Raw genomic sequence first — 57,671 nt, 5'->3', positions numbered from 1 at the left:
TTCTTCAAAGTTGTCCATGATCTTATATTGTATTGAAAAATCTATTTTAATTTTTTAAACATAAAGAATATTTGGTTGTACCACAAGTTTATTGCAGGATGGATTTAAAAAATTTGATACCTTTGCGCCAAATCAAGAAAAAAATCATTCATGGCATTACAATGTGGGATAGTTGGTTTACCAAATGTTGGAAAATCCACCTTATTTAACTGTTTATCAAACGCAAAAGCTCAGGCTGCAAATTTTCCTTTCTGTACAATCGAACCTAATATTGGTATCATTACGGTTCCTGATGAGCGTTTAACCAAGCTTGCTGAGCTGGTCAAACCAAATCGCGTAGTTCCGAATACAATCGAAATTGTTGACATCGCTGGTTTGGTAAAAGGTGCATCCAAAGGTGAAGGATTGGGAAACCAGTTTTTAGGAAACATCAGAGCTACGAATGCAATCATTCACGTTCTTCGTTGTTTTGACGATGGAAATGTAATCCATGTGGATGGTTCTGTTGACCCTATCCGTGATAAAGAGATTATCGATACTGAATTACAGCTTAAGGATTTGGATACGGTAGAAAAACGTATTCAGAAAGTGGAGAAACTGGCTAAAACAGATAAGGAAGCTAAAAAGACTTTTGAAATTCTGAGCGTAATCAAGCCTCACCTGGAAAGCGGACAATCTGTTCGTTCGGCAGCTTTGACTGAAGAAGATTTCGACTTTATCCAGGATTTAGGTCTGTTAACACAGAAACCTGTCATGTACGTTTGTAATGTAGATGAGAATTCTGTAATCAATGGAAATGCTTATGTTGACCTGGTAAAGGAAAAGGTGAAAGGCGAAAACGCAGAAGTATTGATTATCTCTGCTAAAATTGAATCTGAAATTGCTGAACTGGAAAGCTATGAAGAACGTCAGGAGTTTTTATCTGATTTGGGATTAACTGAATCTGGTGTAAATAAACTGATCCTTGCGGCTTACCGTTTACTGAATTTATATACTTATTTCACTTCAGGTGTTCAGGAAGTAAGAGCCTGGACAATTACTAAAGGTTTTACTGCGCCTCAGGCTGCTGGTGTAATCCACACAGATTTTGAAAAAGGATTTATCCGTGCTGAGGTAATTAAATATAATGACTTCATTACTTTAGGGTCAGAAAATGCTTGTAAGGATGCCGGAAAACTTGGTGTTGAAGGTAAAACTTACGTAGTTGAGGATGGTGATATCATGCACTTCCGTTTCAACGTATAATTAATTTTTAATGAGCTCCGGCCTGTTGTTCAGGCAGGCCGGAGTTATTGTAGCTGCGGGGTTATAATGCAGCTTTAGACAGTGCTACAGTCTTTTACTCTCTAAGAGTTTATTACTTCTTCATTAAGACGACCTGCAATTATCGCTTTTTCAAGATGTTTTATTCTTAATTCCAGACGTTTTTTTCTTTCTTTCCTATGAAGAAATTGATAATAGCTGGCAGAATAAAATCTCCTTCTCCACTAAAATAATCTGCAACCATAAAATTTGACACATCGACGTTAAATTCTTTGCCAAACGCAACGATAAGTTAAAATGCATCATCACCAGAGATACCCAGATCATCTTCTAATAAAGCTTCATCCGATAATTCTTCTATGGTTACACCAGCCTGTTTTATTAAAAAGATATAAAGAATGTCTTTGTCCATCAGGTTAATTTTAAAGAAGTTTTTTTATACAATTTCAACTATAATATAAAGTTTCTTCCTGGTAATACCCAGTATTGTAAGTTCATGATTTCTGTTAAAGTTAGGAATTTTCACCTTTTATACGGTCCCATTTTCAGGAGGAGTTACATGGTTTAAGATTTTTGTTATCTGTAAAACTTACTTTGTAGCGTTCATTTTTTTTCTTTTCTGATTAACCAGTTACCATGAATTCCAAAAAGAAAGATCCTTAACTTTTTATCTATTGGATACCAACTTCTTTTTGGATCGTTTTCAACAAATAATGAAGGCACGCAATACTCAATATACTTAACTCCTTTCTTAACTAAAACAAAGTATTCCATTCTTTGCATATTATGTAAGAAGGGATAATGTCCAAACCTTATTATCGAATCTCTTTCAAAGTAGAGAAAATTACAAGGTGATAATGGCTTGGAAAAAACAACTCTAAAGATTTTGTTTTTATCTTCTGAAACTATACTGCTATCTATTTTTTCTTGTTTAATATCGACTAAATACTGTTTATATTTATTTCCACTATTTACAATAAAAACATAAAATTCATCTACATTATAAAGTAAATAATCTAGTTGACAACTATTCTTTAAATACTTTTTTGTAACCATGTTAGCCTTTAACATATGACTATCTTCAGAATTTTGACCAAATGCTTCATAAGAAGCAAGAAATAAAAGTATACAAACTAAACGTTTCATAATTTTAATTTAGATTATCGATAACTTGGTATTGCACTGGCATTAGAAATTTTAGTATTATTATCATGATTACTACCATCTCTTTGGATATTGCCTTTACCCATTACTCTCAATATTAAATTCTCCAATTGAATTGCATCAGAGTGTTGGCTATCTAGTCTTCCCAATACTGCCGATCTACCATGTCCAAACACTTCATGTCCAAACGTTAAAGCTCTGCCAATTGGATTAAAACCATTCTCTCCAGATTCTTTATTTATGTATCCGTTTCCACTATCAGCATCTGACAAACCTTCAATTAAAGCTGTATATGTACCGCCTTTCATCAGAGTTGTAAGTCCTGCGCCACCCCTGTTATAAACAAATAAAGACTGTAATCCCCCATTTGCTTTTATAAAGTCCGTATATGCCCCCCCACACTATTATTTATAGCTGTTGATCCTTGTTGCGATATAACTTTGTCCTTTTGGGTATATTCTACCAAATGTTTATCAGAAGAATTTATTGTATTTACCACTATATCAATTAGTGCCCGTTCATCCTGATTCAAGTCAGCCCCGTCCAAAGCCGCTTCTAATTCATTATTGTCTATTTTTTTTATGCTTTTTCCATTCTGGTTCTTACCCGTTCTCATTAACAACTTAGAAAACTCTGAAAACTTTTTCTCAGCAAATATGGCTTTAAGATCAGATAATGCTTTTACCGCATCCTCGCCTGTCAATGTTATAATCTCTTTGCCATTGGGATCGACAATTTTTATAGGATTATTTGCAGCGTAATTGTAAGGAGAAAAATTTAAATATTTAGAGGCCATTGGATCTGCTACGTCCCACCTCCCAACTACCGGATCGTAGAACCGTGCTCCATAATCGTACTCCGAACGTAAGATTAATTTTGATTTTTATTTATAAATAACCTCCCAGTTAATTTTTTCGAGATCATTTTCATTTAAAATATATTTCTTAGTATATTTTCCTGTTGACACAATATCCTTCCAACCATACTCTTTTACAAATGCTTTAGAAAATATGAATAAGCGGATAAGACTGTCCTTACTATTTTCACTAATAAACCCATCCCATCCCGATACCCCTTTTAAACTTTTAGATCTTTTAGCTGGAATTTCCAATATTTGAAACAAAAACTTATCCGACTTTCTAGTTTCATTATTTATTATTAATGGGATATCATCAAGGCTATCATTAAGCACCGGGTAACAAAAAATATCTTGTTCAGAGTTATTTATTACTTTAAATTTTTCATTTTGAGGAAGTCCTGGATCATAAGAACACCCATAGCAAACAAAATTTATTAAAAATATGACTATAACTTTTTTCATTTTCTATTGATTAAATTGTTAATATCTGATGGACTCACATTATGAATATTTATAGGAAAACCTGTCATATCCCATTCTTTAGATTGCCCAAAATAGGAATACTGTGTTCGAAAAGTATTATATCAATAATCAAATTTTCTTATATAAGTTGACTTTAGACCACTAAAATATAACTCTAGTTTATCTTCAAATGTTATTTTGAATTTAGTTTCCTCTTTATATGGAAATGACGGCTGATCTGTAATTAATATACCTTCATCTTTGATTTCGTAAGTCATATTAATAACTTCATCTTTTTCATTTGAATGTATTTTGTATATCAACTCCCCATTATCTTTAAATTCAATAGAGATATCTCCATATATCTGAAGTGACTTTATATCTAATGGATCCAGAATCCAATTACCAATTAATATATCCTTAAGCATTAATTCCTAAGTCAAGTAAGCAATCTTTAATGTTTTGTTCAAAGGGTTTTCCTTTGGATAAAGATTTCAACTCTTCAACCTTTTTCCCTAAATCATCACTACCTCTAGCCTTAAGTAAGGCAATTAAATAAAGATACATTTGTTGTTCAGTTAGACCAGCAGAAGTTCTATTCATCCAATTTTCTTCCAAACTTTTATCAGTAATATGTCTTTTTATTTCTGGTATAGCTATAGATATTAATACATTAGTCACTTCGGTTATTAAGTAATCTAAAGAAATATTATCGTTAATATGCCACCAATAATCTTTTTGTTCAGGTAACAAGAAACCTATTCGCTGGCGCCAATGACAATCGGCTACTAAAGGTTTTGACTTTATCCCTGGTTGATCGAATACTTTTAAAGAATTGGAATAAACACCAATATTTATGGTAAATACTGTGATTTCAGAAGAGAGATTATGAGTTTGAAACAATGTCTTTGAAATATTCCTTGATTGGCGTGTAATCAATATAATATTTGTTATAATCTATGATCAATGATACTTTCATTTGTGCTAAAAGAACTTTAGGGATATTCATTTCATCTCTCAAAGCCCATTTATAAAGAGTATTATTAGGCTGAGCATTATAAGCTAACTTTAAGTATTTTGCCCCTATGTCCTCATCCTCTACATCAAAAAACCAAGGACTTATTTCTATCATCCATCCTTGTAAAAACTGCAATTCAGGATTACCAGGATAAAACGTATGTATCAGATTAATGTTTCTATTCAAGATTTCTTGAAGATAGTCCTCTCTTAACAAAAGATTCCCTTCAACTAACATATACCACGCAACAAATGTCTCCTTCACGAGGTCTGCAATTAATGGAATTTTATTTTTTTTAATATTATTTTCAAGCTCACTTATTTGTTTGATATAATCTATTTCCATCTTATATAATTTTAAGGTATGAAAGCAGTTGAGATCCTAGGTATTCCTGATACTACTGCGCCACGTACTGTAACTTGTTTACCATATACACTAATAATTCTTTCGAAATTGCCTGAAGCAGGTAAAGAGGATTGTTGTCCTAACGATAAAAACAATTTACGAACAACATTCTTTTCACTTCCAGCTATTTTTAATATCCCTTCCAAACCATGCTTAGATTGCATAATATGACTAATATTATTTGAATTTGAAAGAGCCGTCGCAATACCTTTCCTTAATACAGCCAATTCAACTTTTTCTGCTGCGTTTGCGACTGCACCAGCAACTTTACCGATTGGAATACTGGAAGCATACTTTAAGCCCGTTTCGAAATCACTCTGAGGATTACCGAGCCTATCAGTGCCATCTATTGAACCAGTTATTCCATCCCAAACATTAGCTATAGGATTAAATTGGTTAAGTTGATCCAAAGAATACATTGCCCAATCAAACGCACTACCAGAATAATCACCACCATAATTTCTCAATCCTATTGCGATCTGTTCAGATCCTGATAAAGGAACTTTATCTTTGCCTTTTTTTTTCTTACCACCATCACTATTTTGGGAAGATCTAAGCTGCGACTTTAATTGATTAAAAGCTGATATAGCATCATCCCCAGTATATCTAACACCATCAACCATATCCTCAACAGCCATACCATCGGGATCGATAAATCTGATTGGATTATTGTTACCATAGATATAGGGTGAAAAACGTCTACTTACTTCACTTAATCGGTCTACTGTATTGAAACGCCCTATTACCGGGTCATAGAACCTTGCCCCATAATCGTATCTTCCCCATTCTCCCTGTAACTCCTTGCTATTATAAAGATAATTATTTCGCTGACCAAATGTCCAGCTGTTAAACGCCTTCCCAAAAGGATAATAATCATCGTGCTGTACTTCACGGGGCGCATTGTTAAAAATATCAAATGACAACCTGCTATTGCCCAGATGGTCTTTCAAATCATACTGATATAAATAATTTGACCCGCTTTTTCTCACCAGTCCTTCTTCAGTCAGAATAAAATCAATGGTGCTTCCTGTATATTGTATCCCGGCAATATATTCAGTCACTGCTGAACCGGTGACCTTTCTTAACTTATTTCCTGCCCCATCATAGGTATAAGCAGTGGTTACCCCTCCACTGGTCACTGTCGCTGGAAGATCCAGGAAATTATAAGTGATCGTGCTGATCCCGTCAGTCAGTGCATTGCCGTTCACATCATAGGTATATGACCGGCTAACACCACCACTAACACTATTTAACCGGTTACCGGTATAGGTGTAGTTCTGTACCGCTGCATCCCTTTTGAGCGAGAGGATATTGCCCATCACATCATAACTGATTTCCTTTTCATGGTTACCTGTTCCGGAAACCCCGTCGGTCAGCCGGCTAAGTTTATCATAGCTATAGGTATAAGACTTGCCCAGGCTTCCAGGCGTTCCCCATCTTTGTTCGGTAATGTCACCATTGTAGCACGGGATACTGCCATCATTGTATTTGAGCTGCAGCGCAAAAAGCGGTGTAGAACTGCCTGTTAACCAGCCCCGGCTGTTGTAGCTGAATGTCGTGGTCTGCAAACCGTTATGCAAACTTTTGGTATAGGGCTGTCCGAGTTCATTGTAGGCGATTTCCGAAAGCAGCACTTCTGTATTGGTATCCATCTGCTGGTAGGTTTTCGTTTTGCGCCCCATGTGGTCATATAGATAACGCATCGCAATTTGCACGGCCTGGCTGCCTCCTGCAAAATGTTTCCTCGTGCTGGTGGCCAGTTCACCGCTAAACAGATAGGTACTACTGACCTCGTCATAATTACCGGTACTCACTACACCGCCCCGGTAATGCTGGCTGAAGTATTTTTCCAGCTGTCCCTTGTTGTTATAGAAATTGAGACTTAACAGCAGGTTTGAGGTACCCAGTACATTGATTTTAGTGCCGGTCAAAAGCCCATTGGTCATTGTGCTGGCCGCAGCATAACTATAAGTCGTCCCCCCGGGGAAATTGTAATTGTCATAATAATTGATGCTTAAGGTGCTGGCCCAGCTGGTGGGATAAGTATTGGCCGTATACCCTGTACCGGTCAGGGTACTGTTTTCCCAATAATTACTATTGACATCGACAGCTGCCTGCTGAACCGTCCTGTAACTGGTATTAGCGGCACTGCCTGTATGGACATAAATCCCGCTTAATACCGGGCGGCCAAGTTCATCGAATTTAAAGATCGTCCACTCCTGGGGTGCATTGGCCCGCTGGGTAGCAGTCTGGGACATCACCAGGTGGTCAATCCTGTTATAAACCATATAATCCCAGCCCCTTGCCGGGATTTTCTTCTCTATGACCTGTCTTTTGCCATTATAATGATAAGCATAGATGTAGCGGTCAAAGCTTGCATTACTCTCGGAAAACACGGCAGCTATAAAGCCCGGTGGAATCACATACCTCAGGTTATTCAGCTCGTCATATACATAATAGGTACTGAGGTAACCACTGTTGTCCTGAACCCTTTTTAAAATAACTTTACCCTCGAGGTCTGTGTAGGTGATATTTTTATTCCCATTTTCATCTGCCAGAGTATCTGTATATAGTCTGGCTTTAGGGAAATAAGTAGTCCCCACAGCCCCGGTATCTGTCATCTTCCATAACCGCACGTCATTGGCCCCGTTAAACCCATATCCCTGCTTCCTGGTATGGGTGCCACCAATTTTCCAGTCCGCACCGGGGAACCCCTGCTGCTGTACCCTGTTCAGAGCAGAAGCCTCGAATTTGGTTTCCGAGTAAGCTGCCTGCCCGGATATGCTGGGAATACCGACCACACCGGTAGGCGGGCTATTGTAAAAGGCCTGCTGCCCGCTCAGTGCACCCGGCTGGTAAATCCCACTGCTTACCCCAGAGACATAAGGCAGATAAGATTTAATCTCGCGGCCAAGACTATCATAGGCAATGGGCTGAATTATATCCTTGCCCAGCGGGCTGCCTTGCCGCTGTACCACCTGCATTGGCCTTCCAAGCCCGTCCAGGTACTGGATGGTGACCTGCGCATTGTTTTTATTGCTCATCGCACTGCTGACCGCTGCTTCTGTGGTTAAACCGCTTACCCGTACTTTAACAGTCTGGATATAATTCTGATCTGAAGACTGCGCCATCACCTGACTAAAAAAACATGGCAACAACATCAGGAAGCAAGAAATCACTGATATCTGGTATAAAAAAGCTCTGTTCATGATTTTAAGGTTTATAATTATACCATGCATTTTCTTTAACATTACCGCTATGATCCTTTGTCCGCTTTAACCTGCCATAGCTATCATATTCTTGATAGACAGTTTCTCCTCCGGGATCAGTTGAACTGGTCATCCCAATCAAAGGAGAAAAAGTATAGCTGGTTACCTTCGCTTTGGGACTAGTAATGGCCAGTCCGGTTCTGATCTTTTGAAGCTCTGTCCGCATCGCCGCATCACTGGAAGGATTGTTAATCACGTTAGTATCTACAAGTGCAATGACTGTATTGTAATCACTGTTCTGTACCCTGGCCACAATAAACCTCCTCCGATATCCCCAGAGGAGTACTTCTTTAGGTTCGCCATACTTACTTTGTTCTACCACATTACCATTGTCATACTTGTTAAATAATAGTTTACGCAGGTAACGGCTATCCTTACTGGCAGCGCTGACTGTAAAATTTGCAGGAATAAAGTTTGTCAGTCCAGACGGATTGTTAAGGCTATATACTGTATCAGGAACTGGCAAAGTAGCTTTGAAAGCCACCAGTTGCGCCCCCACTACTTTTGGTACCCCGGCAGTATACCTGCTCATATAAGTTTCTACGGGCTGGGAAACCACGTTTTTGGTCTGAAGGAGTTTGACGCCCTGAGAAAACGGAACTGAAGTAGCCCCGCTGATCGTATAATCATAGGGATACTTTAAATATGTGACTGTGCTGTCACCCATTGAATTAATCTTTGTAATTTTTGAAGCTACAGGATAAAGCTTGTTGTCATAGGTGTATTTAGTGACCTCTTTTAAAGTATCCGCACCATTGAAATAAAGTACAGAATCCCTGCCCGGAACCACATTATCCTGCCTGACAGGTATCTCGGCCCACCATTGACTTACATTTTGACCCGCACCCGGGGGCTGGATTCCAGTCAGATAAGCACTCTTTGTAACCGGTGCATCAGCAGGATTACTAAAAGTATTGATCACGGTATACACCTCTCTTTTTATTTTCCGGTTATTGCCATCATAATAATCCACACTTTTCAAATTCCCTCTCCAGGCAGCATTGTCCTTCCATAATAGTCCCTGCTCCTCAGCTACATACTCATCAGCAAGTGCAGAAAACTCCATCACTGTTTTTCTGCCATCATTCATCTTTTCAGTGACGTGGTCATAACCTATCGGGCCATTTTTTCCACTGCCCAATGGAATAGTATTGTTGTGGTAAATTTTAAAATACCTGCAATACTGCGGGGCGATATTGGTATAAGGCTGACCATTGATATAAGTTAGTGCCCGGTATTCCCCCACATAAGTCCAGGTGTTGACACATTCATAAGGGGTAAGCAGTTTCCCGGAAGTTTTTCCCAGGTAATTGTAATCATAACTTTTCTCAAAGGACGACGAATTTACAGGACTGGTAAACCTGATTTTTTTAATCCTGATCCCACCCATATTATATACATTATTTACACCGGGCTTTCTGTAAGAGAATTTATTGTTTACAGTGATCAGTGCCCTGACCCCTAAACTATTAATTACAGTTTCCAGCTTATATCTCCCCTCTGTTAAAAACCGGGTATGGCTTTCTGCAGAAGTCCCGCCTGGCATGGCAAGGGTAAAAGCCAGGTTTGTAGCCGGATTACCAATTACGGTGACAGGATTAAAAACCCGGCTTTCCAGCAGATCAAATACTTTAGTCACCTGGTTAAATTTATACAAACGTACTTTTCCTTCCTGTTCTGCCGGGTTCATACTGTTATATAAATAGTTACGGTAAGTGGTCAGATCTATAACGGCAGCAGAAAGGCCAATCGTGGTATTGACAGTTGCGGTTTGATCCTGATGAATGGTAAACTCGTTGGCATAGGTCCATGGTTTTAAATTAGGCGTGGAGGCGAAGGACCCGGCTGCCGAAATCCTTAAAGAATCTGGGATAAATACAACACCGGCAAAAAAGACGTCAGAAATAAAATCATGCCCCTCATATTCAAATTCCGTTTTACCACCTGTAGGATAAGTGATTTTCTGTAAAGAGCCAATCTGTGCATATCTCCAGTCTGCATTACTGTAACTGCTATTGCGGTCACTGCTATAAGTAGGAATATCCTTATAGCCATACCTTGGGAAAATCCGGTGCCCGCCTTGCCCGAAAGGGAAATTCTCCCCATTATAATAGCCCCACATATCAGCACCCTCCCCTACAATACCGGGCATCATCCTGCTCATATAACTGCCGTAATAATCAAAATAATAAGGCTTCTGATCGTCAATTTTCACACTCTTTAGGAGCATTTTCTTATTCAGCGAGTCTGTGGTTACCGTATCACTATAGGTATAATTGAAACTAGCCTTATGGACCATCGTATTTCTGCTGAAAACTTTTATACTGTCCAGCCTGACCTTATATACATCCGTACGCTTTGTTTTATCGATATAAAACTTAAGCGTATCTGTTTGATGAATAATCTGCTTTAAGAAAAGATTATCAGAATTGAGCGGATTGGCCATCACCCGCTCTGACCCCTGCTGTTCACATCCCGGGTTTTGGATCCCGGCAGGAGTTTTCGGTGAGTTATTAAAGTCAAATACCTGGTCATAATAAATTACCGGGCCATTGCTGATACGATAAGGATTAATCAGGCCAAAAGGTTCATATTTAAACTCTATAGTTTCATTCTTAAAAGGATTGATAGCTTTGGTCAGATACCAGCTGCTAATGTACCAGTGCGGGCTATTAGCTTGGGATTCATACTGTTTAAACTCATAAATCATTCCTTTAGCATCAGTGATTTTAAAATTATCCACGGAAAATTCAACCTTCAGGTTACTGGCTGTTTTCATCATGACAGTTCCCTGGTTGGTAAACATAAAACTCCCGGTATAACCCATGAAATTGTAATAAAATTCATCGAATTCCATATCGACCTTATTAAAAGGAACATCCGAGGAAACATCTTTATCCATTCTTCCGTCCAGCCATGTTAAGCCTTCATTCCCCGGCAACCCGATCGCATTTTTGTAACCCACATTACTCACATCAATTCCGCCAGGAGATTCCATGCCATCCGGCAAACCGCGCACTACGCGAACGATTGCCCCTCCTGCATTCAGCAGGAAACCAGCACCTACCCAGCCTGGTATTTCACGGACTTTTATCCCCGAAGCATGATAGGATAAAGAAACAGGAACAGTAAAACTGTTACTATTAAATTCATACAGGGGGATATTGATCTCAGGAGTTCCATTGAAACTCCCGACAGGCATTTCTACAAACTTACCCAGCGCGGCAGCATTGGGAGAGAGTGGTTGCTGAACAGAATTTAGTAACCCTACCTGGGCAAAAACAGCAGGGTCAAAAATGAGACTAAAAAGAAAGCAGAACAGAGATGGTTTGAGAAGCGTTTTCATGTCTATTATAAGTTTAATTGTAAGAATCTGGATTCAAAAAGATATATCCCTATACTATATACAGTATACTTTTACAACACGATCTCCTATGCCGATCTTCTTTTTTTTCACATTTTCTCTTTTGTTTCTATTTTTTTAACATCAGAGTTGAGAATTCCGAAGATCATCCTGACCAGGAAAATTGTCTTTTCTACCTATTTATGCCTGTTCAACCGTATTTCTATACTATTCAAGTACTAGTCTGCATGCTTTTAACGCACATTACAAGCGGGTTACTGTTTGGGTTCTCCAGCAGTTTGATACGGGTTTGAAGCGGGTTTGATACGGGTCGAGGCGTATCAAACCTGCTTCAAACTGCAACCAGACACAGCCAAAGTCCCTGTTGTAATATCATTGTATTACAATCGAACTAAATGTCAATATGGTTTTGTATCAATTTGTTATTGACGTGGACAACACAGTTGTGACTATATTAAGAAAAGGCCTGAATGATAGATATTTTCACTTATACTCAGCAATAAAATGTTTGCTATATGGTGTACAGCGTGGAAGAAAGTCTGCAAAAAGGCAAAAAAAAAGCGCACCAGAATTGGCGCGCTTATCAGAAAAGTATTTTTTAGTAAAAATCAGTCTTTATTTACAATAAGACCCCGGTCAGGAACATAACCGCTACTGAGAAATAAATAATCAGTCCGGTAACGTCAACCAGCGTAGCTACAAAAGGAGCCGATGAAGTTGCAGGGTCAGCACCAAGCTTTTTAAGCAATAGCGGTAACATCGAACCTGCAAGAGAACCCCATAATACAACACCTACAAGCGCTACACCTACCGTAACCCCTATCAATGCCCAATGCGGTCCATATAAATTAGAGAACAATGTCCAGATAAAAATCCTCAGGAAACCTATTGAACCCAATACCAGCCCCAGCATTAATCCTGAGATGATCTCCCTGCGCATGACACGCCACCAGTCGCCTATCGTAATTTCGCCCAATGCCATCGCCTGAATAATCAGCGTTGAAGCCTGAGAGCCACTATTACCACCACTGGATATAATCAATGGAACGAACATCGCCAGCACAACCGCTTTAGCGATATCTGCCTCAAAATGCGCCATTGCTGTTGCCGTCAGCATCTCTCCAAGGAAAAGTACAACCAGCCAGCCAATCCGTCTTTTAAACAGCCCGAAAATAGGCATATCAAGATAAGGTTCATCCAGTGCCTGGGTACCCCCTATTTTGTGCATATCTTCTGTGTATTCCTCGTTTGCAATCCACAAAATATCATCAACAGTGACAATACCTAGCAGCACATGATTATCATCTGTTACCGGTAAAGCCACCCTGTTATTCATCCTGAAGACATTAATAGCTTCTTCCTGCGGATCATTTGCATTCAGCGCGATAGACCTGTTATCGGTAAGTTCTCCGACAGGAACTTCAGGATTAGCGAGTAAAATCTCCCTGATCCTGATATCATCAAGTAAAATACCGTTTTCGTCGATGACGTAGATCACATCAATCGTTTCCGAATCCTTGCCGTATTTCCTGATATGTTCCAGAACTCTTTTTACAGTCCAGTCCGTTTTCACAGCGATATAATCAGGCGTCATTAATCGCCCGACACTATCCTCTTTATAACCGAGCAGAGAGAGGGCTTCTACCCTGTCTTTAGCTGGCAGTAAAATGATTAATTTCTTTACCGCATCTCCTTTAAGTTCAGAGAACAATGAAGTTCTATCATCAGGAGGCAGTAAATTAATAAGCTGTGCAAGTTTTTCTCCGGGAAGTTTCTTTATAATCTTTTCCTGAGTAGGAAAATCCAGAATTCTAAAAACGTTAACTGCCCTTTTTACAGACAGGGTATCTATGAATTTAACCGCATATTGAGGAAGTTCGTCTATAAGATGTTCAACGTCCGAGATATTAAGCGCGTCTAAATATTCCCTTAACTGTTCATCGCCTTCACGCTCAATTAGTTCAACAACTTCTTCAACAACCTTTTCTTCCATAAATAGCGCTTTTATTATTTACATGTTTCTTTTGCTTTACCAAGATTGCAAAAGTGATGTTTTATTTTTAAAAACGCATTACGTAAAGTATAATTAATTGTAATCCTTATCGTTTATAACATCTCCGAATGTCCATTCCACAATCTTTTCCATAGAATGCTGCAATTCATTTTTAGTTTCGGCAGGACTTCCTAAAACAAGATGGTTAGTACCGGCAACAAGCAGCGTAGAAACGATATTAAAATAAGTAATGCAATTATCAGATCCCTGCTCTTTTGCTGGCTGTAATTTTCTTTTGAGTAACCGGTTGCTGCCAGCTCTTTTCTTAATTACGATATGGTAATCAGAAGTATCATTTAATAACGCTGCCTGCATCTGGCAATGATCATAAAAATAATTAAACCTTTCTTTAAGCAGCAAATTGATTGATTGCTGCATAGAAAGTGAAGTATCTTCAGACGCAGCTGGCTCTGTCAGATTGTTTGTCCAGAAGTTATTTTCCACTACGCAAGATTTCACGAGTTCATTGAAATCTCCAAAATAGCGGTAAATAAGGATTTTTGAAACCCCTGCTAATTTAGCTACCTTATTAACACCCAATCCGCCAAAGCCATCCTTTTTAAGGATCACACCTACTGCATCTAATAACTTTCTTTTTGTATTCTCCTTGTTTTTCATAGGTAGGATATTTTTTATGGTTGATGTTGCTTCCTTATAAATGAAAGGTGCATGAGCGTTGCAATTTGCATACTCATGCAGTTCCATTTATTGTTCTTCATCAGTATTTATCTATATAACCAGGCAAGTTATAATTGATATGATATGTAAAAAAGATCTGTAATAATAGCTGCACGTAATTGATTTAGCTGTTTAAACACAAGGTATGGGTCAGGGCTATGGATGGGGAAAATTTTATATTAATCGCGTATAATTTTATATAAAAGGCTCATATTTCACTAAAAAGCATCAATCATTACATTATTGCTTGTATATTTATATGCTTCAATTAGACCTTAAAACAATAAAAATAATAGCGTATGATAATGAGCTGTATTGTTATTGACGACGAACCTCATGCTATTGATGAGTTAAGTGAGTTGATTGCACAGGTACCTCATCTGAACTTAGTACAGAGTTTTCCGGATGCCAGGCAGGCGATTGCCTATTTACAGGAAGCAGAACATGTTGATATTATCTTTTCAGATATCAGCATGGCTGTCCTTAATGGAATAGATGCTGCCGAAATATTAAATAACTATTGCCATTTCCTTGTGTATGTAACTGCGCACAGAAGTTATGCGCCGGAAGCTTTTCAAGCTAAAGCGGATGGCTATCTGCTTAAACCTGTCAGTTATATTTCCTTTACACAGAAAGTAGAAGATCTGACGCTTAAGCATCAGGATATTATCAAACTGCAAAGGGACGAACAGCAATTTCTATTTATTAAAGGCGGACAGAAGAGCAGTTTTATCAAGATAAAATATAGTGATATTGTTTATATCGAGGCGATGTTAAATTATATCATGATCCATACCACTACTGGCCATGAAATAACTTATATTGGTCTTAAAGCAATGGAGGATAAATTGCAGATCATGGATATCTTTTTCAGGATTAACAAGTCGATTATTATCTCTTTGAATTACCTGGATCGTGTGGATGGAAATATTGCAAGACTGGCACCGGGGCAAAGTTATCAGATAGGTGATAAGTACAAAAGTGTGTTCCTTGATTTTCTAAGGAAACACACTTTGAAGTCTTAAGATTTAGATGTTTTCTGGTTTGAATGATGGAGGAGGAAATCCAGATCCTGCTGATAAAGTACTAGTAGGGTCAGTTGGAGGATAAGTTGGACGGCCAATTGATGGTTTCTGGTATAAAAACAATGTTTTTTTTGTCAATGTTAGTTTTTTTCTGGTCAAACTCATGGCTATAATTATTAGTTTATAGCCAATGTTATCCCCAAAAGAAAACCTGTACACTTTTATTATATTACATACTTTGATTATTATATAAAGCCCTATTTATGCCCATAAAGGAAGTTCGTATTCACATAATCTGCTGGGTGATATTTATATTATATGAGATTAGTATTTTAAAATTGATGCAGCTGGATTATCAGCCTTCTATCACTTACGTACTTTATTACACACTCAACATTAGTTTATTTTATTTTCATGCTCTGATAGTATTAAAAAGAGGAACAACTAATACCAGAGCAGATTTCTGGCGTATACCTATATTCATTGCACTAGAACTAATCGTTCATTACTTTCTTGCAATATCAATTAGCTGGATTTTAACAGAGCAGAAATTTGCGATAGAATTTAAGACCATCTTTTCCGTAAAAGCTGTTGCTGGTACCGTTTGGCGTGGGATCTATTTTATCTTATACTCTTCTGCCTATTATCTATTATTCAGTTATAATGATAAAAGGAGAAAAGAACTCGTTCAAACCATAGAAAACGAGCAACTACAAAATGACCTTTTGCGTGCAGAACAAGATTTCCTGCGTGCTCAAATCAATCCTCACTTACTATTCAATACTTTAAGTTTTATCAAATACGCGGCTAAGAAAAAACCGGAAGAAGCGAATGAAGCTATTATGAGATTATCCAGCATCATGGGATTTGCATTGGAAAACAATAGCCAGACCATTCCCGTTGCCAAAGAGCTGGAGCAGGTTGAAAATATTATCAACCTGAACCAATTGCGGTTCAATCATACTTTGCACATCAATTATATTACCCAGCTCAATAACGCTCAGGCTACAATCATTCCTATAGTTATACTAACCCTGGTAGAAAACGTTTTTAAACACGGAAACCTGCTTGACAAAGATTACCCGGCAGAAATCAGGATAGAGTCCACAACTGAGTATTTAACGATCCAAACCAGCAACCTTCCAAATTATGACAGCAATGTAGAAAGCGGTAAAACCGGACTGGTAAATATTACCTCCCGATTAGATCAATTCTATAAAAACAACTACAAATTCAGTCATGAAATGGCAGGTAAATTATTCAAAGTGGAGCTCGTGCTGAAGCTGAAAGACTAGCTAAACCTTTGCGTTAAACCAGTATCTTATTGTCTAATTATTTATTTAAAAATCTAGACATTATTGTATGAAATTAACGATCTCCCCCTTTAGTATCGCGCGTACGCCGGTATTTCCCCACACAGAAGAACTCTTTAACGTCTGGGATGAACTCAAAGACTATATCCATGAGTCTTCTCCCTCCTTTTTTGAAATGATCAGCGCTTATGAATATTCCGACTTAAAAACGCTCGATCCCAAAATCAGATTTACCATCTGGAAGTATTTCAACCGGGCAAAATTCCGGGCTACACCCTACGGAAATTTCGCTGCTTTTTCGATCATTCCTATTGAAAATGAAAACAGTACCGAACCAGTAACATTGTCAAAAAAACACATGGTACATCGTTTTATCAACTGGCAGGAAAAGGAACACTTCAACACTGATCCGAAATGGTTAATCAATCATGCGCGTTTCCTCACTACCAATACTACCGCCTATATCGGAGGCGGAGAATTACGCTACTTAAATACCGAAAATGGTTCCTTTGAGCTGTCAGCCATTGATGCAGAAGAAACTACCCAGCTTACCTTGGATTTTTGCCGCACCAAACGAACTGTAGAAGAAATACAAGAATTCCTGCGTAATGAGTATAGTCTGAGCAAGGCAATGACCGCCTACTTTTTGGAGCAGCTTGTTACCTTTCAGCTTTTAATCACAAATTTTCAACCGAATATTATCGGCCCTGATTACTATGGACGGATTGGCTATTCACAACCAGAAAAGAAAAATGATTATATTATTTCGGAAAGAAAAAGAATAAAAGGTCAGTTGTCAGAAAGAAGGCTTCAGGTACTGGCAGAACTAACCGACTTCCTCTCTAAACATACAGAGGTTAGTCAAAGTGCTTCGCTGGATGATTTCAGGCATAAATTTGTTAAGAAGTTTGAACACAAAGAAGTTCCGCTCCAGATTGCACTCGATCCTGAAATTGGTATCGGCTACCGGTCTATGAATCTCAACAAAGACGAAGGCCTGCTAATTCAGGACTTGAAAAAGAACAGGGCATACAAACAAATCCACCGGATAGCCTACACCCCTTTACATCAATTTATCCTGAATCAAATGATACAACACCAAACTATCCAGTTGTATGATTTTAAGGAGCAAGGAACAAACGCAAAACGGTCTGTCGCCAATACAATCAGCGTATTGCTACAATGCACAGAAGATTTCATCATCATAGAGAATATTGGCGGATCTACAGCAAATTCACTTCTAGGAAGATTCTCTTTAGCGAGTGAAGAAGTTACTGCAATAGGCCACCGGTTTGTTCAGATTGAGCAGGAAGCTAACCCCGGTATCTTATTCTTTGATATTGGCTATCAGCTGGAAAAACATGCAGACAATATCAACCGGAGAAAAGCCATTTATAATTATGAGTTACCCATTTTAAGCTGGCCTGAAAGCAAGCATATTTTAGCCCTCAATGATATTATGGTTAGCGTGCAGGGTGAGGAATTGATACTTCATTCTGCAAAATATGGTAAAAGACTCATTCCAAAATTAGCCTCCGCCTATAATTATGCACGTTCAGATCTCGCAGTTTACCGGTTCCTTTCTGATTTACAACACCAGGGCCTGCATTCCGGTTTAGGCATCAATCTTTCTCATATTTTCCCCGGCCTGGTAAATTATCCAAGAGTACAGTACAAAAATGTAATTCTCTGTCCGGAAAAGTGGCTGGTTCCTAAATCCATCTGTCAGGAAGCGAGCAGAGATCAGTTGTTAAATGAATTATACCATTGGCTGGATAAAATCAATTTTCAAAGACCCTTCAAAAGCGGAGATGGAGATCAAACCTTAGTTTTCAATCCCGAAATACAAGAAGATATGTACTCATTTGCAATGTTCTGCAAAAATAAAACGGACTTATATATTGAAGAAGCTTTTATCCCCGCCCTACCCCGGGTAACCGATGAAAATGGTGCGCCTTATTTACCGGAATTCATTATCAACCTGGAGCATACAGAGCGCCTGTATCCACCTTACCCTTTCAGAGGCACGTGGAACAACACGCAGTATTTTTCAAACTTATATTTACCGGGAGAAGAATGGCTTTATTTTGAAATCTACTGTCATTCTTCTAAATCGAATGCCATCCTGCTTGAAATTAATAAGTATTTTATTCATCCTTCGGGAAAGAAAATAAAAAAGTGGTTCTTTATCCGCTATAATGACCCTGCTGATCATATCCGATTAAGACTTCAATTAAAAGAGATCAAAGATGGGTATGAGCTTATAGCTGCGCTCTCCAAAATTGTAGCACCTTATATCACCTCGGGAGTTGTAGCAGATCTGCAACTTAAAACTTACCGGCAGGAAACCGAAAGATATGGCCTGGAAAGGATGGATCTGGTAGAAAAATGTTTTGGAGCAAACAGTGACTACGTATTGTCGATCATTGCCAAACCGGTAGCAACTAATGATCTCTATATTCTATCTATCCGCTTGATCGAAAATGTAATGTACAATGCACGGTATACGCTCGCGGAACAATTACAATTTGCAGAAAGAATGTATACCAGTTTTGCCGCAGAATTTAATGTCCAGTCTGATGCAACAAAAAAAATCAACCAGAGTTATAAAGATTTTGACATGGACGGACTGACTATAGTGCTGACTAAATTACAACAGAAAAAGGCAGCGCAAACAGTGAATACATTTTTAAACAGTTTATCAGCCTGCGCGGAAACTGAGAAAAATAATATGCTTTCAGACTTGTTCCATATGCATGCCAACAGGATCTTTCACCATGACCAGCGCATGCATGAAATGATCCTGTATAATTTCCTTACTAAACGGATTAAGATGAAAATCGGGAGGCTACAGAACAAAAGTTTGCCTCAGCACATTTAATTCGCAGTATTTACGGTAGACGACTCAAAAGCAATAAGTTCCGTTGAAAAATAATTTAAAAAACAAGCTATGCATTAAACAAATTTACTATTTTTACGTATGTGGTAACATGAGTATTTTCTCTATAAAAATTCAAAATGAAGTTCTATTAATAGATAATCTATGAAACCTTCGGTTAAAAATTATTATAACGCTCCTTCAGTATTGGTCAAAAGCCTCGAAGCGATCGAAAGCTTTCAATCCGCCCACAAGGTTTTTCTTAAAAAAAATACGGATGACTCCAGAAAATCAATGGCACAATCACTGCAAACTGTCAAGGAATTGCAAGATGAATTGTCTGCTCCCGATGAATCTGCTGATGACATCAGGGTAGCTTTTTTAAAACAGGTTATGGCCCTTGAACAAAATATTGATGTTATTCATAAAGATGGACTATACCCTGACTTATACAGAGACAGTGAGTCCTCTTTCAGGCTCCTCAAAGATATTCTGGATAGTTTCAAAATATCATTATTATCAAAAGGGGAATCTTATCCATTTGTAGAACTCTCCACCAGCAATAATGAATGGAAAGATCATGGTGTAGTTGCTTTTTGCAGGGATGTGAAGAATAACCTCAATCCGATAAAGTTCAAAAGCTTATGGGATGCCCTGCAATGCTATGAGAAAAATAAAACGCAGCTTACTTATACTTTTGAGATCCTATCTATCACAGGAAATCTGGGTAAACAATCTTAAAATAATCTCACCAGGATATTCCATAAGAATATCCTGGTTTATTTCACCTGCCTGCCTGCTATAACTTTCTTTAGATCCACACCCTTACCCAATACGGGTTTAAATATGTCGCCGGTTTCCTTAACCCTTGATAGGGCATTGTAAATTGTAAAATCTTTCATTTCCAATCCCTTTTTCACTTCTTCCCAATGTAACGGCATAGAAACAGTAGCACCAGGTTTTGGTCGCAGCGAATATGGAGCAGCAATGGTGGCCTGCGGACGGTTCTGCAAATAATCCAGGTACATTTTCCCCTTCCGTTTAGAAACAGCACGCTCCAGACTTGTATATGCAGGTATTTCGCGGTTAACCAGCGTTACAATGATCCTCGCAAACTCCTTGCTCTGTTCGTAAGTATATTTGTTCCCTAACGGAATATAGATATGTAATCCGGTAGAGCCGCTGGTTTTACAATAACAAGGTACACCCATATCATCCAGTATAGTTTTAGTCACCTGTGCCGCTTCGATTACCTGCTGAAAAGAATTTTTGTCCGGGTCAAGATCAATGATACACCAGGTCGGATAATCAGGTTTTTTAATGGTACTGCTCCAGGGATGAACCTCAATACAGCCAAGCCCGGCCGTATACAATAAGGTTGCTTTATCATCCCCTAACATAAAATGCTTATCCGAATCATCTCCTTCAGCATGGTAAAGATAAGTTTTGATCCAGTCAGGGACCTTTCCAGTCACATCTTTCTGGTAGAAACTCTGCGCTGTAATTCCATTCGGATACCGGTTTAAAGACAGAGGCCGGTCTTTCATATACGGCAATATAAATGAAGCCATCTGCTCATAATAATTGATCAGCTGACGTTTAGTTATTTTTTCAACAGGCCAGTATAACTTATTCAGGTTGGTAAATTCCAGCGCATGTCCGTTTACCTTTTTCACCTGAGTTTCTTCTCTAGGATTCAGCAATTCTTTCATTCTTTTTAGCTGAGTTAAGTTCTCATCAGTCCCTGTCAAAAGAGTGGAGGTATCTGCTTCTTTTTCAAGAACAACTTCTTTAGCGTCTTTATCTTCCCGCATTCCCGCAAAGGATGGGTGCCGCATTAAACCATCTGCGGTCATTTCTGCAAAATTGACTTCACAGATCAGTTCTGGCTTTAGCCAGAAGGCCTTCGCCTTACCCAGACCAGATCTGAACGGATTAGCTTTATTGTAATCTGGTTTCACAGTAAAAGCTGGCTTAGGTATAAGTAATGGCTCAAAACGGGTCAACAATTGCTGCTGCATCTCCACACTAAACCCAGTCCCAATTTTTCCGGTATAAATAAATTTCCCCTCTTCAAACACACCAACCAGCAAGGAACTAAAGGGCTTACTGGTATCCGCATTCTTCGTATATCCACCAATCACAACTTCCTGGCGTTTAGCTGCTTTAATTTTGAGCCAGTCACTGGTGCGTTCACCAGTAACATACAAACTATCTTTTCTTTTAGCAACGATCCCTTCCAGCCCGGCTTTTTTTGCAGCTGCCAGAAATTCTATGCCTGAAGTTTCAAAATCTTTACTGAGCCTTACCGGGGAATTTTCCGGGATCAGCTGGCTGAGTATGGCCTTTCTTTGTGTTAAAGGTAAAATAGTAAGGTCATACCCATCATACCACAAAATATCAAAAACATAGTATAGCAGCTCGCCATCCTGGTCACTATGCCAGTTCTGCAAAGCTCCGAAACTGGCAGTTCCCTTTTGATCAACGACAACCACCTCGCCGTCTACAATAGCATCAATATTCCATTCTTCCAGTGCCCTATAAACCGGATAAAATTTCTCCTGAAAAGATTTGTTGTTCCGGGACTGGAATGTTACTGTCCCTTTATTCATAAAGGCAAGAGCCCGGTAACCGTCCCATTTAACTTCATATAACCATCCTTCTTCATCAAATGGCTTGTTTACCAGCGTCGCCAGCATAGGTTTTACCTGATCGTAAAAAGGAGTTTTTACTGTTTTGAGCTGCCTGGGTTTAACAGGTTCAGACTGTTTAGGCTTAATCGTTTTTTTTCCATAAACCTGAACTGGTTTCTTTTCCATTTGTTCAATAGTCTTTTTGGAAATCACCGATTTGTCCTTCAGCAAGATGTCATCGCTTTTGGCATATTTATCTTTATGCTTGATTAAAAGCCAGCTATTTTCGCCCATTCCACGAGTTTTGACGAGTGCAAAAGATCCTTTCAGCTTTTTACCATGCAAAATGAAACTGATTTTACCACTATGGAGCTGATGTCTGAGGTTTCTATCCTGATCTTCTATAGTTCCGCTAACGGGCTCTTCTGGCTCATAAGTTCCCTCATCCCATACAATAACTGTACCTCCACCGTATTCTCCTTTAGGAATAATACCCTCAAAATCTTTATAATCATATGGGTGATCTTCGACCATCATCGCCAGTCGTTTAACCTCAGGATCAGTGGAAGGCCCTTTGGGAACAGCCCAGCTTTTCAATACCCCATCCATCTCCAATCTGAAATCATAATGAAGATGTGAAGCATGATGTTTTTGAATCACAAAGCGCAATTCTTTTCCACTTCCTTTACCACCTTTGGGTTCGGGTGTCTGCTTAAATGACCGTTTCTTTTTATAGGCTGTTAAACTCATCGCTGAAATTTTAAATGATGACCGGATTCCGGATGATAACAATAAGAAAGATTCAAAGTTTTCAGGAAGAGAAAACAAAAGAAATGGCGCTTTGTTAAATTAATAATTAAAGCATTTAGGATGAGATCACTTTGGAATGGAGCTATTGGATTTGGATTGGTAAATATCCCGGTTAAACTTTTCTCTGCTGTACAGCAGAGTCATCTGGATTTAGATATGCTGGATAGTAAAGATCACTCCAGGATCAAATTTCAGCGGATCAATGAGAAGACAAGAAAAGAAGTCCCTTTTGATAAAATTGTAAAAGGATATCTGCTGAATGATAATTATGTAGTACTCGATGAACAGGATTTTGAAGATGCAGCCCCGGATAAAAGCAAAATGATCTCCCTGGAGAATTTTGTGGATTTACAGGAAATCAATCCGATTTATTATGAGACTTCTTATTATGCCCAACCAGAGAAACAGGGAAAAAAAGCTTATGCTTTATTACTAAAGGCTTTAGTGAAATCTAAAAAAGCTGGTGTAGCCAGGTTTGTATTGAGGAATACAGAGAATTTATGCATTATTCACCCTTTAAACGATATTTTGGTGATCACAAAAATCAGGTTTGCGGAAGAAATAAGATCTGGTGAAGAACTTAAAATCCCCGAAACTGATACGATTACCAAAAAGGAACTCGAGGTAGGTATGGCACTGATTAAACAGTATAGTTCAGCATTTGATATAAAGGGTTTCAAAGATGAATACAGTAAAGAACTTTTGAAAATTATCAAGGCGAAAGCCAAAGGCAAAAGGGCTACTGTAAAAAAATTGAAACCCCGGGAAGAAGAGACGAATGATGATCTGTACAGCCAGCTCATGCAAAGCCTGGAAGGCAGAAAAGGAGCTTAGCAAGTAGCTGACTTTTTTCTGTAGATGGTTGGGCTCATGCCGGTTTTCTGCTTGAATAATTTGGAGAAATAAAAACAAGAGTCGAATTTCAGATCATAGGCAATTTCTTTGATGGATAAACTTTGATTTTCCAGCAGGTTTTTAGCTTTTTCTATCTTTACCTGAATAAAATATTGTCCAGGTGATAAACCGGTATAATTTTTAAAGAGCTTACGGAATAAAGAGTAACCTATTTTCAGTTGCTCCGCAGCCATTTTAGGGGAAAAGTCTTTGGAGATATTAGAGTTGAACAAATCCCTCGCCTGGTTCATGATCAGATCTTTCTGTTCACTCTCCTGACTTTTCTGTTTCACCATATAATAAAGTATGCCCAGCAGATGTAAAGCTACACCCGACATCATGGGTTGGTCTTCTTTATTTTTACCCCTGGTTTTATCAATAATCAAATTAAAAAGATCGACCACCTTTTCATTCACCCCGATGTTGATACACGGATTCTCCCGGTTAAAAAACTTGTGGTGTACATGGTTATCAATAATACTGCCCCTGATCCCAATCCAGTATTCATCCCATCCAATATCCGGATCAGGTATATACCGGTGCTTCTCGCCGGGGAACAAAATTATTATGGTGCCGGCGGTTACCTTTTGTTTATGGCTGTCCGATTCAAAATACCCTTCACCACGGGTAATGTATAAAATCTGGTACTCATCGAGTATGCGACCTGATTTCCAGGTAAAATAATGGTGTGATGGATAATATTCCTGTGGATATTGAGCATGGGCTGCAACACTGGTATAGCCAACGTATAAAACATACAGGCCCCAGTTAGCATCCTCCTCACTCACACACAAATATTTGTAATATTCGTTTTTCATGCGGCTTTGAGATTCAGCACGTACCTGATGAAGGTGACGGACTAGGTTAATATTAGAATTTTTATTAAAAATATTAAATAAAACAAAAATGAATACGCTGTCATTTTTACTAATCAATAGATTTTTTGTGCAAAATCGAATTAAATGTGCTAACTCTTATAAAGATATTATAAGTTTTTAGCAGGATAAAGCCTGATTACAGTCTGGCTTATCATTTTAGCACTACTGCTTACCATTTTAAGCTAAGATCACATAACTAATTTCAAAATAAATTACAAACACCTCTTTAATTATAAATTTCAACTGAAAAAGAATATAAATCACACCAAATATCTCTTTAAAGAAAGAGTTATACCGGTTATAAAATCAAAAAGTACATAGTAAATATCAAATCATCTATTTAACAGCACCATTAGATAAATAAATTTGGATAAAAGCTAGTTAACTGAATAGCGGTTGAACAATTATAACCTATCTATACAAATATCATCTATGGAAAATTTACTGATTACTGGCCTTACCGGCATACTTGGCCGTCATGTACTTTATGAATTATTAGCCGAATATGCCAGCGGAATAAAAAAAGGCAGGTTATTTCTCGTTGTCAGGTCTGGTGCCAAAGAGAGTGCAAGCCAAAGGATCAGTTCTTTATTATCAAATCCGTTCAAACCTGCCTATCTGGATGTTTATGCTGTAGAACAGTTATTATCATTTATTGAGATTATTGATTCTGATTTAAGAGACCTGAAGAAAAGCCAGTTCCTGAAGTCAAAATCAGGCGACTATCTGCATGTGATCCATATTGCAGCAATCACTAACTTGAACACAGCCGATTCAGCTTTACAGGACGTTCACGATTTCAACTATTCCACCACACTGGAGTTAATGGAACAACTGAAAAATATCCCGCATAAATTCATCTTTATCAGTTCTGCATTTTCATGTGGTATACAAACTGGATTAATTGATAGTGATTACCGTCGTTTTGGACAAAGCGGAGAATTATTACCATTCAGCAGTCTGTCTGCTTACCGGAATCATTATGAGTTTTACAAAGCAATGGCTGAGCACCAGGTTATTCAGCATTGCGAAGGGAATCAAATCGCCTGGCAGATTCTGCGTCCTTCGGTAATTTGCGGCAGATTGTTAGCTGCCCCTTTATACTACCTGCCTCTGTTCAATGTCTTTTATGAACTTGGCAGAATTGTCAACAAGGGCTTACAACGCTATAAAGAGCATGATATAAAAAAAATCCGGATCGCGGGCGATCATAAAAGCACTTTGAATATCGTTCCGGTTGATTATGTAGCCAAAGCGATTTTAGCCGTATTTCGCCGGGATGATGTTAAACAGCTCAGCATTGTTAATTCAGCACCTCTGAGCAATGCCTACCTGATTAAACATTCGATCCACAGACTGGGCCTTGAATGTAAGCTTGTGGATTCAACTCCTGAAAACATGAACCTGCTGGAAGAATTGTATTATAAAAGTGCCGGAAAATGGTTATCACGTTATCTGAATACCACCTCCTATAACTTTGATGCCGCTCCGCTGCGAAAACTCATTCCACATATTCCTGAACCGGATATTCAAAATACTTTTGAAGAATTGTATGAGTATGCTTTACAGCACAATTTCGAAAATCCTGAACTTTCACTAAGCACTTCTTCGCTGTGATTAATTTCTACAACGTTATCCATACCATGCTCACCAGACCTGGGATCCGGGAGCTAATCATCCCTGCCGACCCGCAGGAGCTGCCAATTACCAACCAGGAGCTATTGCAAAATATCTCCGGTTACCGGTATTTACTACAGCAGCACGTGGTGCCCGGAGATTCCGTTTTACTGGCTATCCCTGTAAGCCCGGTTTCTATCAGCGCATTGCTGGCGATACAAAGTACAGGCGCAATTCCAGTGCTGCCCCCTGCCATCTCAGACCTGCCTGCCCTGTTTAAACTGCTGAAATCGCAAAAGATCAATGTGATTATTGCTGAGGAACAAATGCACCAGCAATTGGGAGCCGAATTAGCATCAGCGGGTATTCATTGCTTGTTTCTGAAGCAGGAAACCAGCAGAGAAACTGACTGGGAGGCTGTTTTAGTAAATCCTGATCAGCCTGCACTGGTTACTTTTAGTTCAGGAACAACGGGAGAACCAAAAAGTGTACTCAGAAGTCACCGTGTAATTACAGCGCAACACCAGATCCTTAAAAAAGTATTTCCACCACAAACAGACCTGCGTGATTTCTCTATATTCCCTAATGTGATCCTGCATAACATTGCAGCAGGAATTACTACGGTTGTTCCCGGTATTCCTGGATTTCAGATGAGCCAGTTGAAAGCCGAAAACATCATTCTGCAACTTTCTGCCCAGCAAATTGGCACATTAACGGGCAATGTGTTTTATTTCAGGACCATCCTCGCTTATTTAAAAGCACATCCGCAATCCTTCCCTAAAGTGAGGCAAATTGGAATCGGAGGCTCTCCTGTACCTGAAGATCTTCTGCCAGAACTCCGTCTTTATTTTCCTGAATCAGCATTTCATATTATTTATGGTTCCTCTGAGGCAGAGCCTATCGCAGTAAGAAAAATAAACGGAACAGCTAAAAACCCAACAAATGGCTACTGTGTAGGAAAGCCGGTAGAAACACTGGAACTCAGGATCAATGAAGCTGTAACAATACATACTGCTGGCGGAACATTTAATTCGGGCGAAATAGAAGTCAGGGGTGCACATGTAGCCACTTCACATCAGGACGGCTGGCTCAGAACAGGTGATATTGGTTATTTGTCAGCAGATAAAGAACTTTACCTCACAGCCAGAATAGGAAATGAAAAAGCACATCTGGGCATACAGCATTACCAGATTGAACATTTACTAATACTGCATCACCAGGTTGCCCAGGTTGCCGCAATAGCTGCTGAGGATGGTTTTGATATTTTTATCCAGGGTACTCTAAAGCACCATGAAGCTGAACGGATTTTAGCCAAAAACTTCCCTGCCGGGTTAATTAACAGTGTACAGTTTCAAACCGAAATTCAGGTTGACAACAGACATCATTCTAAAATTTTATACCACAAAATAAATGAACTCAGAGTTTTATAACCTGGACCTTGACCACATCCGTTATTCGCTGGTGTGGGAAGATAGTCAAACACTTTACAGATCGCTTAAGATCAGTACAAATGATCATTTACTGGTCATTACTTCTGCAGGTTGTAATGCTTTAAATATTTTGCTTAAGCATCCGGCAAGCGTCACTGCAACCGATTTAAATCCTGTTCAGAACAAGATGCTGCTACTCAAAAAGCAGGTTATCCTGAACTTCGATTACGCGCTTTACCATGATTTACTTGGACTAGCCGGAGCAGTAGCTGTAAACGAAGCTAAACAACGGATTTTACCCACTTTAACGGCAGCAGATCAGGCTTTCTGGACAACTTTTCTGGAAGAAAATCCCGGAGGGCTGCTACTCTCAGGAAAGCTGGAAAAATTTATGATGGCATTTCATCAGTCGCTCGGCCAGGAGCAGCAAGAATTGATTCATCAGCTCATCACTTTTGATACGATTGATGCACAATACAAATTCTTCCTGGAAAAACTGGATAACAGCAGTTTCAAGCAAACATTTATCGCTTATTTCAGTAATGAAAACCTGAGCAGCGGCAGAGATCCTAAATTATTAAAACACGTAGATGAATCGGGTGGAATCGTCTTTTATAAGCGCCTTCTTTTACAAGTCAGTTCAAGCTTATTAAAAGAGAACTTCTATTTCCGTTTTATCTTTTTTGGGCTGCAGAACCTTCCGCACCATGTATTACCTCCATGTTACAGACGGGAAAACTACAGTATCCTGAGAAAAAACATGGACAGGTTACAGGTTATCCAGGGAGAAGCAGTGGAATACCTTTTATCAGTGCCTGGTTTAAAAATCACAAAAGCCAGTCTCTCTAATATTTTCGAATACATCAGTCATGAAGAATTTCAGAAAGTCTGTTTAGCACTGGCAAAACATCCGGAGCGCGATTTACAACTGATTTTCTGGAATTTACTGAATATCCAGGGAGAGAACTTCCTTCCATCAGTAAACCGGATCAAATTGAAAAGTCAAAGTCTGTCACAGGAAAGCTGTTTCTATTTCAAGAATAAAGTACAAATACAGTTTGTCCCGGTCCCGTCATTACATCTAACCTAAAGACCATGAAAACCACCGATTATCTTAATACTACCTTTGTTCAGCAAATCATGCAAGACCAGTTCCCTGATCAGACTATTGCTGTTCAGGGCATTACCTTGCTGGACGTAGATAATTCAGCGAGTATACTGGTAACCCTCACGGCTACCCAAACAGAAAGCTGTATTGGCCATTTTGGCCTGGAAGTTAATTACACTATAAACGGATTGCCACAAAACAAGAGAATGGTGATGAAGATCAAACCTCATGGCCAGGAAATCGTAAACATGCTGAATATGCTTTCGCAGTTATGCGGAGACGAGCTCAATAGTGTTTACGAACAGTTTAAGTATTTAACAGGCTTTTATTATACCCACTTAAAAGAGCAGGAAATTTATAAAAAGCTGCATCCATTATTCACTCCGGTCATTTACGGTCTGTATACTAATCAACAGGAGAATATTTACGTCATCTTAATGGAATACCTGGATGATGTTGACCTGCTGAATACAGTGATGGCTCCTGAAAAATGGAGTGATCAGCATATCAAAGCCGCATTAAAACAAATGGCAGCCTGGCATAGCAAAATGCTGAATAAAGTGGGAGATGTAGACCTGAGTATATGGAAAGATGCTCCTTGTTTACAACAAATGACAGAGCTGCTTCCTTTATGGAATGCTTTATTAAACAATGCTGCTGATAAGTTCCCGGAACTTTACGATCCTTTAAGGGTAAAAACAATGCGTACCGCTATACAGGAAATCCCGAACTACTGGCAACAGCTGGAAAAACTACCGAAAACACTGGTGCATAACGATTTTAACCCAAGAAATAGTTGTTTTAAAACTCAAAACGGTGAAATAGAATTCTGTTTATATGACTGGGAACTCGCAACCTTTCATATCCCGCAATATGATCTGGCAGAATTCTTATGTTTCATTCTGGATCAGGACAGGTATGACCAACGTTATACCTATACTGAATATTACAGGGAAGAGCTGGCCAGGCTAACGGGAAAATATAATTCAGCTCCCTCTTTTCATCAGGAGCTGTATATGGCGACTTTAGATTTTGGTATCCACCGCATGGGTTTATATATGATGGCGCACAGTGTAAGCCCTTATCCGTTTCTGCCCCGTGTAGTGAATAGCTTTTTCAATGCAATCTCAGGACATAGCCTTAACTAATCAATTCTTTTTCATACAGGATATATTTTACTGATTCATACGGTGTATGATCAGTAAAATGTACTGAATAATTGTCTGAGCGCATCAGGCAGAAAATAGCATCTTCATAATATTGGTTGGCGGCCCTGATGTAATGTGTACAGATATAATTCATTAATCCGCGTCTTCTGAAATCAGGGTGCACACCAACTGTCTTTCCCAATAGCCTTCTCTTTTTCAGCAGTGGATAGTCCCTGTTAAAATCATATCCGTCTGCGGTTGCGGGTAAGGACTGATAATCCGGATAACTGATACTCATTGCAGCGAGCCTGCCACTCTGCGGATCTATCAATATCACCGAGCTGTGAGGGCAGATTTTACGCAAGAATTTAGTACCGTACAGCAAGCGGAATTGTTCAAAAGAAATCGCTCTGTAAAAAGGGTTTTGATTAAAGACAATTTCAATGAGCTCAAACAACTCTTTTTCATATTGCATCCAGCTCTGCTCATTTAAAGCAATGACTTCGAAAGGAATTTTGCTTTGCTCATCCATTAAGGCAGCATAATCAGCATAAAGTACCGGAAGTGTATTTTGAGTAATATACCGGCTCTCAAAGGTCAGCTTTTCTTTAAAATTTACCTGCGCTAAAAGAGCGGAATAATAAACCGGGTTAACTGGCTCACTATCAAAGCTGTTCCAGCTTGGTAAATTGCCTGTCCGGATACGGTACCGGTTATAAGTGTTAAAGTTAATTGGCCCGGTTATACTGGCCAGCTTCCTTGCACTGGCATCGCTTTCCAGCAGCCCGAATGCTTCGATATGAAGTGCCAGCTCATCAGCAGATTCCCAGAACCCAAAATAAGCAGCACCTTCGTTGTGCGGGAATATGCCTACCAGCCTGATATACTGATGGTCTGTATAGATAATAATCTCGTTTTTTTCCGCTTCTAATTTGAACAGGGCAGCAATCATTGCCTTGTCTTCTGTTAGTTTGATAGTTAATTGATCATAAATCTTTACTGGTATCGTGAAAAAGCTATCAGGAATTGGGCCCTTGTAGACTATACGTTCGACTAAGCCCATTTTACAGTAATTTAATTTCTCCGGTTGAACCATCCATACTGATTTGTTGTCCGCTGCTTAATTTTTTGGTCAGCCCCGGAATATTGATAATCGCCGGGATTCCAAATTCTCTGAGCAGAATAACGGAGTGGGATAATGCAGATCCCTTTTCAATCAGCACGCCTTTACAAGTCGGGAAAAGTGCCACCCAGCCAGGATCTGTACGCAAAGCACAAACAATCTTACCACTCACATTCAAATCACTATCCGGCCCTTCTATGACAATGATTTCTGCAGTAAGCTGACCTGGAACGCAGCCTGTACCCTGTAAAACGGAAGGATCTTCATCTGCCAGTTCTGGTTTAGTACTACGCAGAGGCGGGATCGTTACCTGAGCGGCAACTTCTTCTTTTTTATAGTGTTCAAATGTGGCTATCCGCTCTGCTATCACACCAGCAATTTCAAATCCTGGTTTATCCAGTAATAGTATTTCAATCTCATCCTGGGTCAGATAAAAGATATTACGTGCTTCTGTCAATACTTTTTTATTCTTAAGTAATTCACCTGCAGCCAGGTATAAAGTACGGTACATCCCGAACAGCCTTGTCCTTTCTAAACGCAAGGCTTCACGATATTGAATTGACTTTTGTAATTTACCCAGACTTTTGTAAACTGTCTTTTTAAAAAATACAGCATGATCTTTTAGTTTTTCTTCCAGATCCTTGACTGCCGATTCATGTAAATGAGACAAAGCTGAAGTCTGAAAGGAGTTAGCTGTAGTGAGGTAATTGCGCAGGTAACTGTAAAAGATTTTAGGTGACAAACGCATGGTAATCGTTTCCAGTTTTAACTCTCCCACGGTACGGTCACCATAAACATGGATAAAACCTTCCACCTCTTTGTAAAATGCAGGAAACTGAGCTTTAATTTGCGTGTGGACATCATCCGGCAAAAGAATAATCAGCGCTTTCAGTGCCTCCTGCTCTATCGCTTTCAAAGAAATTTTTTGCATCAATATGGCTGGCTGGGCACTTTCAATTTCCTGATTGCCTGCTAAATATCTGCTTAGAAATTCATCGGTATCCAGAATACCAGCTTTAAGTAATTTACGCCTTACTTTCCCGTTCATCATCATCACATACAGATCATTGATAATCGGGGTAGTCCACTTGCCCATCAGCTCTTTATCCAGCAGATATTTTTGTTCCAGCAATTGTAAAGGATCAGCAAATGCATTCTGCAATTTATAAAACCGCTCATAATGTTTGGTAATATGGCTATGAAATTCAGCCACACTTTTCTCCAGTTTTCTAAATGCAGAAAACAACCTTAATAAATTAAAAAAGGTTGGAAAGATCATGCTGAGCTTTTCAGTGAAAGACTTCTCTGTATCGGTGATAAAGTCAACAGGCTCTTCCAGGCCCATCATCCGCTCCATATCCTCTTTATTTTGTTTAAAAGAAGGAAATAGCTGCAAACAACGGTACCAGTTATTGATATTGTAATAAATTCTGCCCTGAACCAGTCCAAGCAGGTTGTTGACAACAGGGGTATAGGTGGTAATGACCTGCTCAGGAATAGCCAGCAGAATAATCGTCTGGAAATAAACCGTTGCATAAGCATGCCGGGCAAAGCTGAAAGTTAAAGGTGTAGTTACCCCACAATAGCTTTCCTGGATATTTGAGTTGTCATAGACAATCACATCTGGTATTTTCTGGGTAATATGACGGGATTGAACGAAGTAGAGTTTATTCCTGGAGATCACGTATTCTATATCCTGCGGATGGCCGTTTCTTTTTTCCAGACGGGTTGAAATCGTAAATATTTCACGCAGTTGTTCTTCGGTCAGGCTGTGTATTTGTTGCTTATCCTCTTCCACATCCAGCAGCTGAATACCCTTTTCTTCATACATTTGATAGTGCTTATCTTTCAGTGCTATCTTTTGATGAACTACTGTCCCGTCTTTTTTGGAAAGATAAAATTCATCAGGGTCGAGTTCTCCGTTAACCAGGCCTTCTCCCAACCCCCATACCGCATGGACAGCCATTTCCTGTGGATACTGGGGATAGGTTGAAAAAACTACCCCACTGACCTCTGCATTGATCTGCTGCTGCAAGATTACAGCTGGTCTTGCTACAGTTGATAATTGTTTGTATTGCCTGTAAGCTACAGCTTCAGCAGAATACGCACTGGCGGCGCATTTTCCTACAGCTTCAATGATATCTTCATAATTTCTTAAGTTCATATAAGAGCTCATGATACCAGCAAACGCATCATGTGTTCCATCTTCATCGGCAATTGAAGAACGGACAATTACGCTTCGGTTCGGAAAATCCCATCCGGATAAAATCTGACGTAATTTTTCTTCCTCAGCTTTGCTGAATCTAAAACGCAGCAGCTGATCTGATATGGATACTGTGGTGGCATCCTTTGCTTTAACAATTGTATCAAAGTTCTCTGCAGGGAGTACTAAAAAATCGGGTACAGTAACCTGAGCTTCCAATAATTTCAGCAATCCTTTTGCCTTACCTCCGATCGTATATCCGGGCACATTTTTAACAGGGTAGATGATCATGATTTGAGATGTATTTCAATGATTACAGAGATATAACTGATCACCATAAATAAAGAGACCAGTAGTTCAGCCAGACGAAGTTGCTTTTCGTCCGGCCGTTTAACAACTTTAAGGAAGAGGAAGCCTATCGCCACATAGAGTAAGCAAATGGTGATGTAAGTCCATAAATTTGATTGTATAGTGTATAATATACGGCATTGTACCACTACGCCAATCAGTAAAACCAGCAAAACGCAAACTATGGAAGTTACATAACCCAGAGACTTGGAATAAGAATCTACGGTCTCTCTTTCTGCTGCCGGCGAATGGATTTTACGGGCAAGTTCAAAACTAAAGCCACACAGCAAACTTATACCAGCTAATAGATACAATGCCGGATGATGCAGATCAGGATTAAATGCAGACCATACCCAAACCATCACAAATGGCATAATTACCATATGGGTACAGGCATATAACAACAGCCGCCTGCTCAAAAAAGAACCAATGAAAAACTCATAGCGCATGAATAAGCTATAACCTACAGCAACGAACCAGCAGATTAAGGTTAAAGGGCCACTCCAATAGCTCCAGACCAGTTCTGATACCGTGAGTATGGCAGAGAGCAGAAATAACTGGTTTAAAGTGACACGGCCGGATTGCAATACCCTGTCAGGATGATTGAGCTGATCAATCTTATAGTCTTTAACCTCATCGAATACCCGCAGCCTGAAAAAGAAAGAAATAAAAGCGATGATACCCAGACCTATTTTAACACTGAAATTTATGGGCTGAGAAGAAAAATAGGAGGCTATGGAGTATACGTTTATAAATAGAATAGCAAACAATACCATATTTACCGGGGGAAACCTTTGCCTGAAATAAGCAAGTACATTTTTTACTTTCAATTTCTGAATTATTAAGATGAATAATAAGCTATTGATGTAAAGTTAATTTTGGGAGCCGGTCAGAAAATGTAGAAACTGATATTTCAAATGTTGTTTTTGATACCGCTAATAATTTATTTCGTGCGATTTAAACAAATTGAGCATCTATTTTTCAGGAGAATTCATAATAAATGAATCAAATTGATATATTTGCCGAAATGTCCTTGTAGTTCAATGGATAGAATTTTGGTTTCCGGTACCAACGATGGGGGTTCGAATCCCTTCAGGGACACATAAAAAGAATAAAAAGGCTGATCTTGTAATCACATGGTCAGCCTTTTTTGTATCTGGAAGTTTTACTGACTTTACCACGATAAAACTTCAATCTTCCAAATAATTCTTGTAACAAAACCCACGAATGTTACCACTTTGAGCTTAAAACTATCGATTTATCAGCATAAATATCAATTAATTAGCAGATTCACGTAGGGGAAACGGCCGTTGGCGTAATAATGAAATGATAAGTCAGTTGAGAAGCTTAATATTGAATTGTGAATCATCTACCTATGGAACACACACAACAGTAATGTATATATTTTACACTACAAAAAAACCAGCCTGCCGGCTGGTTTTTTGTGTTTACAGGAGAAATGAAATTTTATATTAAAACGCATTGACAATTAACTGGATCGCTCCGTATTTATGCTCCGGGCTAAACATTGCTGTTGCTGCAATTGGCATATGGTGACTGAAAACTACCAGGTCTTTATTTAAGGTAACTCCGGCATTGACAACATTAGGTTTAGAACCATAAAAGTTCTCGTCTCTTCCAAATGCAAATCCACCACCCGCAAAAAGATGGACATTTGTCGTTTCATCTTTCCAGACTCTGTAATCCAGTACCACATAATTGGAATAATTATTAGCCAGATCCCCATTGCTCTTCACATGTGTATCTCTTCCTTGTACAATTGTACTCCAATTTATACTGATTGGGAAAGCGTCTCCAAATTGATATCCGGCAGTTACGTCAATAAAGTGAGACGTAGTAGCCCTTTTATAATCGAACAGGTTAGCGTCAGGGAAATCAGTAACGTTGTTGATATCCCATACCGAGAAGTTAAAACCCTTTTTAACATAACTCACATAATAATCAAATTCCTTGTATTCCCCATTGAAACCTGCACCACCCCAAAAACCAGCAGAGAAACTGCCATCCTTTGTCGTATAATGCATATCCACATCAGTGATCGGACTGTTTGACACCTTAAATCCACGCCACAAGTATAAATTACGTACTTGCAGATTCACGTTAAAGGGTTTATATTTTTTTACTGTGACGGTATCAGTTTTAGGCGTTGTCAGATCCTGAGCCTCTGCAGAAAGGCAAAGGCATAGCCCTAGTATAGCCCCAAGGCTACCTTTATAAATCGTTTTCATAAAATCTGTTTAAGAAGTTCTGTTTTGTTTAACTGCTGATTAGTGAAGCTGTAAATAAAGAAAAGCTGCTATCGCTGCCCCCACAATCGGACCGAGAATAGGAATCCAGGCATAAGTCCAGTCACTAGTGCCCTTCCCTTTAATAGGTACTAAAGCATGAATAATCCGCGGGGCGAAATCACGTGCCGGATTAATGGCATACCCGGTGGTTCCTCCCAGTGAAAGACCGATTACCCAAACCAAAAAGGCAACAGGAACAGCTCCGACAGAGCCTAAACCAACAGGTATTTTAGTTGGCGTAATTTCGGCTCCGGTGATATAGAAAACCGTAAATACCAATACGAATGCACCGATAATTTCACTGGTTATATTGGAGGTATAATTACGGATAGCCGGGCCGGTACAAAAACAGGCCAGCATAGCTGCCGGATCATTGTTCTTGTTAAAATGGTCTTTATACATGACCCAAACCAGGAATGCACCCATTCCCGCTCCTATCAACTGCGCGGCTATATAAGGGAGCACACTTGCCCAGGCAAATTTTCCGGCTATCGCAAGACCGATAGTGACCGCAGGATTTAAATGCGCGCCACTGTAAGGGCCTGCAACCGTTACCCCTACAAAAACTGCCAGTCCCCAGGCAGTGGTAATGACCATCCACCCGCTATTATTTCCTTTAGTATCATTTAATACGACGTTGGCTACTACGCCATCGCCTAAAAGTATAAGTAACATCGTACCTATTAGTTCTGCTATGAATGGTGTCATTCTGGTAAAATTAAGGATGAATAATTAGTTTGAATCTGTATCAGGTAACTCTTCATTCCAGCTTTGTGCGGCATGAATTGCTCTCTTCCAATCCTTAATTCCCTTTTTGATCACCGTTTGATCTCCTGTAGGTACAAACTCTTTTTCAGATTTCCATAACTGCTGAATCTCTTCTACGCTATCCCAGAAACCAACTGCTAATCCTGCTAAATAAGCAGCTCCCAAAGCTGTAGTTTCTACGACATTCGGACGGATCACTTTACAGTTCAGCAAGTCAGATTGAAATTGCATCAGCAGATCGTTCGCCGTTGCCCCGCCATCTACTCTGAGTTCTTTAATCTCCATTCCTGCATCCGCTTCCATTGCTTTTAAAACATCCCTGGTCTGGTATGCTATTGATTCTAATGCAGCAAGTGCAATATGTGCAGAGGTACTGCCTCTGCTCAATCCCACAATTGTACCTCTTGCATCAGGTTTCCAGTATGGCGCGCCTAAACCAGCAAAAGCAGGTACAAAATAAACTCCCTGTGTGTCTTTAACACTCGCAGCCAGATTTTCTACATCAGCAGATTTTTGAATCACACCTAAACCGTCACGAAGCCATTGTACAACCGCTCCTCCGATAAAAATACTTCCTTCAAAGGCATATTGTATTTTACCGTTAATTTTCCACGCTACGGTAGTCAATAAGTTATTTTTGGATTCTATGAATTCATCGCCAATGTTCATCAGCATAAAACAGCCGGTTCCATAAGTGTTTTTAACCATGGCTTTTTCAATACACATCTGTCCGAAAAGCGCAGCGTGCTGATCTCCTGCAATTCCGGCGATCGGTATTTTTGAAGCGAAAATAGTTGTAGTCGTTTCTCCGTAGATTTCACTGGATTGTTTGACTTCAGGAAGCATGCTTTTAGGAATATCCAGCATTTCGAGCAATTCATCATCCCATTGCTGCGTACGGATGTTAAACAACATGGTACGGCTTGCATTGGTAATATCGGTCACATGTACATGACCCCTTGTAAATTTCCAGACCAGCCAGCTATCTACCGTTCCAAATGCCAGTTCTCCTTTATTTGCCCTGTCCCGGGCACCTTCTACGTGATCAAGAATCCATTTTATTTTAGTACCTGAAAAATAAGAGTCAATTACCAATCCCGTTTTAGCGCGGACCATATCAGTTTTACCCTCTTTTTTAAGCTGATCACAGAATTCTGCAGTACGTCTGTCTTGCCATACAATCGCATTGTAAACAGGTTCACCAGTTTCACGGTCCCATACAATGGTCGTTTCACGTTGGTTAGTAATCCCAATTGCTTTAATATTAGAACCATTGATCCCCATTTTCACTGTGGCTTCTGCCGCTACACTGGCCTGGGTAGACCAAATTTCATTCGGGTCATGTTCTACCCATCCTGATTGTGGAAAAATCTGGGTAAATTCCTTCTGTGCCGTTGATTTAATTTGTCCTTTATGATCAAAAATAATCGCACGCGAGCTCGTTGTGCCCTGGTCCAGAGCCAAAATGTAATCTTCCATAACTTTATTGATTTATATTGGTTTAATTGACGCTGAATATTTTCTATTCAGGCGTATAAGGTTCTAATAAATAAGATTGAGCTAGTTTTCTAAAGGTTTTGACCTGCTCGTTTTCCCAGGTTTCATCATATTGAAGTTCTGTCGCTACCAGTTTGGCTACAGCAGGAGCCATATCAATCGCAGCACGTGCATCCAAGAATAACGCTCTCACTCTTCTGGCTAAAATATCCTCTACAGTACGGGCCATTTCATATCTGACACCCCAGATTACTTCGGCTTTAAGATAAGGTAAACGCGCATGCAGTTTTTCTTTCCAGGCTGGATTTTCATTTCCCAAAGCTAATACAGCTGCTTCATCACTTCCATAAACATACAGGTGATCGTTGCGGTTTACATCTGCTTTGCTACCGTGAATAGATAGTTCTTTTGTTTTTGTAGCACGCGCTGGTAATTTACCAACTTCTATCGCTTTATTAATGGTATCCTCACCCATTCTGCGGTAAGTTGTCCATTTACCACCGGTGATCGTGATCAGTCCGGATGTAGTGACAATCAGTTTATGACTTCTTGAAATTTCTTTTGTTTTAGAAGAACCATCTTCAGGCGCAGCCAAAGGACGCAGGCCTGCAAATACGCTCAGCACATCCTTACGGGTTGGTGCTTTAACCAGGTATTTTGCTGCTGTACGCATAATGAATTCAATTTCTTCTGCTAACGCTACTGGTTCCAGGCTATGCTGATCTAATGGAGTATCGGTAGTTCCAACGACAAGTTTATCATGCCATGGCACAACAAATAAAACCCTGCCATCATCCGTTTTAGGAATCATGATGGCATCTTCACCGGGCATAAATGAACGCTCAATTACCAAATGGACACCCTGGCTTGATCTGACCAGTGGTTTTTTACCTGGTTTATCCATTTGTAAAAGGTCATCTACAAATACGCCGGTTGCATTAATGACCGTTTTACCTTTCAGCTGATAAGTAATACCCGATTCTACATCAGTGGCTGCAACGCCAGCTACTTTATCCTGCGTGTCTTTAATTAAACTTGTTACCCGGATATAATTTAAAACCGTAGCCCCTTGTTCCAGACTGGTCTGTGCAAGGTTAACGGCCAGGCGGGAATCATCAAACTGCCCGTCATGGTAAACTACTCCTCCATATAAATGTTCGGGTTGTATAGTAGAAAGTTTGCTGATGACCTCTTTTTTAGAGATATGTCTGGCACGGCCGAAGCCAAGTTTACCAGCAAGCAAATCATATAATGTCAATCCTATCGTATAAAAAGCACCGCCCCACCATTCATAATTAGGAATAATGAAAGATTCATTTTTCACTAAGTGGGCCGCATTTTTCAACAGCAAACCACGCTCGTATAAGGCTTCTCTAACCAGTCCGATATCGCCCTGCGCTAAATAACGCACGCCTCCATGAACTAGTTTGGTACTCCGGCTGGATGTTCCTTTAGCAAAGTCAGCTTGTTCTAATAATAAGGTTTGATAACCACGGCTGGCTGCATCAAGTGCAGCACCTAACCCTGTTGCTCCACCACCAACTACAATGACATCCCAAATCTTTTCCGGATCAGCAATATTTCCTATGAGTTCTTTTCTATTTGTGTTCATGTGTAACGGCCTCCTTATGATAACTAACGATTTGTTTCGCTTTCTATTTCAAATCTATAAAATAAAACATTTCAAAACAAATTAAAATCAACAAGAACCTTCATTTATTTCAAAAAATACCAAAAACACCATATAAACAATGTTAACCTACAAAAAGGAAAAAATAACAATCTAAAAAACGAAACAAAACGAAACATACATTGAAATATATAAGCTTATAAACTGAAAAAACTTCCGGTTTTTGCTTATTTTTGGTTAACGCAACCTATAAATACCCAAACCGGAATGAAGAGTATTACCGAAAGACATCAGCTAATTTTAAAAAAACTTCAGGAAACAGGTTTTGTCAACGTACAGGAACTCAGCACACAAATGAGAGTTTCTGATGTTACCATCAGAAAAGATCTGAAGCTCCTGGAAGATAAGAAATTACTTTTCCGCACGCATGGAGGAGGCTCCAAAACAAACCCCTATACCAATGATAAACCAGTTGCGGAAAAAGAGCAGATCCATGCGGATAAAAAAAAGCAGATTGCTAAAGCTGCTGCCGATATGATTGGTCACAATGATTCTATCATTATTGCTTCCGGAACTTCCATGTTAGCTTTAGCCAGAGCTATACATCCCGAGAAACACCTTACTGTAGTGACCTCAGCACTCAACGTAGCTCTTGAATTATCTCACCATTTACATGTAGAGGTTTTACAGCTCGGCGGTCAGTTAAGACAAAACTCATCCTCAGTAATGGGTCCTTATGCGGAACAGATTTTAGAAGATGTGTCCTGCAGCATATTATTTTTAGGGGTAGACGGGATTGATATTGAAACCGGGCTGACTACAACCAGCCTGATGGAGGCACGTCTGAATCAGAAGATGATGAATGCTGCGCAGATTACAGTTGTACTGGCAGACAGCTCGAAAATGGGCAAAAGAGGCTTAGGAAAGATCTGTTCTCTGGATCAGATTCAACATGTAATTACGGATGACGGCATATCGCCAGCCCTGGTTAAATTAATGGAGAATAAAGGGATCAGCGTAACCGTTGTCAGGGACTAAATTGCCAGATTAATCCAGTTCAACTTTACAACGTTCCCTGCTCAAAGCATCCATAAAGCTATGGTGTTCATAAGCGGTTTGTTTTAACATGGCCTCATCTTTTTTATAAGTATTCTTCAGCTCTTTCCTGTTCTTCGCCTGAAAGAAACGCCTGATATCTTCCCTGTTTTTCAACAGCAGCGCAGGAACTTGTTTTGGCTTGTTATCTTCACCGATAGCCACCATCGTAAAATAGCTGGTATTGGTATGCTTGATGACATGTGTTTTAAGATTTTCTGAAACGACCCGGATACCGATAATCATAGAACTGCTTCCTACATAATTTACTGAAGCCATCAAAGAAACAATCTCTCCTACTTCTACCGGAGCAAGAAAATCAACCACATCAATAGAAGCCGTAATACAGTATCCATCGGCATGTTTTGCAGCACAAACGTAGGCCACTTTATCCATTAAGCCAAGGATAATCCCTCCGTGTATTTTACCTCCGAAATTTGAGTAAGAAGGAATCATCAGCTCTGTTAAAGTAACCTGGGAGCTTGCAACGGGCTTATATGCTGTCATGCTGTTTTTTTGATTGCAATTTAGCTTTTTTTATAAAACAGACAAACCTGACGGGCATGATTATTGAGCAGAAGGAAAATAAATACTTGTACATGACAAGCACCGAAAATCGCTTTAAATTCGTTCCGTTCCTGGTTAATATACTGATTCCTCTAGCTTTTGGTGCCATAGGCGGGTACATTACGCAAAAGACAATCAAAACATGGTATCCTTTCCTGGAAAAACCAGCGTTCAACCCTCCTGATTGGTTATTTGGCCCGGTATGGTCGTTATTATTTATCCTGATCGGAGTTTCTGCTTACCTGGTCTGGAATAAAAGAGCACAAATCATCCATCTGCCAAGAACGATCGCATTTTACTTTATCCAGCTGATACTGAATTTATGCTGGTCATATTTATTCTTTTACCATCAGCTAATTGGTGCTGCGCTGATTGAGCTGTTCTTCTTGCTTGCCGCGATCCTGGTGAATGGCCTGGTTTTCTACAAAATCGACAAAACCGCAGGCTTACTTTATATCCCTTATTTTTTGTGGGTGAGTTTTGCAACCCTCCTGACTTATAATATTTACGTGTTAAACTAGCGCTTCTAAAAGAAAACCTGTAATTTAGGAAAGTGATCTGCTTAAAGAAAATCTTTCTTGGTTTACTCTGTTTTTGCACATTTCAGGCCAATGCGCAAAAGGTTGGACTAGTCCTCAGCGGAGGCGGGGCTAAAGGCCTGGCACATATCGGAACGCTGAAAGCACTCGAAGAAAATCACATTCCGATTGACTATATCACCGGAACTTCTATGGGCGGGATTGTAGGCGCGCTTTATGCAGCTGGTTATTCTCCCGAACAAATTGAAAAGATAGCACTCACCACTGATTTTCAGGACTGGGTAAGCGGCAGGTTTAAAAGTGATTATAGTTTCTTCTTTCAGAAAAGCAGCAGCAATGCTTCTTTGATTACTGCTAAACTTTCTGTTGACACGGCTTTAAGGGTAAACTTCCGGTCTAACCTGGTGAATGACATCCCTTTAAACTTCGCGTTAATTGAATTGTTATCACAAGCATCGGCAATAGCCAAAGATAACTTCAACAACCTCTTTGTGCCTTACCGCTGTATGGTATCTGATATCTTTTCACAAACCAGTATCTCGGTAAAAAGTGGTAGTCTGGCCGAGGCTGTAAGAGCAACGATGACCGTCCCCATGATCTACAGACCGATTAAACTGGATAATAAATATGTATTTGACGGCGGCTTATATAACAACTTCCCTGCTGATGTCATGCAAAAAGAGTTCAAGCCCGACTATATTATCGGAGCAAATGTCTCTTCCAAAAACTTCAAGGAGTATCCAAAAACCGGAGATGAGCGTCTGATCAACAGGTTGATGTTATTCATGTTTTTGTCTAAATCAGACTCTACCTTAGTTGGTAAAAATGGAATCTATATCCAGCCCGATCTCCGGGACTTCAACTCCAGTAATTTCAATCCTGTTGCCGAATTGATTAAACAGGGATATGATGCAACGATGGCTGATATGCCCAGAATTCTGAAATCGGTACAACGCAGGGTCAGCAAAGAAGAACTCGCGCTCAAAAGAAGCATTTTTAACAACAAAAAACCGCAGCTGGTATTTAGTGATGTGGAAGTAACGGGTGTAAACAGCCAGCAGAAACGTTATATCGAACGCTTGTTTAAAAGCGATAAACCAACCTTTAATCTGGCAGACATCAAACAGGGTTATTATAAACTGGTGGCCGATGAGACTTTTGAAACCATTTACCCGAAAATAACCTACAATCCTGAATCTGATAATTATATTTTCGGAATTATCGCTAAACCCAAAAGAAGTTTTAAGCTTGATTTTGGTGGTAATATTTCCAGCCGGCCAATCAGTAATGTATTTCTGGGTTTGCAGTATAACTATCTCGACCGCAAAGCTTATACTTTCGGTACAAATTTTTATTCGGGTCGTTTTTATGAGTCTGTTCAACTCAATGGCCGCATTGATTATCCTTCAAAATTACCTTTCTTTTTAAGTGGGGAAATGACTTATAACCACTTTAATTTCTATAATACCAGCCAGATTTTCATTGAGAATCCACATCCAACTTACATTGAGCAGTCGGACAGAAAGATTGAACTTAAAGCAGGAATCCCATTGAACCGCAATACCAGGATCACGCTCAGCACTTCATTTATCAATAACAATGATCATTATAGTCCTACCAATTCATTTAATATTGGTGACATTTTAGATAAAACTGTTTTTAACGGATCCAGAACTACGGTAGCTTTCGAACAGCATACTTTTAACCGGAAACAATATGCTACACGTGGCAGGAATTTCCTGCTCAGTGTTAATTATTTCAATGGTGTGGAAACTTATACCCCCGGTAATATTTCCAGAAATAGCGGGATTTTAGCAGATATCGAGCAAAACGAAAAACACAGAGCCTGGTTTAATGCTAAATTAAGTGATGAAAATTATTTCTTTCACAAAGGCAGGTACACCCTTGGATACCTGTTAGAGGGAGTAATATCGAATCAGCCGCTGTTTTCAAACTACTATTCCACGTTGCTGGCTGCTCCAGCATTTTATCCGTTACAGGACAGCAGATCTTTATTCCTGGAAAAATTCAGGGCGAGTACTTATCTGGCAGGAGGCTTAAAAAACATTTACAAGATCCGCAAGAACTTAGACCTCAGAGTAGAAGCATTTCTATTTCTGCCTTACCAGGAAATTACTCAGAATGGATTTCAGGATGTAAAAAACAGTCCGACATTTAACCATATTCATTATGCGGGAACAGCAGGCCTGGTTTACCACACACCGGTCGGCCCGGTCAGCCTGAGTTATAATTTATATGATGATCCGATAAAAAGAAACGGCGTTTTACTACATTTGGGGTATCTCATATATAATAAGCGCTCCATTGAGTAAAATCATAAGGTGCCTGCTCCTGAATAAAACTATATCAAGAAAAATGAAAACAATATATTACTGTTTATTATTCCTGCTGATTTCCAGCGCTGGCTATGCTCAAAAGTCAGACATCGACAATTTCATCGTTAAAGAAAGCTTACTCAAAAACAGCAAACTCGCCATTATTGCTGCCGATTCGCTTGATCGTCCGCTGGAAAAAATTAATGGCCTTTATACCTTTACGGTAAGTGGTTTTACACAAACTTTAAAATTCAATGATGGCGTAGCTATTCTGCCTTTGCAAATTGATAAATCAGCTTTTGTTTATGTAAAACATCAGAATGATAAAGGCACACACAGTAAATTGCTTTATGTCTATAAAAAAGAAGGAAACCTGAACCCGTTCACGATCAATAGCATCTGGATGATTCTTTTCCCTGTATTGCTGGTTTTCATTGCTTTTGCCTTCCGTAAACTGATTATTTATGCAGTGGTTATCTTATTGATCTTTATCTACTTTAACCACAGCAATGGCCTGAACCTTTCTACTTTCTTTGAAACCATATTTGACACTTTGAAAAGGGCATTTTAAGGTTATCTGATGCATAAAAAAACAGGGTATATCAATTGATATACCCTGTTTTTTTATGCATTTTTTAGAATGGCAATCCTATACCAAAGTTGTATTGGAAAAACCGGTAAGTATCCGGGCTGTTAGCCAGCTTATAAGCATCCTGAAACTCTTTCCTTCCGCTAAACAATTTCTCAATCACCCACTGATTTTTAGGTTCAAACTGGGGATCTCTCAACTTCAGACCAACATCAAATCTGAATACAAAATATTGTAAATCATATCTGAATCCCACACCGGTACCTACACCAATCTGATTGCCCAGGTTTTTAAAATTAAAATAGGTCTCAGGATTTGGATTGCCCGGAGATATATTCCATATGTTACCAGCATCCAGGAATACGGCACCTTTAAGCTTCGCACCAAAAAAGTTATTAATTAATTTATAACGGTACTCCAGGTTAGCTTCAATATGCATTTGTCCCAACTGATCTATACCATAGGATATTCTCCGCTGCTGTTCCGTAGGCAAACTGATTCCGCGGTTATAATTACCCGGACCCAGCGTTCTGGCCTGCCACGCTCTGACTCCGCTGGCACCACCAGCAAAGAATAATTTTTCAAAAGGAACGGCTACTGAGTTACCATAAGCAACCCCTACACCTCCGTTGATACGTGCTATAAATTGTCTGTCCAAACCTAAACTTTTATACCAGCGTATATCGACTTCGGGACGCACATACTGGTTAAAAGGTAAACCCAGAATCTTCGCATAATCACCTTTAGAAGGATCATGCTTCGTATCAATAATCCTGGAGATCCCATCCAGCATATTACCAGCGATATCAATATTTCCGCGGAAATAAATAAAGCTTTTATTGAGAAGCAGTTTATTTGCATTCAGGGAATAGGCATATTTCATCCCTATCGTCAGATCTTTTCTGGTCAGCAGGTTGATATTATAAATATTATTCAGAAAAGTAGTTCTTCCTTCTAAAGTAGTCGTATCAATCAATAATCCTCCAAACCTGTATTCAAAATTGAGCGGGGTAAAGGAATGCAGTTTCGATTTCGTCTCTACCCATTCATAAGTAATGGAATTCAGCAATGCCCGGCGTACAAAGAAATCTTTTTGCAGCGAATAGATATAACTACTGGAAAACGTGGTGGTTGGCATCCCATTTCTACCCATTAAAGGAATACTGAATGGAACCATCAACCTTGGTATTGCCAGGTTAGCGCTCACAGAGAAATCCCGCTGATAAATATCACTGAACAATGATCCTCCTTGTCCGATTCTGGACTGAAGCCCACCTTTTACCTGGAATTCAAAACGTTCTGCTCCTCTGAAAATATTATTATTCGTATAAGTATTGCTCAGGGTAAACCCTACTGTACCGGCATTAAAAGGAACTTCCCCCTCTACGCGGTTACTCATCCGCTTCTGTGGCGTTAACTGAATCAGCGGATTCAGAATATTTGCACTGTCTTTGGATTTTACATATTCGATCTTCACGTTTTTAAAAACGTTCAGCTCATATAAACGGTCATAGGTTAAAGTCTCTTTATTGACATCATAAACCTCCCCTTGTTTTAAGAAATCATATCTGACAATTGGGTTTCTTCTGAAACGTTTCGATAAATCAGTATAACGAATACCCCTGAAAATACGTGGGTTTAAGGTGATTGAATCGGTAAAACCATCTGTTGAGGGCGCAACCAATATATTGGTTTCTCCAATCATATATTGCGTGTGACTTCCCTTATTTGCAGGAGTATCGATAAACAGCGCCACATTCGCCCGGCTCTTGTTTAGGGTAGAATCTACCTCAAATCTTACATAAGGCCTGGAGAAGTCATAATAACCATGCTCTTTCATCATGGTATAAATCTGCTCCCGTTCAACCGAAAGAGAGTCATCATCATATTGAACGCCTTCATGCAAATGACTATTAAACGATTTATCCTCTTTATACAACTTTCTGACAGCCGGATCAGGAATAGTAGTCGTTACTTTTCCTATAAAAAAAGCAGGCCCCGGAGTGGCGATAAAATCGACTTGTGCACGCTGATTTTTCACTTTGATTTCTGTTCTGACTTTTGCCATAAAATAGCCCTTGCTCATCAGATACTTTTCAACCTGACCTCTGGAAATTTCCACCAGTGTACTATCCAGTACAGGTGCTTTTTTACCTACCGCTTTTGTCTTGAATAAGGTATAAAACATATTGTACAGCCCAACATTAATTCCAAGGCGGGATGCAGGACGAATATCTTTCTGAATATAATTCATCGCCTCTTCTTTATACCTGGAAGGAATACTATCTATTTGAACTACTTTTACTATCGATTGATTGCTCTCAATAAATTTTGTAGAGGAACAGGCAGCAGCAAAAAGAATAATAAATAGTAATATTGCGGGAAACTGGAATTTCTTTTTACAAATTGAATATGCTTTCAAAGTCTCAGATAAGTTTTATAAAATCGTTACATCAAAAAAAGTACCGCAAAGCGCATGGGCTATTTATTATTGAAGGAATAAAATCAATAGTAGAATTCATTCCTTCAGCTTACCAGATTCATAGCATCTATTTTCTGGCCCAATATCAGTCTTTACTACCTAAATTACCTTCAAATATAAAGTTATTTGAAGTAAACAATGCCGAATTAGAGAAGATAAGTACTTTACAGGCCCCACAAGGCATTCTGGCACTGGTTCATATTCCTGAAACTGCTGACTTTGATAAAAGTACACTGCATGGCCGTTTCTCTCTTGTCCTGGATGGTATACAAGATCCGGGGAACCTGGGGACAATTATCAGAACCGCGGACTGGTTTGGATTTAAAAATGTAATCTGTTCTTTAAACACGGTAGAAGTTTATAATCCGAAAACTGTACAGGCAACTATGGGTTCTTTGTGCAGGGTGAATGTGAGTTATCAGGAATTGCCGGTCTGGCTGAAAGATATTAAGCTTCCTGTTTTTGGTGCAATGCTGAATGGGAATAGTCTTTATGAAACAAAATGGGGAACTGAAGGCCTTGTCATTTTAGGCAATGAAGGGCAGGGTGTGAGTGATGAAGTGAATATTCTAATTAATAATCCGGTAACGATTCCAAGAGTCGGAGAGGCTGAGTCATTGAACGTTGCGGTGTCGGCAGCAATTTTTTGTGCAGATATTAGCAGAAATTTTCAGAAATAAATTGCAGGTTAAGTATTAATTGCTATTTTTGCAACCTGAATTCAAAACAGGTCGAGTGGCCGAGTGGCTAGGCAGAGGTCTGCAAAACCTCGTACAGCGGTTCGAATCCGCTCTCGACCTCAGATTTATATTAAATAAAAAAACTAAAGGTTAAGACCATGGCAGTTACAAGACTAAAAAGAAAAGACAGAAAGAATAAAACAACTTCACGTTTAGAGGTTAAAACTTTGAAACTAGCTACAAACATTGAATTAGGTAGTCGTTCACAACAACCTAAAAAAGATCAGTTAGCTAAAAACAATCTTTTATTAGATCAACTTTCTGCAGCTTTAAGAGCATAAGTTCTAAAGTTAAAAGCATAAAAAAAACCTTTCTGAAATCAGAAAGGTTTTTTTTATGCCGGATATTTTTGCACAAGCCTTATTTTTTAACAGGCATTGGTTGTTAAACCAATGCTTTACAGATTCTTTTCACGATACCAGGCCCTTCATAGATGAAACCAGTATACAATTGTACCAGTGAAGCACCAGCTTCGATTTTATCTTTGGCATCCTGCGGAGAATGAATTCCTCCTACTCCTATAATTGGAAATGCTTTATTTGATTTCTGAGACAAATACCTGATCACTTCTGTGGAGCGTACAGTTAAAGGCTTACCACTTAATCCTCCTGTTTCATTTGCTATTTCTGCCGCTGTAGTTAAACCTGTACGGTCAATAGTGGTATTAGTCGCAATTACGCCGGCAATACCAGCTTCCATCACAATCTCTACAATATCATCCAGTTGTTCATTGGTCAGATCAGGGGCAATTTTTAATAAAACAGGCCTGGATATCCCATTTTTATGGTTGCGCTCCTGTAAAGTTTTCAGCAGTAAGGTCAATGGTTCTTTTTCTTGCAAAGCTCTTAAGCCCGGTGTATTCGGAGAACTGACATTGACTACAAAATAATCTACCACATCAAATAAACGGTCGAAACATTTCACATAATCAGAAACAGCATCTTCATTGGGTGTATTTTTATTTTTCCCGATGTTTCCGCCAATCACTATACTTTTATCTTTCAGCTTCAATACCCGTAAACGTTCTGCCAGGGTATCTACTCCTTTATTATTGAAACCCATTCTGTTGATGATCGCCTCATCTTCAGTCAATCTGAACATTCTGGGCTGATCATTTCCGGGCTGAGGCAAAGGTGTCACCGTCCCTACTTCGATAAATCCGAATCCAAGGTCACTTAATGCTTCAACGTATTCTCCATTTTTATCAAAACCTGCGGCAAGACCTACTGGATTTCTGAATTTGATACCAAAAACTTCACGTTCCAGTCCTTTGATATGAATATCAAAACTACTTCTGATGATAGTTTTGCCTAAAGGGAAGTGTTCATGAAACCATTTGAGTCGCTGAACTACGAAGTAATGAACTTTCTCTGGGTCAAATTTAAAAAATAAAGGCTTGATTAAACGATACATGAGTGCGAAGATAGGAACGATTTCATAGGATTACAATTGCTGTATTCATCTTTTGAGACAAAATTTGCATGAACTTGTAATTAAAACGTAGAAATCCTCTGCTATATGCACTGTGTTCAAACAATATGCGCCTAAAAATTGTATTTTTGCACCCAACATGATTTCGATAAACGACTTAACATTCCTTATAGGTTCCCGGGCTTTATACGACGAGGCGAACTGGCACATCAAACCGGGAGAAAGAATTGGCCTTATTGGTGCCAATGGAACTGGAAAATCTACACTTTTAAAAATAATAGTAGGAGAATACGCACCCTCATCCGGGTCAATTTCAATGTCTAAAGATTTAAAAATAGGCTATTTGAACCAGGATTTACTTTCGTATGAATCTCACCATACCATTTTACATGTGGCCATGGAGGCTTTTGAGCGCCAGAACCAGATACATGATGAAATTGAAGAACTCTTAAAAAAGATAGAAACAGATTATTCTGAAGATGTATTAAACAAACTGAGCGATAAGCAACAGGAGTTTGAAGCATTGGATGGTTATAACATTGAATATAAAGCAAATGAGATCCTTGCTGGTTTAGGATTCAGCACTGCCGATCAGCATCGTCCGCTGAATACTTTCTCCGGAGGATGGAGAATGCGTGTAATGCTTGCGAAGATTCTGTTACAGACTCCCGACATCCTGTTACTGGATGAGCCGACCAACCACATGGATTTACCTTCCATTAAATGGTTAGAGACTTACCTGGCAGGATTTGAAGGGGCGATTGTAATTGTATCTCACGACAGGTACTTCCTTGATAAAATTGTAAACCGTACAGTGGAATCCCGCAAAGGAAAATTAACGACCTATGCTGGTAACTACACCTACTACCTGGAAGAGAAATCTTTACGTGGAGAAATCCAAAAAGGAGAATTCAAGAATCAGCAGGCCAAAATCAAACAGGAAGAAAAACTGATTGAACGTTTCAGAGCTAAAGCGAGTAAGGCTAAAATGGCGCAATCCCGGATGAAAGCACTGGATAAAATGGAGCGTGTAGACGATGTGGATGATGATAACCCTACTGTAAACTTCAGCTTTAAATTTACCAAGCCTTCTGGCCGTCACGTAATCCGCATCGAGAACGCTACCAAGAGATATCCTAACATTGACATTCTGGAAAATGCAGAAGCTGTCATTGAAAAAGGAGATAAAATTGCTTTAATTGGTGCCAATGGTAAGGGTAAGTCTACCTTATTGAGAATGGTTGCTGGTGTGGAAGCTTTCGAAGGATCTTGTGAAACGGGACATAATGTAACGACTACTTTCTTTGCACAGCACCAGTTAGAGTCTTTACACCTGGGTAATACTATTCTGGAAGAGTTACAGGCTTTCGCTCCTAAACATACAGATACTGAGCTTCGTTCTATTCTGGGCTGTTTCCTTTTTACTGGAGATGATGTATTTAAAAAAATTAAAGTCCTTTCCGGAGGTGAGAAATCAAGGGTTGCTTTGGCGAAGTCGTTAACGACAGATTCCAACTTCCTGATTCTGGATGAGCCAACAAATCACCTGGACATCCAATCAGTAAATATCCTGATCCAGGCCCTGAAACAATTCGAGGGAACATTCATTGCAGTATCCCATGACAGGTATTTCTTAGATAACGTAGCCAACAAAATCTGGTTTATCGAAGAAGAACAAATCAAACAATACCCTGGAACTTATGCAGAGTATGAAGTATGGAATAGTAAAAGAGAAATTCCGGTTGCCAAAAGCATTCCTGTAAAACAAGAGAAAGAAGTGAAGCCTAAAGCGGAGCCGAAACCTGTTACAGTAAGCAGTCAGCAACAATTGAAAAAGCTGAATGATCAGTTACAGAAAGTCGAACTGGAAACTGTTGAGTTAGAAAAAAATGTAAAGGCTATTGAAACTGAACTTGCTGATGAATCAGTTTACGCAGATCAGGCAAAACTTGCTGAAGCCAATAAAAGATATCAGAGTGCAAAACAGTTATTAGATACTGCTCAGAATAAATGGGAAGTTCTTGCAGCAGAAATCATGGAATTAGAATAATAAAAATGATCAGAACCGGAATATTGCTCTTTTTATGTTTGTTTAGTCTGCAAACTTTGCAGGCACAGCAAAAATTTACGTACGATAACAAAGTCTATTCTTCGCAAATCAAAACTGTACAGCTTTACAATACACAAAAAGAGCAATCTATCCCGGTAATCGCTTTAGGAACTTCAGAAAAACTGAGTTTTTCTTTTGATGATCTGAGAGGTGGAAGCAAAAACTACTGGTATACGGTAGAACATTGTACCTATGACTGGAAATCTTCTAATTTATCTGTCCTGGACTATCTGGATGGGATGAATGAAGACCGCATCATTGATTACGCTTATTCTTCTAAAACACTTCAAAAGTTTACCCATTATTCACTTACCTTTCCAAATGATCAGGTAAAGCCTAAGATTTCAGGCAATTACCTCTTAAAGGTTTATGAAAATGGTGATGTGAACAGACCAGTATTGTCACAACGTTTTTATATAACCGACCCACAGGTCAATATTCAATCTGATTTGATTCCCAGCAATGAGGTGTCTTTAAGATTCAGCCATCAAAAGGTAAATATTAATATTCTTCACACCAACCCAATCCAGAATCCTTATCAGGATATTAAGTTGGTATTGATGCAGAATGGCAATCCGCTTACTGCAAAACTGAATACCAAACCTACTTATGTTAAACCGGGCTCTCTGATTTACAATGATCTGGATGGAAATGATTTTCCAGGCAGCAATGAATTCAGGAAATTTGATTTCCGCAGCGTGCGTTACAAAGGTGAACATGTACAGGATCTTTTTACGGATAGTACCAACAATGTGGTTTTATTCACAGATCTGAATGGTACAGCTCCGAAATACACTCAGCAAATTGATGAGAACGGCGCGTTTTTTATCCGCAACCAGGATAACATAGACAATGATACTGATAGCGATTACGGACATATACAGTTCAGCTTAAATACAGTTGCTCCGGGTAAAGATGGTGATATTTATGTAGTTGGCAGGTTTAATAATTTTACGCTTACTGAAGGGAATAAACTGAGTTATGTAGCTGCTCAAAAGAAGTATTATGGCAGCATTTATTTGAAACAGGGCTTATATGATTATCAGTATGTATGGAAAGATAATACCACAGGAAATGTAGACTATACCGTTTTGGAAGGTTCTTTCTTTGAAACTGAAAACACTTACCAGGCTTTCGTATATTTCCGCAGACCAGGCAGCAGATGGGATGAACTCATCGGATACAGCCTGTTTAATAATCTGCAGAAAAAATAATATACGTTTTTAAATCACTTTTATAATCCAGGCAGAAACACTTCCGGCTTCACAAAAGAATTCAGCCCAGCCATTTTCATCGATTGTCACTTCTTCTTTTCTGTAACCGAATACATCGATGAATGTTTTGCCGGCATGGCCTATCCCCATTTCCATTTTCTTAATACCTTGCTCACCATTACTGAGTACCACTGCAATACCCGAATTTTCAAGCTCTGGTATTCCCTCTCTTGTCCAGCCGATGCAGTTCGGATGATCCAGATAATCACGTTGAAAACCGTAAGCCAGATCTCTGCGCAATTTGGTCATTAAAGGAAGGCTTTCCAGCGCAACAAGCTCAACTTCCGCTTCGTTCCCCTTATCATCATGATCCGTATATTTCGCGCCATATAAATCCGTATAAAATACGCAAGGTATCCCCTGCTCTCTTAAAAGGATTAAGGCATAAGCTAATGGACGAAACCAGAAATCAACATAGGTCTCCAAGTCTTGTAAGGGCTGTGAATCATGGTTATCGACAAATGTAATTGACAATTGCGGATGAGACTCTACTAGTGTATTTTCAAATATCTTACTCAGGTCATAAGCATCTCCGGCATCAGCTGCGGTATGAAAGTTAAGGTGTAACATCGAATCAAATAACTGCATTCTACCTTCAGTAAGATCAATATAACTCCTCAGTTTCATCACATCATCCACCACCCAGTTCTCAGCTATAATAAAGAATTGCTTATCAAACTTTGCATTCATGTGGTCCAGCCACTCATTCAGATAATCTGTCGCTATATGTTTCACCGCATCTAAACGGAAACCATCTACCCCGCTAGTTTCATAATACCATTCTCCCCATCTTTTCAATTCTTCACGAACAGCCTGGTTTCTGAATTCAATATCATTAAACATCAGGTAATCGTAGTTGCCCAATTCATCAGAAGGTACATCTTCCCAACCTTCTCCATATTCATTTTGTATAGAGAATATGGAAGTTTCCTGTAAATCCTCAGCCCAGTCGATTCCGCTGAAACAGCTTTTATCCCAGATAAACTCAGAATATTTTCCTTTTCTACCGGGGAAAGTAAACTTAGTCCAGGCTTCAATTTCAAAAACGTCTGAAGTATATTCTTCTCTGTTATTTTCGTCAACTCTGCGTACAGCTATCTTTTCCAGCTCATCGGCTCCTGCTTTATGGTTAAAAACTACGTCTGCGAGCACCATAATCTGCTGTTCATGTAAAGCATTGACGGCTTGCAGGTATTCATCTTTAGTACCATATTTAGTCGGCACACTGTTTTTCTGATCAAATTCACCTAAATCGAACAGGTCGTAGCAATCGTACCCTACAGAATCTGCACCTGCTGTAGATTTATAGGCTGGCGGGAACCAAACGCCGGTAATCCCAATTTCTTTTAGCGCAGGAGCCTGTTCTGTAGCTTTTTGCCATAATTTCTGTTCTTCGTCATAGTACCAGTGAAAATACTGGATCAGCGTTTGGTTACTCATATATAAAATTGCTTATTAATTAGGTGGAAACAATAGGATAACATGAAGTCTCACATTTTGTTTACTTTTGCAGTAATATGAGCACAATAGTAAAAAATCCTAAAAATTCGTTCACGGTTATGAACGAATTGGTTCTACCCAATGACACCAATACGCTAAACAATTTAATGGGTGGCCGGTTACTGCACTGGATGGATATCGCTGCTGCGATTTCAGCACAAAAACATTGTAACCGGATTGTCGTTACTGCTTCAGTAGATAATGTATCATTCAAACAGCCTATTAAATTAGGAGATGTAATTACCATTGAAGCGAAAGTAACCCGTGCTTTTCATACTTCTGTAGAAGTACGTATGGATGTCTGGGCTGAAAATATTCCTTCAGGAACCCGTGTTAAATCTAATGAAGCTTATTATACTTTTGTAGCAGTTGACCAGAGTGGCAGAACAATTCCTGTTCCTGAACTGTTACCTGAAACAGAAGATGAGATTGAATTATATGCAGGTGCATTAAGAAGAAGACAATTACGTTTGATCTTAGCCGGCAAAATGAAAGCCAATGACGCTATTGAACTAAAGGCTTTATTCTTCAACGAATAACCAGGCCATTTAAACGAATAATATGACCACGTACACTACATTGATTATTCTGAGCGGACTGGTCATATTTTCTTATCTCTTTGATTTAGTAGCGAGCAAAACAAAGCTCCCCTCCGTACTATTGCTTCTTTTACTGGGAATTGGTTTGCATGTTCTGGTAGATCAGCTGCACATTCAAACTTTCGATTTCTTAAAAGTATTGCCAACACTGGGTACAGTGGGCCTGATCTTAATTGTTTTTGAAGGAGCACTGGAATTAAAATATGAGCGGGAAAAGAATAAGCTGATCAGAGGAGCTTTTCTCTCGGCTTTTTTTATTCTGGCTGCAACGGTTTCCGCAATTACGCTGATCATTTACCAAATCACCGGGCAGGACTTCTATCGCTGCTTCACCAATGCGATTCCTTTCAGTGTCATCAGTTCAGCGATTGCCATTCCCTCTGCTGCTGCGCTGACCGGTAAAAGCAAGGAATTTATTATCTACGAGTCCTCATTTTCAGATATTCTGGGAATTATACTGTTCAATTTTGCAGTGACCAATCCACATATCTCTATTTCTTCTTTCACAGGATTAGGACTAAGCACGCTATTGATTATCATACTTTCCATCATCTCCTGCATCCTGCTTCTATATTTGATGGGAAAGATCTCTCATCATATTAAATTCTTCCTGATTATTTCCATCCTGATCCTTGTATATGCTGTAGGCCAGTCTTATCACTTATCTTCATTGGTACTGGTACTTTCTTTTGGATTATTCTTAAACAATGCCGACGCAATTGAACATTTCTATTTCAGAAGTATGTTTATTTATAAAAATTTATCGAAAGATCTGGAACAGCTGCATCAGTTATCTGCTGAAACGGCCTTTATTATCCGTACTTTTTTCTTTGTAATTTTTGGTTTTACCATGAATATCTATGAACTGAACAATGGGATTACCCTGATGAACGGTGTCTTCATTCTGATGACTATTTACCTGATCAGGATCATCTATTTAAAGCTATTCAGAAAAGAGAACAGTGGGACGGAGAGCGTCATTGCTCCCCGCGGACTGATCAGTATTTTATTATATTATAATTTACCTCCGTCATTAAGACTGCCGGAGATCGGCACTTCTTTCCTGTTCCTTGTGGTATTAGGTTCAAGCTTAGTGATGAGCATAGGCCTGCTGGCCAGCAAAAAAATGGTAAAAGCTGAAATTTCTGCTTAGCTTCCCATTTCCAGGATCTTATCAAATTCAGTAGCTTTAAGCTCCATCACTGACAAACGGCCCTGTCTGACTAAGGAAATATCTTTAAGACTTTCTTCAGCTTTAACCTGTTCCAGGGTAACTGGGTTTTTAAGCGTTTCTACGGGAACAAGATCTACAACTACCCAGTTCGCATCATCAGTAGTTGGATCCTGATAAAACTCTCTGACCACTTTCGCGATCCCTACCACATGTTTACCCTCATTGCTATGATAAAAAAGAACAAGATCTCCCTCTTTCATCAATTTGAGATTATTGCGTGCCTGATAGTTACGTACACCGTCCCAAAAGGTTCTTCCGTCTTTGTTAAACTGTTCCCAGCTATATTTAAAAGGTTCTGATTTGACTAAGAAATAATTCATTAGTCAAAACTAATAAAAGAGAAAGAATATGTGGTTAAATAAATAAGACAAAATCAGCGTAACAATGAGGTACAAAAACAGGCAAAGAACAGGCTTGGTCTAAGAGCGGATAAATATGTTCATCACAGCATGGTTTATATCTGAAAATAAGACAATTATCCAATTTATTTTTTACACCCCGGAAGATCCGCCTAGTGGATCATCTTAAACAACAATTCTTTCAATAATTCTCCGTCAGTAACATTACCTGTACTGTCCACTCCTTTACTCTTCAAATCATATTCTCTGAGCAAACTGATAATATCAAATGTTTTGTTGAGGTTATAATTCCTTGCCGCAGTTTCATAGTCCTTTACAAAATATGGGTTTACCCCAAGTTCTTTAGCTGCATCACCTTTGTTTTGCAAATAATGATATTTCAGGATTTTCGAGAAATAGCTATTTAAGTTTGCCATGACCATTACCATTGGATTGGCTTTCGGATTATCAGCGAAGTAATTAATAATCTGATTACATTTCAGCACATTACGCGAAGCCAGCGCCTTCTGCAATTCAAAAACATTATACTCTTTACTGATACCGATATTGCGCTGTACAAGCTCAGTATCAATGATAGTTTCTTTACTGATATTCAGCAATAGCTTTTCCAGCTCATTTGATATTTTAGATAAATCTGCACCCAGATATTCTGCCATCAAAGCTGATGCC

General features: G+C 39.2%; 47 protein-coding genes and 2 tRNA genes (2 of these 49 running past the window's edge). 22 read left to right on the top strand and 27 right to left on the bottom strand.

Annotated features, from left to right (window positions below; translation table 11 throughout):
• Positions 1 to 18: the 5' portion of a DUF5362 family protein gene (locus tag AB3G38_RS21685; RefSeq protein ID WP_367865795.1), read on the bottom strand. 465 nt of this gene lie to the left of the window's left edge; 18 of the gene's 483 nt are visible here — the first part of the coding sequence; the start codon lies at positions 16 to 18; its stop codon lies off the left edge, out of view.
• A 132-nt stretch (positions 19 to 150) separates the two neighbouring features.
• On the opposite strand from AB3G38_RS21685, the gene ychF reads away from it, so the two are divergent.
• A complete protein-coding gene (gene ychF / locus AB3G38_RS21680) occupies positions 151 to 1,245 on the top strand; it encodes a redox-regulated ATPase YchF (protein WP_367865794.1) in 1,095 nt (364 codons plus the stop codon).
• Positions 1,246 to 1,866: 621 nt separating this feature from the next.
• On the opposite strand, the gene AB3G38_RS21675 is transcribed toward ychF, so the two are convergent.
• The 11 genes from AB3G38_RS21675 to AB3G38_RS21625 all read right to left on the bottom strand — a co-directional run bounded on the left by AB3G38_RS21675 (position 1,867) and on the right by AB3G38_RS21625 (position 14,475).
• On the bottom strand, positions 1,867 to 2,409 hold the full coding sequence (locus AB3G38_RS21675) for a hypothetical protein (RefSeq protein WP_367865793.1): 543 nt from the start codon (positions 2,407 to 2,409) through the stop codon (positions 1,867 to 1,869).
• A gap of 14 nt (positions 2,410 to 2,423) precedes the next feature.
• The gene (locus tag AB3G38_RS21670) at positions 2,424 to 2,735 is read right to left on the bottom strand and encodes a hypothetical protein (RefSeq protein ID WP_367865792.1); all 312 of its coding nucleotides are present in this window, start codon (positions 2,733 to 2,735) and stop codon (positions 2,424 to 2,426) included.
• Positions 2,736 to 2,800: 65 nt separating this feature from the next.
• Positions 2,801 to 3,223: a hypothetical protein gene (locus AB3G38_RS21665; RefSeq protein ID WP_367865791.1), complete on the bottom strand. Its 423-nt coding sequence runs from the start codon at positions 3,221 to 3,223 to the stop codon at positions 2,801 to 2,803.
• Positions 3,224 to 3,310: 87 nt separating this feature from the next.
• On the bottom strand, positions 3,311 to 3,748 hold the full coding sequence (locus tag AB3G38_RS21660; RefSeq protein ID WP_367865790.1) for a hypothetical protein: 438 nt from the start codon (positions 3,746 to 3,748) through the stop codon (positions 3,311 to 3,313).
• Between the two features lie 122 nt (positions 3,749 to 3,870).
• Positions 3,871 to 4,176 (bottom strand): hypothetical protein, encoded by a 306-nt coding sequence (locus AB3G38_RS21655; protein WP_367865789.1) that lies wholly within the window; start codon positions 4,174 to 4,176, stop codon positions 3,871 to 3,873.
• Positions 4,169 to 4,651 carry a DUF4304 domain-containing protein gene (locus tag AB3G38_RS21650; RefSeq protein WP_367865788.1) on the bottom strand — a complete coding sequence of 161 codons (483 nt, stop codon included), beginning with the start codon at positions 4,649 to 4,651 and terminating at the stop codon, positions 4,169 to 4,171. The genes AB3G38_RS21655 and AB3G38_RS21650 overlap by 8 nt, the downstream gene beginning before the upstream one ends.
• Positions 4,635 to 5,111 carry a hypothetical protein gene (locus tag AB3G38_RS21645; RefSeq protein ID WP_367865787.1) on the bottom strand — a complete coding sequence of 159 codons (477 nt, stop codon included), beginning with the start codon at positions 5,109 to 5,111 and terminating at the stop codon, positions 4,635 to 4,637. The genes AB3G38_RS21650 and AB3G38_RS21645 overlap by 17 nt, the downstream gene beginning before the upstream one ends.
• Before the next feature lie 11 nt (positions 5,112 to 5,122).
• A complete protein-coding gene (locus AB3G38_RS21640; protein WP_367865786.1) occupies positions 5,123 to 8,380 on the bottom strand; it encodes a DUF6443 domain-containing protein in 3,258 nt (1,085 codons plus the stop codon).
• A gap of 4 nt (positions 8,381 to 8,384) precedes the next feature.
• Positions 8,385 to 11,786, bottom strand: coding sequence for a hypothetical protein (locus AB3G38_RS21635; RefSeq protein WP_367865785.1), 3,402 nt, complete (start codon positions 11,784 to 11,786; stop codon positions 8,385 to 8,387).
• Between the two features lie 637 nt (positions 11,787 to 12,423).
• Positions 12,424 to 13,797, bottom strand: a complete 1,374-nt coding sequence (gene mgtE, locus AB3G38_RS21630; protein ID WP_367865784.1) for a magnesium transporter — start codon at positions 13,795 to 13,797, stop codon at positions 12,424 to 12,426.
• Positions 13,798 to 13,890: 93 nt separating this feature from the next.
• Positions 13,891 to 14,475, bottom strand: a complete 585-nt coding sequence (locus tag AB3G38_RS21625; protein ID WP_367865783.1) for a TetR/AcrR family transcriptional regulator — start codon at positions 14,473 to 14,475, stop codon at positions 13,891 to 13,893.
• Positions 14,476 to 14,834: 359 nt separating this feature from the next.
• Here AB3G38_RS21625 and AB3G38_RS21620 point away from each other — a divergent pair, with 359 nt between their 5' ends.
• The 4 genes from AB3G38_RS21620 to AB3G38_RS21605 all read left to right on the top strand — a co-directional run bounded on the left by AB3G38_RS21620 (position 14,835) and on the right by AB3G38_RS21605 (position 20,492).
• Positions 14,835 to 15,560, top strand: coding sequence for a LytR/AlgR family response regulator transcription factor (locus AB3G38_RS21620; protein WP_367865782.1), 726 nt, complete (start codon positions 14,835 to 14,837; stop codon positions 15,558 to 15,560).
• Positions 15,561 to 15,901: 341 nt separating this feature from the next.
• Entirely contained in the window at positions 15,902 to 16,855 is a 954-nt protein-coding gene (locus AB3G38_RS21615; RefSeq protein WP_367865781.1) for a sensor histidine kinase, read from the top strand.
• 67 nt (positions 16,856 to 16,922) lie between these two features.
• On the top strand, positions 16,923 to 19,754 hold the full coding sequence (locus tag AB3G38_RS21610; RefSeq protein ID WP_367865780.1) for a thiopeptide-type bacteriocin biosynthesis protein: 2,832 nt from the start codon (positions 16,923 to 16,925) through the stop codon (positions 19,752 to 19,754).
• A 162-nt stretch (positions 19,755 to 19,916) separates the two neighbouring features.
• The gene (locus AB3G38_RS21605) at positions 19,917 to 20,492 is read left to right on the top strand and encodes a hypothetical protein (protein ID WP_367865779.1); all 576 of its coding nucleotides are present in this window, start codon (positions 19,917 to 19,919) and stop codon (positions 20,490 to 20,492) included.
• Between the two features lie 38 nt (positions 20,493 to 20,530).
• On the opposite strand, the gene ligD is transcribed toward AB3G38_RS21605, so the two are convergent.
• The gene (ligD, locus tag AB3G38_RS21600; RefSeq protein WP_367865778.1) at positions 20,531 to 23,134 is read right to left on the bottom strand and encodes a DNA ligase D; all 2,604 of its coding nucleotides are present in this window, start codon (positions 23,132 to 23,134) and stop codon (positions 20,531 to 20,533) included.
• Positions 23,135 to 23,254: 120 nt separating this feature from the next.
• On the opposite strand from ligD, the gene AB3G38_RS21595 reads away from it, so the two are divergent.
• Positions 23,255 to 24,028 carry a Ku protein gene (locus tag AB3G38_RS21595; protein WP_367865777.1) on the top strand — a complete coding sequence of 258 codons (774 nt, stop codon included), beginning with the start codon at positions 23,255 to 23,257 and terminating at the stop codon, positions 24,026 to 24,028.
• On the opposite strand, the gene AB3G38_RS21590 is transcribed toward AB3G38_RS21595, so the two are convergent.
• On the bottom strand, positions 24,025 to 24,906 hold the full coding sequence (locus AB3G38_RS21590; RefSeq protein ID WP_367865776.1) for a helix-turn-helix domain-containing protein: 882 nt from the start codon (positions 24,904 to 24,906) through the stop codon (positions 24,025 to 24,027). The two genes, AB3G38_RS21595 and AB3G38_RS21590, sit on opposite strands and share 4 nt — an antisense overlap.
• Positions 24,907 to 25,398: 492 nt before the next feature.
• On the opposite strand from AB3G38_RS21590, the gene AB3G38_RS21585 reads away from it, so the two are divergent.
• From AB3G38_RS21585 to AB3G38_RS21570, 4 genes are read left to right on the top strand one after another with little or no spacing between them, the layout of a single operon-like run.
• On the top strand, positions 25,399 to 26,583 hold the full coding sequence (locus AB3G38_RS21585; protein WP_367865775.1) for an SDR family oxidoreductase: 1,185 nt from the start codon (positions 25,399 to 25,401) through the stop codon (positions 26,581 to 26,583).
• Positions 26,580 to 28,013, top strand: a complete 1,434-nt coding sequence (locus AB3G38_RS21580; protein ID WP_367865774.1) for an AMP-binding protein — start codon at positions 26,580 to 26,582, stop codon at positions 28,011 to 28,013. Before AB3G38_RS21585 ends, AB3G38_RS21580 begins: the two co-directional genes overlap by 4 nt.
• On the top strand, positions 27,994 to 29,103 hold the full coding sequence (locus tag AB3G38_RS21575) for a DUF3419 family protein (RefSeq protein ID WP_367865773.1): 1,110 nt from the start codon (positions 27,994 to 27,996) through the stop codon (positions 29,101 to 29,103). The genes AB3G38_RS21580 and AB3G38_RS21575 overlap by 20 nt, the downstream gene beginning before the upstream one ends.
• A 5-nt stretch (positions 29,104 to 29,108) precedes the next feature.
• On the top strand, positions 29,109 to 30,269 hold the full coding sequence (locus AB3G38_RS21570; RefSeq protein WP_367865772.1) for an aminoglycoside phosphotransferase family protein: 1,161 nt from the start codon (positions 29,109 to 29,111) through the stop codon (positions 30,267 to 30,269).
• Here AB3G38_RS21570 and AB3G38_RS21565 read toward each other — a convergent pair.
• From AB3G38_RS21565 to AB3G38_RS21555, 3 genes are read right to left on the bottom strand one after another with little or no spacing between them, the layout of a single operon-like run.
• A complete protein-coding gene (locus AB3G38_RS21565) occupies positions 30,262 to 31,332 on the bottom strand; it encodes a hypothetical protein (RefSeq protein WP_367865771.1) in 1,071 nt (356 codons plus the stop codon). The two genes, AB3G38_RS21570 and AB3G38_RS21565, sit on opposite strands and share 8 nt — an antisense overlap.
• A 1-nt stretch (position 31,333) precedes the next feature.
• Complete coding sequence (locus AB3G38_RS21560; protein ID WP_367865770.1) at positions 31,334 to 33,886, bottom strand: PEP/pyruvate-binding domain-containing protein; 2,553 nt, start codon at positions 33,884 to 33,886, stop codon at positions 31,334 to 31,336.
• Positions 33,883 to 34,773 carry a UbiA family prenyltransferase gene (locus AB3G38_RS21555; RefSeq protein ID WP_367865769.1) on the bottom strand — a complete coding sequence of 297 codons (891 nt, stop codon included), beginning with the start codon at positions 34,771 to 34,773 and terminating at the stop codon, positions 33,883 to 33,885. The genes AB3G38_RS21560 and AB3G38_RS21555 overlap by 4 nt, the downstream gene beginning before the upstream one ends.
• Before the next feature lie 199 nt (positions 34,774 to 34,972).
• Between AB3G38_RS21555 and AB3G38_RS21550 the strand changes: the two genes are divergently transcribed.
• Positions 34,973 to 35,044, top strand: a tRNA-Arg gene (locus AB3G38_RS21550).
• Positions 35,045 to 35,415: 371 nt separating this feature from the next.
• Here the strand turns inward: AB3G38_RS21550 and AB3G38_RS21545 are convergent.
• Genes AB3G38_RS21545 through AB3G38_RS21530 form a run of 4 tightly spaced genes read right to left on the bottom strand, consistent with a single transcriptional unit; the run spans position 35,416 to position 40,129 of the window.
• Positions 35,416 to 36,192, bottom strand: a complete 777-nt coding sequence (locus AB3G38_RS21545; RefSeq protein WP_367865768.1) for a hypothetical protein — start codon at positions 36,190 to 36,192, stop codon at positions 35,416 to 35,418.
• A 39-nt stretch (positions 36,193 to 36,231) separates the two neighbouring features.
• Positions 36,232 to 36,960 (bottom strand): MIP/aquaporin family protein, encoded by a 729-nt coding sequence (locus AB3G38_RS21540; protein ID WP_367865767.1) that lies wholly within the window; start codon positions 36,958 to 36,960, stop codon positions 36,232 to 36,234.
• Between the two features lie 24 nt (positions 36,961 to 36,984).
• Entirely contained in the window at positions 36,985 to 38,499 is a 1,515-nt protein-coding gene (glpK, locus tag AB3G38_RS21535; RefSeq protein ID WP_367865766.1) for a glycerol kinase GlpK, read from the bottom strand.
• A 43-nt stretch (positions 38,500 to 38,542) separates the two neighbouring features.
• Positions 38,543 to 40,129: a glycerol-3-phosphate dehydrogenase/oxidase gene (locus AB3G38_RS21530; protein WP_367865765.1), complete on the bottom strand. Its 1,587-nt coding sequence runs from the start codon at positions 40,127 to 40,129 to the stop codon at positions 38,543 to 38,545.
• Positions 40,130 to 40,414: 285 nt separating this feature from the next.
• On the opposite strand from AB3G38_RS21530, the gene AB3G38_RS21525 reads away from it, so the two are divergent.
• The gene (locus AB3G38_RS21525) at positions 40,415 to 41,185 is read left to right on the top strand and encodes a DeoR/GlpR family DNA-binding transcription regulator (protein ID WP_367865764.1); all 771 of its coding nucleotides are present in this window, start codon (positions 40,415 to 40,417) and stop codon (positions 41,183 to 41,185) included.
• 9 nt (positions 41,186 to 41,194) lie between these two features.
• On the opposite strand, the gene AB3G38_RS21520 is transcribed toward AB3G38_RS21525, so the two are convergent.
• Entirely contained in the window at positions 41,195 to 41,749 is a 555-nt protein-coding gene (locus AB3G38_RS21520) for an acyl-CoA thioesterase (protein ID WP_367865763.1), read from the bottom strand.
• Positions 41,750 to 41,841: 92 nt separating this feature from the next.
• Between AB3G38_RS21520 and AB3G38_RS21515 the strand changes: the two genes are divergently transcribed.
• Genes AB3G38_RS21515 through AB3G38_RS21505 form a run of 3 tightly spaced genes read left to right on the top strand, consistent with a single transcriptional unit; the run spans position 41,842 to position 45,255 of the window.
• On the top strand, positions 41,842 to 42,330 hold the full coding sequence (locus tag AB3G38_RS21515) for a TspO/MBR family protein (protein WP_367865762.1): 489 nt from the start codon (positions 41,842 to 41,844) through the stop codon (positions 42,328 to 42,330).
• Positions 42,331 to 42,362: 32 nt separating this feature from the next.
• Entirely contained in the window at positions 42,363 to 44,681 is a 2,319-nt protein-coding gene (locus tag AB3G38_RS21510; protein WP_367865761.1) for a patatin-like phospholipase family protein, read from the top strand.
• Between the two features lie 43 nt (positions 44,682 to 44,724).
• Positions 44,725 to 45,255, top strand: a complete 531-nt coding sequence (locus AB3G38_RS21505; RefSeq protein ID WP_367865760.1) for a hypothetical protein — start codon at positions 44,725 to 44,727, stop codon at positions 45,253 to 45,255.
• Between the two features lie 64 nt (positions 45,256 to 45,319).
• Here AB3G38_RS21505 and AB3G38_RS21500 read toward each other — a convergent pair whose 3' ends face one another.
• Positions 45,320 to 47,695, bottom strand: coding sequence for a BamA/TamA family outer membrane protein (locus tag AB3G38_RS21500; protein WP_367865759.1), 2,376 nt, complete (start codon positions 47,693 to 47,695; stop codon positions 45,320 to 45,322).
• Here AB3G38_RS21500 and AB3G38_RS21495 point away from each other — a divergent pair.
• From AB3G38_RS21495 to AB3G38_RS21485, 3 genes are all read left to right on the top strand, one after another.
• Positions 47,686 to 48,435, top strand: a complete 750-nt coding sequence (locus tag AB3G38_RS21495) for a TrmH family RNA methyltransferase (RefSeq protein ID WP_367865758.1) — start codon at positions 47,686 to 47,688, stop codon at positions 48,433 to 48,435. The genes AB3G38_RS21500 and AB3G38_RS21495 overlap by 10 nt on opposite strands.
• A gap of 49 nt (positions 48,436 to 48,484) precedes the next feature.
• Positions 48,485 to 48,555 (top strand) — tRNA-Cys (locus AB3G38_RS21490).
• Positions 48,556 to 48,593: 38 nt separating this feature from the next.
• Positions 48,594 to 48,776: a spore protein gene (locus AB3G38_RS21485; RefSeq protein WP_068402833.1), complete on the top strand. Its 183-nt coding sequence runs from the start codon at positions 48,594 to 48,596 to the stop codon at positions 48,774 to 48,776.
• A 103-nt stretch (positions 48,777 to 48,879) separates the two neighbouring features.
• On the opposite strand, the gene AB3G38_RS21480 is transcribed toward AB3G38_RS21485, so the two are convergent.
• Entirely contained in the window at positions 48,880 to 49,908 is a 1,029-nt protein-coding gene (locus tag AB3G38_RS21480; RefSeq protein WP_367865757.1) for a quinone-dependent dihydroorotate dehydrogenase, read from the bottom strand.
• 157 nt (positions 49,909 to 50,065) lie between these two features.
• Here AB3G38_RS21480 and AB3G38_RS21475 point away from each other — a divergent pair, with 157 nt between their 5' ends.
• Both AB3G38_RS21475 and AB3G38_RS21470 read left to right on the top strand, forming a co-directional pair.
• Positions 50,066 to 51,976, top strand: coding sequence for an ABC-F family ATP-binding cassette domain-containing protein (locus AB3G38_RS21475; protein WP_367865756.1), 1,911 nt, complete (start codon positions 50,066 to 50,068; stop codon positions 51,974 to 51,976).
• Between the two features lie 5 nt (positions 51,977 to 51,981).
• Entirely contained in the window at positions 51,982 to 53,250 is a 1,269-nt protein-coding gene (locus AB3G38_RS21470; protein WP_367865755.1) for a DUF5103 domain-containing protein, read from the top strand.
• Positions 53,251 to 53,259: 9 nt separating this feature from the next.
• Here AB3G38_RS21470 and AB3G38_RS21465 read toward each other — a convergent pair whose 3' ends face one another.
• A complete protein-coding gene (locus AB3G38_RS21465) occupies positions 53,260 to 54,750 on the bottom strand; it encodes an alpha-amylase (RefSeq protein WP_367865754.1) in 1,491 nt (496 codons plus the stop codon).
• 77 nt (positions 54,751 to 54,827) lie between these two features.
• On the opposite strand from AB3G38_RS21465, the gene AB3G38_RS21460 reads away from it, so the two are divergent.
• Positions 54,828 to 55,349, top strand: coding sequence for an acyl-CoA thioesterase (locus AB3G38_RS21460; protein ID WP_367865753.1), 522 nt, complete (start codon positions 54,828 to 54,830; stop codon positions 55,347 to 55,349).
• Between the two features lie 22 nt (positions 55,350 to 55,371).
• Entirely contained in the window at positions 55,372 to 56,562 is a 1,191-nt protein-coding gene (locus AB3G38_RS21455) for a sodium:proton antiporter (RefSeq protein WP_367865752.1), read from the top strand.
• Here AB3G38_RS21455 and AB3G38_RS21450 read toward each other — a convergent pair.
• Both AB3G38_RS21450 and holA read right to left on the bottom strand, forming a co-directional pair.
• Entirely contained in the window at positions 56,559 to 56,963 is a 405-nt protein-coding gene (locus AB3G38_RS21450; protein ID WP_068402848.1) for an EVE domain-containing protein, read from the bottom strand. The two genes, AB3G38_RS21455 and AB3G38_RS21450, sit on opposite strands and share 4 nt — an antisense overlap.
• A gap of 191 nt (positions 56,964 to 57,154) precedes the next feature.
• Positions 57,155 to 57,671: the 3' portion of a DNA polymerase III subunit delta gene (gene holA / locus AB3G38_RS21445; protein ID WP_367865751.1), read on the bottom strand. The gene runs 509 nt beyond the window's last position; only the last 517 of its 1,026 coding nucleotides appear in the window; the start codon falls outside the window, past its right edge; it ends in the stop codon at positions 57,155 to 57,157.

It is taken from the genome of Pedobacter sp. WC2423 (genome assembly GCF_040822065.1).
Taxonomy (GTDB): Bacteria; Bacteroidota; Bacteroidia; order Sphingobacteriales; family Sphingobacteriaceae; genus Pedobacter.
The sequence above is the reverse complement of the archived record's forward strand: the minus strand, read 5'-3'. Positions and strand labels throughout refer to the sequence as shown.

Excerpts from the sequence above, each read along its gene's own strand:
- AB3G38_RS21610 (WP_367865780.1), top strand. The coding sequence starts at position 16,923 with ATGAAATTAACGATCTCCCCCTTTAGTATCGCGCGTACGCCGGTATTT.
- AB3G38_RS21455 (WP_367865752.1), top strand. The coding sequence starts at position 55,372 with ATGACCACGTACACTACATTGATTATTCTGAGCGGACTGGTCATATTT.
- AB3G38_RS21545 (WP_367865768.1), bottom strand. The coding sequence starts at position 36,192 with ATGAAAACGATTTATAAAGGTAGCCTTGGGGCTATACTAGGGCTATGC.
- AB3G38_RS21460 (WP_367865753.1), top strand. The coding sequence starts at position 54,828 with ATGAGCACAATAGTAAAAAATCCTAAAAATTCGTTCACGGTTATGAAC.
- AB3G38_RS21590 (WP_367865776.1), bottom strand. The coding sequence starts at position 24,906 with ATGAAAAACGAATATTACAAATATTTGTGTGTGAGTGAGGAGGATGCT.
- AB3G38_RS21655 (WP_367865789.1), bottom strand. The coding sequence starts at position 4,176 with ATGCTTAAGGATATATTAATTGGTAATTGGATTCTGGATCCATTAGAT.
- AB3G38_RS21565 (WP_367865771.1), bottom strand. The coding sequence starts at position 31,332 with ATGGGCTTAGTCGAACGTATAGTCTACAAGGGCCCAATTCCTGATAGC.
- AB3G38_RS21645 (WP_367865787.1), bottom strand. The coding sequence starts at position 5,111 with ATGGAAATAGATTATATCAAACAAATAAGTGAGCTTGAAAATAATATT.
- AB3G38_RS21470 (WP_367865755.1), top strand. The coding sequence starts at position 51,982 with ATGATCAGAACCGGAATATTGCTCTTTTTATGTTTGTTTAGTCTGCAA.
- AB3G38_RS21635 (WP_367865785.1), bottom strand. The coding sequence starts at position 11,786 with ATGAAAACGCTTCTCAAACCATCTCTGTTCTGCTTTCTTTTTAGTCTC.
- mgtE (WP_367865784.1), bottom strand. The coding sequence starts at position 13,797 with ATGGAAGAAAAGGTTGTTGAAGAAGTTGTTGAACTAATTGAGCGTGAA.
- ligD (WP_367865778.1), bottom strand. The coding sequence starts at position 23,134 with ATGAGTTTAACAGCCTATAAAAAGAAACGGTCATTTAAGCAGACACCC.
- AB3G38_RS21670 (WP_367865792.1), bottom strand. The coding sequence starts at position 2,735 with ATGAAAGGCGGTACATATACAGCTTTAATTGAAGGTTTGTCAGATGCT.
- AB3G38_RS21520 (WP_367865763.1), bottom strand. The coding sequence starts at position 41,749 with ATGACAGCATATAAGCCCGTTGCAAGCTCCCAGGTTACTTTAACAGAG.
- AB3G38_RS21465 (WP_367865754.1), bottom strand. The coding sequence starts at position 54,750 with ATGAGTAACCAAACGCTGATCCAGTATTTTCACTGGTACTATGACGAA.
- AB3G38_RS21570 (WP_367865772.1), top strand. The coding sequence starts at position 29,109 with ATGAAAACCACCGATTATCTTAATACTACCTTTGTTCAGCAAATCATG.
- AB3G38_RS21560 (WP_367865770.1), bottom strand. The coding sequence starts at position 33,886 with ATGATCATCTACCCTGTTAAAAATGTGCCCGGATATACGATCGGAGGT.
- AB3G38_RS21595 (WP_367865777.1), top strand. The coding sequence starts at position 23,255 with ATGAGATCACTTTGGAATGGAGCTATTGGATTTGGATTGGTAAATATC.
- AB3G38_RS21675 (WP_367865793.1), bottom strand. The coding sequence starts at position 2,409 with ATGAAACGTTTAGTTTGTATACTTTTATTTCTTGCTTCTTATGAAGCA.
- AB3G38_RS21475 (WP_367865756.1), top strand. The coding sequence starts at position 50,066 with ATGATTTCGATAAACGACTTAACATTCCTTATAGGTTCCCGGGCTTTA.
- AB3G38_RS21540 (WP_367865767.1), bottom strand. The coding sequence starts at position 36,960 with ATGACACCATTCATAGCAGAACTAATAGGTACGATGTTACTTATACTT.
- AB3G38_RS21515 (WP_367865762.1), top strand. The coding sequence starts at position 41,842 with ATGACAAGCACCGAAAATCGCTTTAAATTCGTTCCGTTCCTGGTTAAT.
- AB3G38_RS21625 (WP_367865783.1), bottom strand. The coding sequence starts at position 14,475 with ATGAAAAACAAGGAGAATACAAAAAGAAAGTTATTAGATGCAGTAGGT.
- AB3G38_RS21615 (WP_367865781.1), top strand. The coding sequence starts at position 15,902 with ATGCAGCTGGATTATCAGCCTTCTATCACTTACGTACTTTATTACACA.
- AB3G38_RS21480 (WP_367865757.1), bottom strand. The coding sequence starts at position 49,908 with ATGTATCGTTTAATCAAGCCTTTATTTTTTAAATTTGACCCAGAGAAA.
- glpK (WP_367865766.1), bottom strand. The coding sequence starts at position 38,499 with ATGGAAGATTACATTTTGGCTCTGGACCAGGGCACAACGAGCTCGCGT.
- AB3G38_RS21495 (WP_367865758.1), top strand. The coding sequence starts at position 47,686 with ATGCTTTCAAAGTCTCAGATAAGTTTTATAAAATCGTTACATCAAAAA.
- ychF (WP_367865794.1), top strand. The coding sequence starts at position 151 with ATGGCATTACAATGTGGGATAGTTGGTTTACCAAATGTTGGAAAATCC.
- AB3G38_RS21585 (WP_367865775.1), top strand. The coding sequence starts at position 25,399 with ATGGAAAATTTACTGATTACTGGCCTTACCGGCATACTTGGCCGTCAT.
- AB3G38_RS21665 (WP_367865791.1), bottom strand. The coding sequence starts at position 3,223 with ATGGCCTCTAAATATTTAAATTTTTCTCCTTACAATTACGCTGCAAAT.
- AB3G38_RS21525 (WP_367865764.1), top strand. The coding sequence starts at position 40,415 with ATGAAGAGTATTACCGAAAGACATCAGCTAATTTTAAAAAAACTTCAG.
- AB3G38_RS21505 (WP_367865760.1), top strand. The coding sequence starts at position 44,725 with ATGAAAACAATATATTACTGTTTATTATTCCTGCTGATTTCCAGCGCT.
- AB3G38_RS21575 (WP_367865773.1), top strand. The coding sequence starts at position 27,994 with ATGAACTCAGAGTTTTATAACCTGGACCTTGACCACATCCGTTATTCG.
- AB3G38_RS21640 (WP_367865786.1), bottom strand. The coding sequence starts at position 8,380 with ATGAACAGAGCTTTTTTATACCAGATATCAGTGATTTCTTGCTTCCTG.
- AB3G38_RS21620 (WP_367865782.1), top strand. The coding sequence starts at position 14,835 with ATGATAATGAGCTGTATTGTTATTGACGACGAACCTCATGCTATTGAT.
- AB3G38_RS21660 (WP_367865790.1), bottom strand. The coding sequence starts at position 3,748 with ATGAAAAAAGTTATAGTCATATTTTTAATAAATTTTGTTTGCTATGGG.
- AB3G38_RS21485 (WP_068402833.1), top strand. The coding sequence starts at position 48,594 with ATGGCAGTTACAAGACTAAAAAGAAAAGACAGAAAGAATAAAACAACT.
- AB3G38_RS21605 (WP_367865779.1), top strand. The coding sequence starts at position 19,917 with ATGAAACCTTCGGTTAAAAATTATTATAACGCTCCTTCAGTATTGGTC.
- AB3G38_RS21450 (WP_068402848.1), bottom strand. The coding sequence starts at position 56,963 with ATGAATTATTTCTTAGTCAAATCAGAACCTTTTAAATATAGCTGGGAA.
- AB3G38_RS21530 (WP_367865765.1), bottom strand. The coding sequence starts at position 40,129 with ATGAACACAAATAGAAAAGAACTCATAGGAAATATTGCTGATCCGGAA.